This window comes from Flavobacterium sp. UW10123 (assembly GCF_040538975.1).
In the GTDB taxonomy this organism is placed as follows: domain Bacteria; phylum Bacteroidota; class Bacteroidia; order Flavobacteriales; family Flavobacteriaceae; genus Flavobacterium.
Genome location: NZ_JBEWQE010000015.1, coordinates 115,343 through 170,572 on the forward strand (window position 1 = coordinate 115,343; position 55,230 = coordinate 170,572).

The following is a 55,230-nucleotide window of genomic DNA, read 5'->3' on the forward strand; positions in this document are numbered from 1 at the left end:
GAGCAATGCAATCTAAACCAAATGGTTTTGAAGGCTATATCTTGACTTTTGGTGAGCCCTTTGTTCGTCCGACAGATAAGGTGATTCTTGAAAATGCAAAAGACAAAGAAAAAAATGGAACTTTTCAGGTTGAAAAAGTAGAACGCAGTTATGGCGAAAATGGCTATAGACAGAAAATTTATTTAGGAAGAAGAGTCGAATCTGTATAAAAATTGAAAATGGGAAATATAAAAGATTTAATAAAAAATGTTGCCAGCAGTAATCAGAACATTGAAACTTTTGCGGCTAAAGTCATTGAAATAAACAAGGAAGAAGAATCGCTCCACAATCCAGAAGATGCATATACGGTAAACATTATGCGAGCCGATGGCGCCATTATTAAAAATGTGCGCCTAAAAGCATCTATTCAGGATCTGGAACAGGGAATTATTACAATCCCTAAAAAAGACAGCTGGGTTTTGGCTTCTATTATTGATGGTGTTGAAACGAGGGCGTTTATTTCGCAATATGCGGAAGTAGATCGAATAATGGGAAGAATCCAAGCCGTAAACGATCCAAAATTGTTTTTTGATTATAGTGCTGATGGAAACAGACTTCATATTCGCTACATCAAAGCAGATGATCTGTCCGAAATTAATGAAACAAAGATTATTGACGTTGCTAAAATAGAATTTAATGAAAGTCAAAATTTAAAAATCAGCTATTTTGATGAGGATGAAAAACCTTTAGCAATTACTCATTTTACTTCTGATAGCCTAACAACGACTTTTAATTCAATAGAAAATAAAGAAACTAAAGAACGTTTAACCTTAAATGTTTCTAAAGACAACGTTTCTCTTAAATTTAAAAATGATAAAGGCATAGAATTAAATTCTATGCAAGTAGCACCAGAGAAATACAATATTTTATTAAAAAATGATGAAGATAAAAAACAAGCTTCATTAGCTATTGAAAAAAATAGAATTGCTGGATATCTATTTGAAGAAGATGAACTTAAAAAATTAGCTCTTGAATTAAACGGAGAAAGCGACAGCATTCGTCTAAAAAAAGACGATCAAAATTTACTCGAACTAAAAGGCAAAACTGCTATTAACATAAAGACTGAAGGAGATATTAATATAGAAGCAAAAAATATAAATATGAAATCTACAGAAAAGATTAATATCAGTGCTTCTGGAGATACTATCATTACAGGCAACAATGTAAAAATAAACTAACTATGGGATTAAAATATGTCTGCAATGGCGCTTCATGTATGTGCGACCAAGGTTCTGCACCTAGTACTTTAGATGTTAGCTCTCAAAATACTATTGTTATTCAAGAAAAATTAATGGCTACAGAAGATGATATCACTTTTAACAATCCTTTTGGAAATTGCAAAATAAAAAATAATTATCCATGTATTCCTGATATAAAGACTAAATGGGATGATCTTTCAAGTACTGTATTGGGGAAAAATAAAAAAGTCTTATTAGAAAACTCAGAATTAACATGTGCTGTTGGAGGTAAGATTAAAATTACAGATTCTCTTCAAACAGGATCAAAAATAGTTATATTTGACAATTATTCTCCCCCTGTAGTAACACCTTTAAAAAAAGAAATCTTAAGTGTTAATTGGAAAAATAATGATTTGGAAAATGAGATAGATTCGGCAAACATTGGCGACAAAGTAAGCCTTGTTGTAGAAACAAAAAACTACAATGAAGGTGAAACAGTAGTCATTGTAATAGATGAAGCAAACGGCAAAAATATTAAATCAAACACCAAACTAGTAAAATTTAGTGGAGAGGTAAATGCTGATGGTTTTGCGATTTTAAAAGAAGAAATCTCAATTGAAAATGAAAATTAGTTACTACAAATGGAAAGAATATTTAGAATAAAAGAAGTAAATGGAGATACTAGTTTTCAAGATAAAACGTTAGTTGTAGATAAGAAAAAAATAAACCTTTTAATTGTTTTGGATGATGACAGTATAGAACAATTTAGCGATGTAAAAAATGACATTTGGGTTGTAAAGTACATTAGAACATTTGCTGATATTCAATTTTTTAAAGAACTTAATAACAAATACGAATATAAAAACATTTGTATTGTTCATCATGGATATACTTATTCAGATCGTTCTTTCAATGATGCAAACAAAGTACACTTGGACACTGCGGTTATGAAAGAAATAAAGAAAGCGATTTTATTAGCAGGTGAAGAACCTGCAGAAATTGATGATAAATATATAACTGATGTTTTTGAGAAAAGCAAAACTATTACAGTATTTAATATTGAGTCAGCTGATAAATCTAAAAAAAAGATTATCGGTGTTCCTAAAAAATGGATTGAAGCCTTTTTTAGCTTAAAAATAATAATAAATGAATTACTTGACAATGGCTGTTTGTTCTCTGTAGCCTGCTGGGAAGGAAAAACTCCTGATTTCTTAATTGAATTAGCTAGTTTTTCAAATAAAAAAATTAAAGTTTTTGGATGCACTAATTACGTCAAGGTTAGTCAAAATAATGATTATAGACAACAGGGAAAGTTAATTTATAATGGATATGGTTCAATTTTAAACAACTTTTTAGTTGCTTCTGAAGACTGGATAAGAACAGATGGGTGGATATATTACGACTCCGAAGAAAAAAAAACAGTTACAACAAAAAAAGATTTATGGATATACAGTAAAAATCGTTCAAAAATATATGACTTAATAGATCGAAAAAAAGAATTAACAAAAAATCAAAGTGATAAATTAGAATATGCTCAGCAATATTTTTCAAATTCGTGGGAGACGTTTTATATAAAAAAATATGGGAAAAATAATTTTGACTTATGGAAAAAGGGAGTAGAAAATAAGTATCCTGATTTTAAACAATAAATTTATAAAAATGAAAAAAAATATTTTAAGTTTAATCTTCTTAGTATCGTTTATAGTGAATGCGCAAAATAAGTCGCAAAACAACAAATTATCTGAATCTAAAGTCAATCTTAAAAAAGAAAATATTACAACTTTTAATCTTTCAAAACGAATTAATTTATATCCATTTAATAAATCCTCTCAGATAAAAATTATTTCTTATAACTTAAATTTAAATAACGAAAATGTAGTCACAAGTTTAATAACTGACACAATAAACAAAAAACATGAAACCAATATAACAAATCTAGAATATAAAACTCCTTTTGAATTACCGAGAAAGAATTTAGATTCGTTATCCCTAGAAAATGTAGCTCAAATAAAAACGTTAACATTTCCTCAAATCGAAAAGCTGTCAGACATCTTATACAACACTTGTTCAAAATTGAATATAAGTTGTTCAGAAATTACCAGAGGTTGCTATCTACCTAGAAATGCTATTCTTTTCTTTGATGAGAATAACAAAGTATTTGATTATTTAGAAATTTGCTTTGAATGCAAAACAAAAGAAACTTTTGGTGAAATTGAAAATTTAGATTTGAGTGACAATATGTATAAGCACCTAGAAAAATATTTTAATGCACTTGGAGTAAAAACTAAATATAACTTAACTGTAAAATAAATTCAAAATAAAAGACTCTTTGTGAATCTTTATTTTTTTTATATTAAAAGAAAAAAAAACGTCCTTAACAATATGAACTTACAAAAGATATTTAGTAGGTTAATTTTATTCTTTGCATTTATAACTAATGCACAAGAAAAAAAGCTAAAAGAATTACGAGATAATTATTGTGATACGAATTGTGAATTTTATCATGAAAATCTAAAACTTCTCGATAGTTTATTGAATACGCCTCCGCCACCTCCAGATCCAAGCAAACCAAGCGATACTTTAGTCCCTTTTTTCAAGATACCTTTAGAAGAAAGAAAAAAATTGTTTCCTTTTTCAAAATATGATTCTGTATACGTCGTTACACCAAAATACTATGCCGATAAAGAGCCTCGAAATTATCTCAAACCAAAATTTCACGATTCAAAAAAACTGGTTATAAAAGAACAGATGAATAAAATTTCAGATATTCTTTTTAACTACTATTTAATAAAATATGACAATGTAACTATTATAAATTACAAAAAAACATTACGCGGTCGTATAGAAAATACCTATCCTAAAATTATTTTACTATTTGTAAAAAATGGAAAACCCAAAGATTACATCGCATTTCCTAGTCAAATATTTCGAAGAACAAGTTTTAGCAATAAAGAATTAGAAGGCTTGGATCTTTGTGCTGAAAAAGAAAAACTTATTATGGAAATGTTTGGAGCAAATTTAGAAGAACCTCAAGAAGAGTTAACACCAAGGGATGAAGACGGCATATTAAATGATGCCTATAAAGAAAATTAAAATCTACCATCATAAATCAGTTTTAAAAGTCACAAATGAAAAAATCACTCTCTTTGATATCTATTGTTTTAACCCTCTTATCTTGTAACAAGGATAAAAAAGATTTAAAAATAGAACTGTTAACTAATGAGATAGTTTGTGTAGATAATTTAAAAAGCTATGATTTTATAGAAACTCGTTATCAGCCAAATAAAGAGTACGATAGTTTATCAAAAAATATAATTCACTATAGCATAACTAACAATTCTGATAAAAAATATTTCATAATGTTTAATGAGAATTCTATTGGAACATTGGAGCGAGATCTTTATCGTGAAGCTGTTGGGAAAAAGGATTTTTCTCCATTAAATTCGTTAGATTTTAGTTTGTACAAAAATAATACGGTACTAGACGGACGTTCTACAAGAGCAGAAATATTTTGTGGTACTATGACAGGTTTTGAAATCCAACAAAGAGAAGCTCTTATTGATAATTTTCTTAAGAAAAACAAACTTGACAGATTTTACACTTTTAAGGAAATTGGTTTTCGAGATGGATCATTACAAGGTTTTGTTCTCTATCCTCAACAAACAAAATATTTTACTTCAATAATTAATTTACCATACAGAGATGACCAAAGATGGTTCTCTAATATAGAAAAACTGAAACCAAATCAGGGATCAATTTCTCTAAAAAATGATTCCATATTCACCAAATCTAAAATAACTGAGGATCAAAAAAGAGAAATCAAAGAAAATGGATATGTTTTATTTGATGGTAAAATATATTCAAATAGAGTTCCTGTCAAATTAGTATATTTAAAGAGTAAAACAGAATAGAGTACATCAAAACATATATCAAATAAAAAAGAGAAAGCCTTATTGTTTAAGACTTTCTCTTTTTCATTTATAAGCGTAAACTTTTACTAGTTTAATTCAACTTCTTTTTCAGAGCCTCTTCCAATTCAAAATATTTACTTTCGAGTGCATGAAGCTTTTCATAAATATTGATTGGATCGGGCATTTGTCTGGATGCATACATACTTGCGTACCAAACCTCCAGAATGTCTTCGGCATAAATAGAATACATTGGATAATTTCCGTCTCTATTATCAGATTTTAATATCAATTTTCCGCTTTCTCTAATTCTATTTAAAACCCTTTTTACCACTACTCCATCATTCTTACTGACGATAACATAAATTCTTCCGTCAAGAATATCATCAAAATTATCTACATATTTTCCAAAAAGGTAATCTCCATCATGTATTGTGGTTGACATCGAATTTCCTTTAATCTCAAAACATCTATAAGTTCCGTTTTTAAGCATCGGCATACTAAAAGAAGGAAGGCTTTCCATATATTCAGGATCAGCATATCCGTCTAGATAACCTGCTCGGGCTTTTACTCCAACAAAATTGATGTTTTCATCGCCTTCTTCATTTACTGTTATAATTTTCGGTACATGTAAACTAACCGCATTACTAGATTTATTCGCAAAAATATCTTCACTATCTCCAAAAAAATATTCTGGATTTACATGACAATGCGTAATAATACTTTGAAGAAGATCAAAACCTGGTTTGGTTCTTTTTCTTTCTCCATCGGCTTGTAGTCTTCCAATTGTGATACTGTCTATAGTTGTACTTGTAACTCCAATTAACTTCGCAAATGAGTTATTGTTCAACTTCATTTCGTCTATAATACGTTTTATTTTATCATGTATTTCCATACTGCAACTCGTTTATCGTTTTATGTAATATGTTTTACTTAAAGCAAAACTTCAAGTATATGTTGCAAAGCTACACAATATATGACTAATAATCACAATTTTAAATAAAAATTTCACAAAACACTGATTATCAATACTTAAATTTTAACAAAAACAGGAACTATCATACATATTCACAGTCAAACAGTTAAATCATATTACTGAAATTACTGCAATTTTATACGTAATATGTTTGCAAAACCAAAACATATGTTTTAAATTTGCTTAAAAATAATCCAACATATGATTTTAAAAGAATTTTATAACGAAAAGAAAAACGCCATTGAAACAGAATTTAATTCTGATGCGTTTACAGTTCATTTATATAGTGACGCTGTTTTTAAAACATCTATAGAAAAACCTGTAGTAATGTTTAAGTATGACAATATAGCTTGGGAAACCTCTTCTGAAAAAAACTACAAAGCAGATGTCTCTTTTTGTCTTTATGTTGTAATGCCAATCGGAAGTGCTCTTTCTCCAAATTATGAAGAGGTTTTTGAAATTGCGCAACGTATTGATAAATCTATATTATCAGTAAATAACAATAATACGCTTATTGATACTAATTCAACTTTTAAGGTAAAAGAAAAACAATACAGCAATGAGTATGATTACTGGAATAAAAACGATTATTTCATTTGGGAGATTGCTTATAAAACGACTTTGATCGAAAACAGTTTAAAAAAGAAATACATCCTTTTCAATAACGGATTGAGTAATGAAGAATTGGAAGAACTCGGTTACAATCTAACTTCAGATATAATCGAAATAAATCCAAATCAAGTTGAAGGAAATGTCGATTTAAGTACCAATATTTAGTCTGATAGAACTGCAGCACAACTATACAAAGCCATTTGAAACAAAAAAATAAACATACATTCTAAACCGAAAAATCATGAAAAGAAGCAGAACATTATTAGACAAAAGGAGAGATTATGTTATGAACTATATTAACACTAATCAAGCCAAACAAATGAAGGTTGTAGTTGCAGAACTTTCAGACACTTTATTCCTTACAGAACGCACTATTTATACGATCATAAACGAAGGTCTTGCTACAGAAGCAAAAGCATAAAGCACTGAAACTACTGGTATTTGCACTTCAAAAAATTGGAAAATCAGGTATTGAGACCTAAATTTGTTCTCACAAACAAAAGATAAATTTTACCGCAGGCCTAAGGTAAAATGAAATTAAAGAACCATATATTACAGAAGGTTCAAAACTTACAATCCAAAACTTTTGGATTAAGAATACAATCACATTTTCAAGTCATAAATATTCATACTAACAAATTTAACTATTTGTTACAGCCATTCTTTTGCCCTTTCTGAGCAAAACCCAAAAACACATTTTAAACATTTAAAACAATTTATATTATGAGTACATTAAACGATGTAGTAATTACCAAATTATCAGGCGGATTAGGAAGAAGAAATCCTGAGCAGGACATGGTTTCAGGATTGCTTTTTAGCGGTCTAGAAACTTCAAAATTAAAATTTGACCAAATCCAGCGCTTAGCATCGTTAGAAGATGCTGAAAATCTTGGCATCACAGAAAACTACGACATCAAGGGACAATCTGCTTATTACCAAATTCAGCAGTTTTTCAGAATGAATCCTTCTGGCGATTTATATGTTATGCTTGTAGGCACAGAAGTGTATGGTGATACTGTCAAAAAAGCAATGAGCATGCAGGAAAAAGCAAACGGAAACATTCGTCAAATGGCAATTATCTTTTCTGGCGATACCACATTTGCTCAAACAAAAGATGCATTAGCCATTGCACAAGAACAGGCAGATCTTGCCTATACCGATTATATGCCATTTGAAATCATTTTAGAAGGAAAAGGTTTTAATCCTGCTATAGAAGCAGATTCACCTTCTTTAGCTTTATTAAATTCAGAAAATGTTTCTGTCGTGATTGCTATGGATATTGAAAAAGCTTTTGAACAAAAATTAATTCAGCAAGACACCAACAAAGCTTACATTTTGAAATCAGGTGAAGAATTAGTTCCTTCTCAAAGCTCTTCAGACATTTACAATGTAAGAGATGCTGATGGCTTGAAAAAAGACGGTTCAGTTGTTCTTGAATTTGCATTCCAAGAATCATACAAAAATACTGCTGCAGTTGGATTAGCTTTAGGAGCTTTATCTAAAGCAAAAGTATCTGAAAACATCGCTTGGATCGAAAAATTCAATCTAACAGGCAACGGATTTGCAAAACCAGGTTTTGTTGGCGGAAAAGAAATTAAATCTCTTGGAGACTTAAGAACTTTAAACGAAAAAAGATACATTTTTACGCAAACTCACACAGGTTTAGCTGGAGTATATTTTAATGACAGCCACACTTGTACAACTGGAACTTCCGATTTCGCTTATATCGAAAACAACCGTACTGTAAACAAAGCAACTCGTTTATTGCGCACTGCTTTATTGCCAAAATTGGCTTCTCCGGTTTTAGTTGATATTGATGGTAAATTACCTCAATCTGTTTCTAAAAGTTTCGAAGATTTATGCAGAAATGCATTAGAAGGAATGGTGGCTAATCAGGAAGTGTCTGCTTTTGATGTTTATGTAGATCCGAAACAAAACATTTTGTCAACTTCTGAATTAAAAGTAAAAGCCGAAATCACTCCTGTTGGAACTGCGCGTAAGATTATGGTCGATTTAGGATTCAAAAATCCTTTCGGAATTGACAAAGCATAATTTTTATAAATTATAATTTCTAAAAACAATAAAGACATCTAAATGTGATAGTCACTAAACGTTGTCTCAAATATCAAAAACAAACAAAAGCTACACTATGAATAAATTGCCATTAATTAACGGACAACAACACAGCTGGTCATCAATTGAAGTAAGCATTGCAGGTAATATTGTTACTGGTATTACAGCAGTAAATTACAGCGACTCAGTTTCTAAAGAAAACCATTACGGAGCTGGTGACATGCCAGTACATAGAGGAAGAGGGAAATATGAAGCAAAAGCTTCGATCACTTTATATAATTACGAAGTAGAAGCTATTTTAGCTGCTTTGCCAAAAGGACAAAGATTACAGGATATTAACCCTTTCAGTATCATTGTAAGCTACTTAGATGATAGCAACGAAGTTATCACACATACAGTGAGAAATTGCGAGTTCAACTCAAACAGCAGAGGAATTAGCCAAGGAGACACTAAGATTGCTGTTTCTTTCGATTTGATCTGTTCTCATATTGAGTGGAACTAATCTGCTAAAAATACTTTCCTAAACCATAAAAGCTGTTTAAGAAAACCGACTCAAAGAGAAAACCAAACTCATCGCGTTACGCAAAAAAGAAGTTCTAAGCAACATGATTTTTGCAGCAAATTATTTTATCAGCTCTTTTAGCAGTCCGTTTTAAACAGTCTAATTACTTCAGAAGACTGCCTTGAGCATTTCGTCCTGAAATATAGCTCAGGCAGTCTCTTTTTTAATAAAAAAAACATTTCAGAATGGAAAAAACAGCTCCAGAAAAAACCGAAGTTCTTGACGGAAATATTACTCAGGCACAATTAAACCAATGGAAATTCAAACACAATAAAGTAGTCAAACTCACTATTAAAGATGATGACGACACTACCCTTTTTGCCTATTTCAAAAAACCAGATATCAGTATTCGTTCAGCAGTATTACAAGCTTCAAAAATGGATGAATTTAAAGCTCTGGAAGTCCTTTTTAAAAACTGTTATCTAGGCGGTGATGGTAAAATCGAACAAGAAGACGATTTACGTCTTAACATCACCACAGCATTTTCAGACCATATTCAGCCAAAACCTGTAAAAGTAGAAATTCTCTAAAAAAGCATCTTTTTATCTCTTTCTGTAAAAACCAAAATCATGATTATTAAAAACCATACGATAGAACTAAATGACACCAGCGCTTCTGAAATGGCAAGGTTTAGACAAATTATGCTCAACATTTGGAGACAGCAGATTGAGGATGATAGGAATGCTGCAGAGATGGAGAAGTTTGTTAAACAAAATGACAAGACTTATACAAAGACATTTTATGCTGACGAATCAAATAAATTTGATCAAACCACGTTAATTGATTCTAAACAATACTCGGGAAACTTCTATTCAAAAAATGGTCTATATTTAGGCAATAATGGAGAATTAAACAATATAGTTTATGTAGTTGAAAATGATGGATATAAAATTTATGACACAGGAAATAAGACTGCTGAAACTAAAATGGATATAAGCAAGCTAATTAATTTTACTGAAAAAACAGGACTCTCACATTCACAGATGCTAGATAGAGCCAATTGGATTTATGCAGAAGGCGGATATAAAATTCCTGAGTTTTATGCCTACACTATAGAAAATGCATATAATGACAAAAGTATAGGGAAGAAAAATGAAAATCGAGTTTATTTTTATTTAATGCAAGATGCAAGTGGAAGACTTGAAAAAGATAAGTATCTTTCGGGAGGTTATTCAAATCAAACGGGCAAACGTTTTTGGAACGCGAGAGGTACAACTTTAATGGATGAAGATATGAGAAACACAATAGCCGCTGTAATTAAATCAAAGTTATATCCTGAAAAAGACCCAACTGGTGGTACCAATTCTTGGTTAGGCTATAAAAATGGAGAGCATGAAGGAGAATATTATATAAAATCTCTTGATTCAAGACATTTCTTTCAAAAAAGAGAATATGGAAAATCTCTAAAAAAAACCAACACTGAAAAAAAATACAAAACGATTGAATAAAATGAAAAAATATTACGTTATCATTATTATATTACTATATACATTATCTAGTTGTATCTCTGAAAACAAACCGACAAAAAAAGAGCAGGATCTTAAAAATCTTTTAAAAGAAAATAAAATTAATATTGACAACTATAGTCTAGTCAATCAACAAGAGATAAAATATTATGTCAAAGGTTTTACAATGACTAATAGCAAAGATTCATTAAAATTACAAAAAGTAAAAATAGCTGATAACGTTTTTTTCAACACATATGAATATACCCCTTCTGATTATAAAAAATTCCATGATGATTTTTTTACTATAAAAAATAACAAAATAAGTATAGATGAAATTGTAAAAAAAAATAATGTGGATTTAAAATATTCTAATCCATATTTTTATATTTCAACAACTTACACATTTAAGAATGCTACGAGCAAGGAAAGCATTCTTATATTAGAAGCTATAAATCGAACACATTATATGAATAAAGAAGTTGTTAGTTATTTTATTATAAAGAACACCTCTAAACCAACCGTCTTATTACTCTATGATACTAATTAAAATTACAAATTTAAGATTGTTTTTTGCGATTAAAAATGGTTAGAATTATCAATATTACAATCAAAAAGCAAGAGGATGGGATTAAGAATAAATAAATTAGTTTTTTTCGAAATAGTTTTTTTTATAGTTTATGCAATTATATGCTTTATTCCTGAATATACTTTAGAAAGACAATTAAGAACTTTATTAATCTTTTCTTCATTTTCCTTAAGTCTAGTTTTTTCTGTAATTGCAATAATTTACATGCTAATGAAAAGAGAAATATTTTACCCAAAAATTATATTCGCTTGTTTTCCTATAATTTATTTGTTATCAATTTTTGTGAGGGTATATATCCTATAAGAAATGTATAAAGTAATGAAAATCCAAAAACTTCTCTTTCTTCTAATATTTGCAACAATTATAAGTTGCAATAAAATGATAAAAAAAGATGGATATATAACTTTAAACAAAAAGCCCACAATAAAACATTCTAAAATTAATCTGACTATAAACAATCAAAAGATATGTAATTATTATTTTGATGAATCTCAAAAACTAGTTAAATATCAAGATTTTAGTAGCAATGGAGAATCGTATCAGGAAACTAATCTAGAATATAAAAATGGTAAATTTGATTACGCTTTCTCCGGATCTGACAAAAATAATAAAAATGACTGGTCATCCAATTACTATTCAAATATTGAATTTTACGATGATTTTTTAATTACAAAAAACATCAAAATAGACAATCCTTTTATGCTTTCCAGCGAAGTAAAGGATATTCAAAATTTACTGGCCAATATTGAGAGTTTTCAAAAAACAAGCAGAAATAATCAAACGATTTTCAAATCTAAAAAACTAAATCTCAATATAAGATTTAGTCCATCCAAAATAACATTATTTATTCCTCTTAACTCCATTATTAACAATTTCGAATACATACTAGATAAAAATGGATATTTGATCAAAGAAACTATTGCCTTTAATGACGGTGTATTAACTATAAGTTTTTTCTACAATAACCAAAAGATTAGCAAAATCATTTATTCTTTAAGATATAATAATGGAGAAATGCTAGTATCAAATCAAAACTATAGGTACTTTATTTAAGAATTAATGACCCAGAAATTATTCCGTACAAAAACTAAATAGAATGAAAAAAATAATAATCCTTTCTTTGCTTATAAGTTTCTATTGCAATTCGCAAAACAAACAATGTATTGACAAAGACATTAGAATCGAGTATCTATCAGATATTGACAAACTCATAAAAAGTAAATACATCTGTGATAATTCTTTTGAAACATTTGGAAAAGATCGATTAGATAAATGTAAGGTTTTGTTTTGTGATAAAAATTACAAGGTCATATCTGACCAATACAAAACTCGAATTCTTATAGATAAAAAGCTAAAATTAAATTTCGCAATTGTCTGCATCTTACCTGATTTTAAAATTAGGAAAGAAACTCCCAATTCGCTTTATTTATTAGATGATAAATTAATGCCCGTATATTCAGTATCTATGTCTGGTGAAAAGAATTATCATGTATATAAATATGAATATATAAATGGAAACATAATTACAAAAAAAGCGATTGATAAAGAAAGTCACAATATTAATATTGATAAACTAACATATAAAGAAATCGTTTTATTAGTATCAAAAATTAAACAAAAATTCACCTTTAAGAAAGAGAAAGATAGTTTTGATAATTATTTTTACGATGTTCCTTTATGGACTGAAGGATACAGATAATGCATAAAAAATATTTTTTTACCTTTTAATTATGCCCCCGTTTTTCTAAGCTCGAGAAACGGGTATTTTTTTGCATTTTTCTTCAATCTAAAAATGCAAAATCCTCTAAAAAAACATTCTTTCATCTACTGAAGCTACTGTCTTACAGAGCCATAATATTTTAAAAACATTATATTTAGACGTATTTTTACAGTCTAAATAAAACAACATTTTAATCTCAAAATGAGATCGTAAATAAGAGTTTTTTTCAATTCTAAAAAACTCAAAAACACAAAAAATCTTACCGCCAATTTAATACCGTGATTGTTTTTCAGGCAATCGGGAAAGGCTTTTATTCTTAAATCATTAACAAACATAAACATGGATCAAACAACAAAAAAACACATTGATTTGCTTCATCCTTCAGTAAGAGAAGAAGTTACCAAAATTATCGAAGAATGTGATTTGGCACTTACTGGAAGAGCAAAAGTACGCATTACTCAAGGACTTAGAACTTTTCAGGAACAGGAAGATCTTTATGCTTTTGGCAGAACCAAACCAGGAAAAAAAGTAACCAATGCCAAAGGCGGACAATCGATTCACAATTACGGATTTGCAGTAGATATCTGTTTAATCATAGATGGAAAAACTGCTTCATGGGACACGGCAAAAGATTGGGATGATGACCAAGTTTCAGATTGGCAGGAATGCGTTGATATCTTCAAAAAACATGGGTGGAACTGGGGTGGAGACTGGAAAACTTTTAAAGATCTTCCGCACTTTGACAAAAAAGGATATGACGATTGGAAATTACTCAGCCGACTAAAACGTGACAGAAAAAACTATGTAATCTTATACAAATAATCATATGAAACATTTAAAATTAATTGCTTTTTTAATTGCTCTCTCTTTCATTACAACTTCTTGTGATTCAACTAGAACTGCTTTATTTGATTCCTATTCGTATCAAAAAACAACTGAAATTAAAGTGGAAGCAATTAAAATTATGGATAAAGCTGTTACGCCTTATCAAGATCACAAACAAGAGGTTGAAGCCCTTTTTCTGGAAATTGAAAAGCTGCAAGAATATGAAAAGAATAAACCTAATAACAAAATTACTTTTGCGATGTGGCAGATTCTTAGCAATAAGGAAAAAAATCTCTTAGCAGGATTCTTTAAACGCTGGGAAAGTAAAGAAGTTTTATCTCCTCTCTTTATTGATGAATCTAAAAAACAAATTTTAAGTGCTCTAGATCTGCTCATTCAGTACGAAATCAACAAAGATAAAGAATCAAAAGAACAGCTTTTAGAACTAATCAATCTTAACTCTTAGAAAATGAACACCAATAATTTAGTACAAGAAATAAAAGAAAAAGTACGGCTTCTTATAGCTGAAAGTTATAAAGATTTTAAACCTGGATTGGAAAAGGATTTGAAAACTTTTTTAGAAACATCTGCCGAAAAACTGGAACGCTGGACTGTTCTTTATGCCAATGAAGGAATTAATGAAGAAGAACTAGAATGGCTCTTAAAAAGTCAGATAGATTTAATTTCACTTCAAGCATTACAAACTGCCGGAATATCAAAAATTAAATTAAATGCTTTTAAAAACAATATCCTAAAATTGATTTTTGAATTCATTATCAGTTTAGTTGTAAAACGCTCTTAACTCACTGAAATACAACAAAAACATCTTGCTGAAACTACAGAATCTGAAGCTTAAAAATCTTGATAAAGGCAGAAGCATGATGTATTTTTACACTATCAAATCCGATGGATATGGCGCGCAGATTCAAAGGAAAATCCACACACATTTTTAACAAACAATCCCTTAAACAGTAACAAAATATGAAAGATTTTATCATAGATGAAGATCTACTAATTCAAGGCGGAGACTTCGCTATTAAAGATTCAGATCAGCAAAACATAGAACATTTACTGCTAAGCCAAAAAGGAAGTTATAAAGAATTTCCAATTCTTGGTGTAGGAATTAAAAAATACATCAACAGTCCGGATGCAACTTCCAGACTGCGATTAGAAAACGAAATAGACAAACAATTATCGTATGACAAATTTCATGTAAAAACGTTAGATGTCAACGATTTACAAAACATTAAAATCGATGGAAACTATTAAACCGCAAGAAAATCAGAACATTTTTGACATTTCTCTACAAGAATATGGAAGCATAGAGAAAGTATTTGACATTTTAGAAGACAATGACCAATTTGACCTTACAGAAGATCTTTCTGTTTACAAAGATTTAAAAACAGGAAGAGATGCTTTTAAAAAAGACATTGTTGAATATTATAATTCAAGAAACCTAAACCCTGCGACTGCTATTACAGACGAAGAACAATATCTGCTGGACAACTTCTCAGGAATTGATTACATGATTATTGAAGATGATTTTATCATTTACTAAAATCTCTCATTCCCTCTTTTTAGAAATCTCTAAAACGAAAACTACATCTCTGTAGTACTTACCAAAAATCATAAAAGCAACTATCTATAAGCATATTACACATGTCTTACAGGCTAAACTATATCTAAAAATAAAATATGGCACGTACAATTGCTGAAATTCAGAACGAAATTCTGATTGAAAAAAAGAAGCAAAGTTCTCTCAACGGCTTAAATAGCGACTCAAAAACAAGCATTTGGGGACTTTGGACAAATATCGTAGCGACGGCTATTTGGGTACATGAAAAAATAGTAGAAAAAAATGCCTTAATATCTAGACCACACACTTTAAACTGGTATCGAGAACAGGCTTTAAATTTTCATTACGGTTCTCCATTAGACCCAAACTCCACTGAAATGTCCTTGATTTGGAAAGATGGTTCATATCAATTTGATACTACAAATCTTTCTGAAGCTCAAATTGAAGAAGCTAAGATTATTAAATACTGTGCTGTAAGTGAAATTGACCTGGAAACAGTACTTAATCCTGATAAAGAAATAACAGAAATTTTTTCTGATTATTTCCATAATAAGGTTGGCGTCGTTTTTATAAAAGTAGCAACTCAAAAAGGAGATGCTATTTCTAGAATTGATGTTCCAAATGAACTCTTTGCCTTCAAAGAATATATTGCTAAAATTAAGGATGCTGGAAACCAAGTTTACATCACTTCAGACGATGGTGACATTTTAAAACTAAATCTAAATGTTTATGTAGATCCTTTGAGTATCTACATTAATCCAAAAGATGTAGAATATTACAAACTAAAAAGTTTACAAAAACCAACTAAAGAAGAGCTAGCTAAATTGGCAGAATATGAATTGGCTTTGAAAAGCATTCCATTAGATTCTGCTAACGGTTCTTTAATTTTAGACAGAAGCATATTTCCCGTCATAGATTATATAAAAGAACATTTAAGAAACATCGAATTCAACGGCGCATTTGTCAAAACGTACTTAATTGATTCTATTCAAAAGACAGAAGGCATTAAAATCCCAATCTTGAGTAAGGTTGAGACTTCTATTGCGAAAAATCCTAATGACACTGAAAATCCGGATTTAGCTGATGTTACTCCAATCGAATATTTCATTCCGAAAGCTGGATATTTTGATTTGGATGCTCTTCAGGTTGAAGTGAACTACATTCCTTATACGTTTTATAGAGATAAACAATAGTCAAATACTTTTACAATGAACAAATACACCGTTTTAAAATGGGAAAAACTTCTTTTGTGGCTGATCCCTCCTATTCTTAGAAAAAAAACACATGTTGACTGGCTTGATGTTTTGCTTACTCCGCTTCATTCCTTATATGAAGATATTCTTTATAAAATGCAGCATACTGGACAGGTTATTTATTTGGAAAAAGTACTGAATGAGACTTTCAACATTACAAAAAATTACAATCCAAATTTCAGCATCGAAGAAAAACGACAAGAAGGATTAATTTATATAGATGAATCTATCAGACCTTCCTTGCAATATCTGTACCTCCATAAGGAGTATTACAATCCAGATAAAATTTCACCAGATGGAAAGAAAGTTCAAGGAGATATAAGAATCCCATTGCTTGAAATTTTTAGAAATCACGAGTATAATAACAAAGACCACAAACCAATTTATTTAGCGCATCGGGAAGATTACACCAAAATTTCTTATGCTAATTTCAGAGTTTTTATACCAGTAGCTTTAGTCGCAAATGGAACCATAACTGCCGAAACAAACTCAGATTCTCTTACATCCCAAACAGAAGCAATCAACATTGTTTCTTCAGAATATCACAATCTTCTTAACTTCTATAAACTAGCTGGAAAAAGTTATGAAAGTTATTGTTATTCTGTAAAAAAACAACTCGAAGAATAAAAACAATACATCTACATCTTATAAATAATAAAAAATGAAACAAGTAAATTTTAGTCATCCTGGAGGTTTTCCTCTTGAGCAGGAAACTTTAGAAAGACTTCAAACAGCATATAGATCTGAATTGTATGAAGCTATAAAAAGACATTTAAGTATTTTACCAGATACAAATTATCTTATAGCACATGCTCAAAGCGGTAAACAAGGCTGGGCTGTTGTTCATCAAGATGGAGAGGGAATCTTATATCCTATTACTTTTCCTATTACTGGCGGCGTAACTAATTATTTAAAAACAATTAGAACAACCACAAATTTAATTTATGGTGACGGAAACTCGCAAAAAGCCTATACTGATTATCAAGCGGAATATGTAAGTGCTAAGGGAACTCCAACAACAAATGATAAAGAAACTGTAAATTATTATGATTTAAATACTTTTAAAACTGTAAAAAGTATTCAGGCAATTGAAGAAATAATTGCAGGAATAGATGGCAGAATTAAAACTATTGAAGCTACTATTCCGGTAATAGACAATAGAGTTAAAACTATTGAAACTGCTATTCCAGTAATAGACAATAGAGTTAAAACTATTGAAACGACTTTACCTACAATAGATACCAGAATTAATACAATTAAAAATGATCTTGAGTCCTATCTTCCTTTAGATGGTTCCAAAGCCATGAAAGGAGATTTGAATCTTGGTACGCATCAATTATATTTAAATAATACAAATGCAAGTCCTAATGGTTCATTATTAGTATTAGATAATTCAAATAAAGTTGTTAAAAGCAACACGATGATTGAAAAGTTAATTGAGCGTGTCGAAATTTTAGAACAACAAAAACCTACAGCTGTGCCAATTGGAATGATTGCGATATGGGGTAAACCAGCTCCATTTCCTGAAGGCTGGGAAGAATATGTACCTTCAAGAGGGAGAATGCCTATTGGTTTAGATACAAATGACTCTTCATTTAACTCTTTACAGAATTATGGTGGTAGTAAAACTAAAAAACTTGAGATTAGTGAAATTCCACCGCATACGCATACTTATGATAAAGCTATTGAGGGCAGAGGATATCAAACTAAAGCTGATAAATATCCTTATGGGGATAGCACTTCTGAAGTTTCTGGGTCGACTGGAGAAGGATTACCTTTTTCTATAATGAACCCATACAAAGTTGTCCACTTCATAGAATATACAGGACGTTCCCTTACTACGACCGCATTGACAACACCTCCAAATTTAATAGCCCAAAAAATAGGTGCCACATTTGTCGATTTGTCATGGATCCCCACATACACTAATGCAGGTATTACTAATTATCTCATTTACAAAGACAGTATTTTATTTGCAAGAACAAATAATGTATCTTTTTTTACTGTTAATGGGTTATCTAGAAGCTCCTCATATAATTTTTGCATAAGAGCACAAGATGCCTCAGGAGATATGTCAGGTGAAAGCAATACTTTACGAATAAAAACTAACTTACTTTAAGGCATCCAATTAATAATGATCTTTTTGGGGTTAAAAACCCCAAAAAGATCTCCTATCTAAACCCCAAATAAATTTCTAAAAACAAAATACTCATGCAAAAAATTTCAGAATATGCAGACCAACTCAAACTACTGCTTTATATAATTTTTATGTACTTAGAAATAGATACAGGAATTGTCAAAGTTTTATTCTATTTAATGATAATGGATACTTTTTTAGGTGTTACTAAAACTATTGTCCTAAATAATCATTTTACTTTTAAAAAATTAGCGGTTGGATTCGTATCTAAATTGGCGGTTTTATTAATCCCAACCGCTTTAGCGCTTATGAGCAAAGGACTTAATTATAACTTTAATTGGTTTGTTACTGTCGTAATGGATTTACTTATCGTTAGTGATGGAATCTCCATAATAAGTAATATCATTGCGATAAAGACTAAAAAAGAAGTCGAGAATTTTGATGCCATGACACTAATTCTCAAATCAATTCGCAATCGTTTAATAATGCTTTTTAAAAAACTTCTAATCACAATTGATCCAAAATTTCATGTGGAAAAATAAACCTCCAAAATCAAATTGATTTTGAAGGTTTTCTAAATATCTTTTTAAAAATATTTACTTCTTAAACTTCCCAATTCCACTCTGCAACCATCCATAATACTCCTTAATATTCGGATTATAAGCTGACGGCTCTGTCAAGTTCACACTATTATGATCCGCAATCACATAAAAAGGCTGCGCATTTGCTTTGTAGGTTTTAATCTGTAAATCGCTCCATTTGTTTCCAATTGTTTTAATCTTTTTTCCTGTGGATTCAGAAATGTATTGTTCGCTCTCTGGAAGTTCTTTTTTATCATCAACATAAAGCGAAATCAAAACCACATCATTATTTAAAACCTCTAAAACTTTCGGATCTGACCAAACCAATTCTTCCATTTTTCGGCAGTTTACGCACGCATATCCTGTGAAATCTAATAAAACTGGTTTTCCAACTTTTTTAGCATACTCCATTCCTTTATCGTAATCATGAAAAGTGATGATGTTCTGCGGTCCATGTTCTGCTCCTTCTGGCAATGAACCTGTTATTTTTAGTTCTGAATTACTAGAAACTCCTAATCCGTTTGGAGATTCGCTGTATTGCATTGGAGGAGGAAATCCGCTAATTAATCTTAATGGAGCACCCCAAAGTCCAGGAATCAGGTAAATAGTGAAACTTAAAACGATTAATCCGAAACTTAATCTTCCAACTGAAATATGATTTAATGGAGAATCATGCGGCAAAGTAATTTTTCCGAATAAATAAAAAGCCAGCATTCCGAAAACAGCAATCCAAATCGCAAGGAAAGTTTCTCTTTCTAACCAATGCAATTGCAACACTAAATCAGCATTTGATAAAAATTTGAAAGCCAAAGCCAGTTCCAAAAATCCTAAAACTACTTTTACCGTATTGAGCCATCCGCCTGATTTTGGCAGTGCGTTTAACCAGCCTGGGAAAGCAGCAAATAATGAAAATGGTAATGCAATCGCAATCGAAAAACCTAACATTCCAACAATTGGCGCGATTCCGCCTTTTGAGGCAGCTTCAACCAATAACGTTCCTACAATTGGTCCAGTACAAGAAAAAGATACGATGGCTAAAGCCAAAGCCATAAAGAAAATCCCAATCAGTCCTCCTCTATCAGCTTGCGAATCAACTTTGTTGGCCAACGAACTTGGCAACACAATCTCAAAAGCACCTAAAAATGAACAGGCAAAAACCACTAATAAAATAAAGAAAACCAAATTGAACCAAACGTTGGTCGAAAGTGCGTTTAACGAATCGGCTCCAAAAACGGCTGTTACAATCGAACCTAATAAAACGTATATGATCACAATTGAAAAACCATAAATCATAGCATTTCTAATTCCTGTGGCTTTTGTTTTACTTTGTTTGGTAAAATAACTTACCGTCATCGGAATCATTGGGAAAACGCAAGGTGTCAATAATGCCGCAAATCCAGATAAAAATGCTAAAATAAAAATAGTCAGCAATCCTCGTGATTCTGTTTTCTTTGGTGAAGCAACAATTGGTTTTATTGCCTTTTCTTCTGTCTGAACAATCGTTTTTTCTTCTGTTTTAGCTGAAGCAGAATCTTCTTTAACCGCTACAGTTTCTTCGGCAGAAGCCAATTTCTTTTCATTCGGAATTTTAAAAGACAATTCTTCTGTTGTTGGCGGTAAGCAATTGCTGTCATCGCAAACCATAAATTCAACTTCTGCATCAACACTCGAAATAATTTCTGAAGCGAGTTTTATTTTCTGAGTAAAAAGTGCTTTATCTTCAAAATATTTAATTTTCATGTCGAAAATTTTATCCACAACTTCATGACCTTTTTCTTCAGTTGTTTTTCCGATAAGTTCAAACTTTTTAGTGGTATTTTTGAAAGTAAAAGCAGTTCTTGAAGGACCGCCTTCTTCAATGTATTGTCCGTACAAATGCCAGCCTGATTGTATCACAGCTTTGGCTTTTAAAATATATTCTTTATCAGATACTTTCTCAACCGATGTTGACCACTTTACGGGATTATACATTTGTCCAAATATGCTTCCCGAAAGCAGTAAAAGGAATAATATAAAAGTGTTTTTCATTGTTTTTTGATTTGGTGTTTAAAAAAAGAGCTGTCGGCAAAAACAGCTCTTTTTGTCTTTCACAGAAAATGGCTTACTAATTCAGATTCTAAAATGAAATAATGAAAGACAACTATTAAAAATTGTTGATTTTAGATTTAGTCGCAGTCGCAGTGTATAACTTTGTCAAAGTTTAAAACTTTGACAAAGTTATACACTGCGACTGGAAACTGAGACTGAGACTAAAAACTACTCCAAAGGATTTCCTTCCTTATCCAAAGAACCCGATTTGATGATAATCATTTTATCTAGTTTGATATACTTTTTGATCGCATCGTTTACCTGCTGTAAAGTAGCTTTTTCAATATCTTTTGGATACTGGTCAATATAGCTTGGCTCTAAACCTCTTTCAATAAAACTTAAAATTGTTCTTGCCATTCCATTTGTGGTTGCCATTCCGACTTTAAAGCTTCCTATTAGATTCGTTTTCTTATTTTCCAATTCCTCTGCTGTAATACCGTCTTTCACCCATTTATCTACCTGAACCATTGTTGCGTCAAGACCTTTCTGAAATAAATTCGGGTTGAAAGAAGCGTTGACAAACCAGTAGCCTCCAGTTTCGATATTTCCGCCCAAACCAGAAGAAATGTTGTAAGTTAAACCGTCATTATCGCGAACTGTCTGCATTAAACGGCCTGCAAAACCAGCTCCTAAAGTATAGTTTCCGATAAAAAACGGAATATAATCGGCATCGGCTCTTTTTAAACCTGTAAACTGTCCGATGAATAATTCTGCACTTGGTTTTTCCAGAATCGTTACTACTTCTATTTTTGAATTTGATTTCGAAGCTTCTTCAAATTTTAGTTTTTCTGTAACTCCGCCATTCCAGTTTTTAAATGATTTTTTTAGAGAAGCATTTAAGTTCGCACCATCGGTATCACCTACAATTACCAAACGCATAGAAGCTGTTCCAAAATATTTTTTGTGGAAAGCTTTTACTTCATCCAAAGTTGCATTTTTGATATTGGCAATATTATCTTCAACACTTAAACTGTAATTAGGATTTCCTTTTGGATAAATCGCCTGAGATAAAGCAATGCTTCCTCTTTCGCCGGGATCATTTAAATCTTGCTGTGTATTTCCAATAAACTGCTGTTTTAAATTTTCGAATTCTTTTGCATCAAACAACGGATTTCTCAATTCTTCTGCCAATAGAGTAATTACTTGATCTAAATCTTTTTTCAAACATTTAAATCCAATATTAATTTTGAAAGTTGAAGCGTTTACATTTAATGAAACTCCTAGTTTCTGCAATTTTTCTGAAAATTTAAACTTGTCATTTAATGTCGTTCCTTTTGACAACATTGACGCTGTTAATGCCGGAATAATATCATTTTTAGTTTCGCTTGCATAATTTCCTAACGAAATACTTGCTGCAACGGTTACAAAATCTTTTGCTGAGGTTTTTACTGAAACAACATCAATTCCTGATACTTTTTCTCTTTTAAAAGCTGAAGCTGATTTTTCAGTTAAACTCGATTCAGAAATTAATTCTTCTGCTGTATTTTTAACTAAAGTTGGAACAGATGATTTTTCTTCATGAACATGTCCTTCATCTGAATGTCTGTAATAAAACGGTCCATTCTCATGCATATAATTATTAGCTTTTGCTGTATCTTGATTCTGATTACCAGCTTGTTTCGGAATAAAATATCCTGTTGTACTTTGATCTTCAACCAAATATTTATTTGCCACACGCATAACATCAGCTGGAGTTACTTTTTTCAACCTGTCAACTCCTGTAATGTAGTCTGTCCAGTCTCCAGAAGCAATTGCTTCGTTTAATGCCGATGCAATTACGCCAGAACCATCGCGAGCTAAAATAGTCTGTGCGCTAATTTTTGCCACCACACGATTTACCTCATCTTGAGTAACGCCTTCTTTTTGAATTTTAGCCACAACTTCACCGATTTTCGCATCGATATCTTCATGTCTTGAAGTCGTTGGAAAACCAACGCCAATTGAAAAAAGTCCAACCTCTTTAAAATTTGTAGCTTCTGCGTACGAGTAAATTCCTAAACGAGTATCTACAAAAGTTTTGTTTAAAATTGCTGTGGGGCCAACACCAATAATCTGAGCCAAAATATTCAAGGCAGGAAGATCTTCGTGCAAAGCTCCCGGAATTTTATAAGCTTTACTTACAACTCCTAATTCTCCAGGTTTTTTTACCGTTATTTTACGTGCACCATATTGTTGAGGTTCTTGCGTGTATGGTTGCGGCATTGCATTTGGCGCTTTTGTAATTTTACCAAAATACTTTTCGATTAGTTCAAAAACATTCTCTTTTTTGAAATCTCCAATAATGGTTAAAGTTGCATTATCTGGCCAATAATAAGTATTGTAGAAATTACGTAAAACTTCAATTGGCGCATTTTCAATATCCGATTTCCATCCAATTGTAGAATGATGATATGGATGTGCAATATATGCCGAAGCCCAGATTTCTTTATCCAATAAACTATTCGGATTGTTTTCGCCTCGTTCAAATTCGTTGCGAACCACAGTCATTTCTGCTTCTTTATCTTCTTTTAATAATAAAGAATTACGCATTCTGTCGGCTTCAATCTCAATAGCCAATTCGATTTTATCACTTGGCAATGTTTCAAAATAATTTGTACGATCGTACCAAGTTGTAGCATTTAACTGTGCTCCCGTATTTTGCAGAACATCCGTAATCGTGTTTCCGTTTTTCTTATTGAAAGTTGGAGTTCCTTTAAACATTAAATGTTCTAAAAGGTGTGTCGATCCTGTGTTTCCTAAAACTTCATGTTTAGAACCTACGCGATATACAATTTGTACAGTTGCAACTGGCGAAGCATTGTCTTGCAAAAGCAAAACATTCATCCCGTTTGGCTGGTATAAATATTCTTCAATTCCGCCTAATTCTTTTATTTTCTTGAAGTTAACCGATTTGCTCTGTGCTGAAATTAAGGTACAGAAAGCTAATGAGCAATAGCCCAGAAAGATGTATTTTTTCATTTTTTGTTGATTGAGATATTTAGCTTGAGGTAACTTTGTCAAAGTTTAAAACCTTGGCAAAGTTAAAGTTGCATATTTTTTAAAACTTAAGATTTACTAAAAATTTCTTTCAATTTAGATTGAAGTTCAGCTTCTCTAAGATTCTTAGCCACGATTTTTCCGTCAGGCCCAATTAAGTAATTGGTTGGAACCATTTTTACGCCATATAAAACAGCTGCTTCGTTCTGCCATCCTTTTAAATCAGAAACATGCGTCCAAGTTAAGCCGTCTTTTTCGATTGCTTTTTCCCAAAGTTTCTTTTTATCATCTAATGAAACTCCCAAAACATCAAATCCTTTGTCATGATACGTTTTGTAAGCCACTACTACGTTCGGATTTTCTTTTCGGCATGGACCGCACCAGCTAGCCCAGAAATCTACTAAAACATATTTTCCTTTATAATCTGATAATTTCACTACTTTTCCATTGATATCAGTTTGAGAAAACTCAGGTGCTACAACTCCAATTGCCGTTTTTTCGTTGAGGTCAATTGATGCCTTTAATTTTTTTCCGTAGAAAGATTTTTGAACTTCTGGAGATAAAATAGCGTAATATTCTTTTACTTTTTCAGGAGTTCCGTATGAAACAATTCTATCTTCGATTACTAATGCTCCACCTAAATTGTCTTTATTTTTTCTGATGAATTTATCAGTCAGATCATCCGCGAAAGCGCCAAGATCTTTCCATTTTTTATCCATCATAGTTTGCTGTTCTGGAGTCAATTTTACTTTTCCGCTTTGTGTAAGCGAATCAGATAGTTTGTAAATCGGACCAGCAATTGCCTGTATTTTTTTGAATTCGTTATCGTAGTACGATTTGTAGAATCCGTTTTGAGTTGCTCCTGTTACTTTCGCTTTAAAAACAGAATCTTTTTTGGCTTCGATTGTAATATCTTCATTGTCTAAAAGAAACATCGCACCGTATTCTTGCCCTTTAATTTTAAGCGTATGAAATAACGGTTCTCCTGTTTTTCCTGCAAAAGAAAATGTACCTTCTTTTACCTCAGCAGAATCAATTATTTTTTTATCTCCTTTTTCGTCTGCATATTCCAAATAAACTGTTCCTTTATCTAATCCAGCAATTTTTCCGTTGATTGTATACCCTTCTTTCTTCGCGCAAGAAGAAAATACCGTCGCTATTGCTAATGCGACTAAGCTAGATTTTAATACTGCATTTTTCATGTTATCTTTTTTGTTTGTTAGATTGCGATGTTTTTTAATTTTCAGTTTAAACTGAATACTATGATTTCATAAGTTCTTTCAGTTTTGCTTCTAATTCTGCACCTCTTAAATTATCGCCAATAATTACACCTTTACTATCTACTAAATAAGTTGCTGGAATTGCTTTTACGTTGAATGATTTGCTTACTTTATCATCGTCTAAAAGATTGTGCCACTGCATATTTTCTTGTCCCAATGCTTTTTGCCAAGCTTTTTCGTCTTTATCGATTGATATGCTTAAAATTTCAAAACCTTTAGATCCGTATTCAGCATAAGCAGTTTTAAGATTTGGAATTTCTTTACGACAAGGTCCGCACCAAGAAGCCCAGAAATCTACCAAAATATATTTTTTCCCAGCAACAATATCTTTGGCATGATATGCTTTTCCGTCCTTATCTTTCAAATTGAAATTAGCAATACTGGTTCCGATTAAAGATTTAGGATTCAAATCTTTATCTAAAATCTGTCCGTAATAACTTTTCTTTGCCACATCAGAAAACTGATCGTATAAAGGTTTTTGCTCTGGCGTGAAATAACTAAAGTTTGTCATCATAAAAAATGGTCCCCACCAAGTCGCTTTGTGTTTTGCAATAAGATCTAATGTTGTTTTTTCTACTTTGGTAAAAAAGGCTTTTTCTGCAGCTTCAAAAGTTTTCCATTGCTCAGTATTGTAAAGAGAATCAAGAACTTTTTTGTTTCCTTCTTTTCTAGCTTTTCCTACTTTATTGCTCAAATCATCTATTCCTACATGATAATCTTTATAATCTTTGTCTAGCTCATCTTTAAAAGCAGTTTCTTTCTTATAATAATCATGAGACTTAGAACCTGTAATTACTACATCTTTAAAAGTTATCCACTCTCCTTCTTTATCTGAAACTGTACCGGCAGCCGATACTCTTATTTTTGCATTTTCTGCCATTACAGAAATATTTCCTTTATTTTTTCCAAAAACAATATAGAAAAAACGAGGTTCATTTAATTTTCCTGTAAAAATAAATTTACCTTCTTTTAATGTGGTTTCAGCAACTGGCACTTCAGAAGAATGTGTTCCTCCTGGCACTAATTTTACAGTCGTTTCGTCGGCTAAACCTATTATATTTCCTTCAATAGAATAAGATGCTGCTGTTGGAGAAGCCGTTTTTTTCTTTTGCGCCTGACCATTATTTGAAATCATAAAAAAGCAGATGCACAATCCTAAAATTTTATATTTAATTGCTTTCATTTTTGATTGATATTTTTAGAAAAAGCTTCCCTTTCGGGGAAATCTAATCAGGAAGCTTTTTGTAATTATTATTTGTTTACGTTTTGTGTAATTGTTCCGTTTCCTGGATTATTTATTGCTCCTTGCGGGAAAGGAGATGTCCATAAGTGAGAATCTGAAGAAAGTGTATATGTTTTACCATCTACCACTTTTGTGAAACTAACTTTGTAAATTCCTTCAGCATTTAAACGACGGGCGTCTGCGTAGGGAATAAGCGTCATAATCAGCTCGTTGTTTTTCGTTCGGTAAATGGCATTCAAAGCTGTCGTTTTATCTGTAGTTGAAACATCTTGATAAGAAGCTGGAAGAATACGTGTTTTACGAACAGTATTTAAAACTGCCAATGCATCTGCAGTTTGTCCCGAACGTGCCAGACATTCTGCTTTTATTAAATACACTTCTACCGTTGTGATTCCTCCAAAATTGAAAGCTCCGGTCAAAGTTCTTCTATACGAAGTCTCAGCGCCTACTGTTCTAATTTTCCAGCGAGAAATAAATCTTGCATCGCCAGTTTCAAAACGTTGTGCACGAGCAACCGGAATGTCAAATTCTGCTCCTAAATTTGAAGAACTTCCGTGACGAAATGTATAATTTTCAACATAATTGAACCCCATTGGAGATGGTGTCGTTGTATATGAATTTGGTACATCGATAACAGCTTTATTGGCATTGTAGTATCCAATCCAATCATACAATTTATTATTTTCTGCTAAAGCTAAATCTGCATTTTTTAATGCTTCTGTATAATTATTCATCTGCAGATTAACTCTTGCATTGAAGGCATATCCTGCTCCTAAATTTGGATGTAGCGCCGTCTGAGAAACTTTTGGCAGATATGGCAGCGCATCTTTAATATCATTTAAAATAAAATCATACAATTCCTGAATTGTTACTTGTTTGCTTGGCGCATTAATATTAGCGCTCGTAATTAACGGAACTGATAATTTTGTCGATGCTGTTGAAGCCACATAAGTATCTGCATAAAAATTCACAAGATTGAAATAATTCATGGCACGCAGTAATTTTGCTTGAGCCCAAACTACTCTTTGTTCCTGTTCTGTTGCTTTTGTTGTTGTTAAAGCATTTTCGATTATTAAATTAAAAGTCGAAATTCCTTGGTAACCTCCATAATAAGTTCCTTCATCTGATGGTTTCAATTCGATACGATTTGCATTTTCATCCCACATATAGTTTGCATTATACAATCTATTACTGGATAAAGTTGCTGCATTTACAAACTGATCGTTTAACACGTGCAAAGCGGGCAAAACATCAACTCTCTGATTGGTGTATTCATCTCTTAAAAAAGCTTCAAAATCTGCCAATGTGGTTGGTGTTTTTGATCCTTTAGGAATATCGTCCAAATAATTTTCGCAAGATGCCAAAGTCAATCCTAAAGCTAATATGCACAGTGCCTTTTTATATATATTTTTCATCGTCTAGTCTTTAAAAATTAAAAGTTAACATTTACGCCAAAAACAAAACTCGGAGACTGGAAGCCATTTAAAAGGAATTTAGCATCTCTGCTCTTTGCGGCAGTAAACACATTTTCGGCATTTAGATTAAAACGCACTCCGTCTAAATTTACCCTCTTCATAAGTTCTTTTGGCATTTGATAAGCCAATGAAACGTTGCTTAATCTAATATTTGAAGCGTCTAAAATATTGATGTCTGCGTATGAATAAATAGTTTGTGAATCTGAACTAAAATCAGGTTCATACTCATAAACAACTCTCGGAACATTTGTAAATGCTTCGTCTCCTGGCTGTTGCCAACGATCTCTAATATGATTATTTACAACCGTAATATCTGTTACATAACCACCCATTGCACTATTGTAGTTATTATTGAGCATTGGCAAGAATGTATTTTTAATTTTATGTCCTAACTCATATACAAAAAGTGCCGAAAGCGAGAAGTTTTTATAATTGGCAGAAGTATGAAAAGAGCCGCTGTGAGTTGGCACCGTTGAGCCATAATCTTTAATAGCATCTACCTGCCCTGGATTGTATTTTACAGCAGTTCCTGAAGCATCATAAACTTGTGGCAATCCTGTGTTGCTTAGTCCTGCCCATTGGTATCCGTAAATAGAGTTAAAACTTGTTCCTACTCTTGGATAAGCCTGCGGATAATCTAACTGCAGATAATACACTGGAGCTTTAACGTTTATGTAATCTACTTTGTTTTTATTGTTTGCATACAAAACTGTTGCATCCCAAGAAAATGAAGGTGTTTTTACGATTGTTCCTCTCAAAGTTACCTCGATTCCTTTGTTGGTCATTGCTCCATTATTGATGGTATAAGTAGAATACCCCCAACCTTCTGTTGGAATTCCTTGACTGCTTGCCAATAAATCTTCTCCTTTTTTGTTGTAAAGATCTAGGCTTCCGCTTAATCTGCTTTTGAACAATGAAAAATCTAAACCAATATTGGTTGTTGTTGTTTTTTCCCAAGATAATTCTGGATTTGGTCTTGATCTTACTGTTCCCTGAGTTCCTCCAACATTTGAATTTGAGTTGTAATATGCTGTTAAATAAGGCGCTGTATCTTTAGCTACATTTCCTAAAATACCATAAGAAGCACGGACTTTAAGCGCATCTACCCATGAAACTTTAAAGAAAGATTCTTTATCAATATTCCATCCTGCTCCTGCAGACCAAGTTGGTTTATTCTGGTATTTACTGTCTGTTCCCCAAAGATTAGAACGGTCCATACGTATACTTCCAGAAACAGTGTATCTTCCATCATAAGTATATCCACCAGTTGAATAAACAGATACAAAACGGTTTAGCATCTCTTTTTCTAATGAAAAATCATCTTGAATCATGTAGCCTCCAAAAACTCCTCCGTATACTTTTAGCAAATCTGCCTGATTGATTGGTGCAAAACCTAAAGTTTGAGAGTCATAACCATAACGTGTATTATTGCTAAATTCTAATTTTGTATGGCGAATTTCCATACCTGCTATGGCAGAAAAATCATGTTTTTCATTAAAAGTCTGATTGAAATTTAACTGCTGACGGAAATTGTAAGCGTTTGTAAACTGATTGGTTTCTTTTATAATATCGCCATATGGAAGATTGTAAACCGCTTTATTGTTTACAATAGTAACCAATTCGTTTACTCTGTTTCTTACATAATAAGAATCTTTGCCAGAAAGCTGTTCTGCACGATCTGAACCATACTCGTATTGGAACATTGCATTGTATGTAAAGGCTTTGCTGAATTTAACGTTAAACTTTGCGTAAGTCCTGTTTAGGAAATTTTTGTTTTCAATAAGATTTCTTCCAAATTCATCCATTGGCGTAATATCCATATTATACAGACCGTAATTCTGCATAGACTGAAGCGTAAAATTATTGTAACGAGACGCAGCTGTAGAAACAAAATTTGTCCCATCATTATTTACCAATTGATTGTACGGCTGAAATTTAAATCCAGGAAGTGATGCAAAATAACTTTGTGTATCGCCAGTTCCGTAGTTTAAATAAGTTCCTAAATCTAACGACAGCCAGCTGTTAATTTGAGTAGAATTCTTCAGATTAATTCCCACAGACTGATTCTCAGAATACATATCCTCTAACTGATTGTCTTTGTAAGTGATCGATGCATTAAAAGTATTGTTTTCGCTTGCTTTACCTAAACTAAGATTGTGCTGCATAAAATACTGATCGCGTTTTGCATATTTCGCAATATCATCATAATATTTATACCCTTGTGAGCCAAGTGTATTCAAACGGTTATTCATTTCTGCCATCGAAATTTTGCCTGCATAACCATTTAATAAAGTATTCATTCCTAAACTTGTAAATGCAGCATTATTTAATAATGATTGCGCATAAGTACCTGCATTTGCACCTTGCAAATTCGGGTTTCCTGCCGCCCAACCCTTTTCTAAACCAATAATATCAGCAGAATCGGTAAGATTTCCGGTATAATTTCTATAAGGCGTAACGGTTAAATTGCTTGAAAATGAAATATTTGTTTTTCCAGCTTTTGCTTTTTTGGTTGTAATAACTACAACTCCGTTTGCTGCACGAGAACCATAAATAGAAGCCGCTGCCGCATCTTTTAAAACTGTAATGGTTTCAATATCTTCTAAATTCAGATTCGGCACATTTTCTTCTATAGTGGCATAAGGAGTCAATTTTGTACTCTCTACAGGAAATCCGTCAATAACGTATAGAGGATAAACCACACCTCTCATAGTTGTTGTTCCACGAATTTTACCATCCTGATATCCAACAATACGTCCTTCTAAAATTTTATCCATACTGCTTAAACGCTGTTCCTGAAACTCTTTTGCTTTCAGATTGGAGAAAGAACCTGTTATTTTCTCAGCAGAAATATTTTGGTAACCAGTTGTTAAAACCAAACCTTCTAATTGTTGCACATCTTCTTTTAAAACAACATTGATAACGCTTCTTCCTTCAACCTTTATTTCTTGTCTTACATATCCTAAATAAGAATATGCCAAAGTAGTTTCGTTGCTTACCGCAATAATTTGATATTCACCATTAAAATCGGTGTTTACACCTCTTCCTGAACCATTATCAGCAACTGCTGCTCCTACCAAAGGCATTCCTTTTTCATCAGTAACTCTACCTTTTACGATAAAATCTGCCACTTCTTTTTTTGCTCCAGCCGGCTTTTCGGCAGCCATTTTTCTAGGCGTCAGAATAATATGGTTTCCAGATACTTTAAAATCGGTACTGGTATTATTAAAAATTTTACTTAAAATAACTTCTATTGAAGCTTCGTATGCATTTACGTCGATTACTCTGTTTAAATCTACAGATCTCACATTGTAGACAAATCTGTAATCTGTAGTATATTCAAGCCTTTCAATCACTTTGGCAACAGTCATATTGCTAGCATTAAAAGAAATCTTGGATTTTTGAGAATAAGTGGTTCCGGCGTGCATTACTGTTAAGGCAGTTAGCAGAAATAATGTGGTCAATTTCATTTTCAAATCAAATTTCAAAAAAGGCTTATCAAACCTGATTCTGTTCAAGAGTTTTTTCATACTTTTAAAATGTTTTTTAATGTTGGTTGGTTAATTAACTGACCGCATATACTCTACCGGGAAATGTTGGCGCATTTTCCGGTTTTTTTATAGCGATCCTTTTTGTTTTGGATTTTTGTTACATAGGCCTCATTATTTTAGATTTCTGATTGTTGAGTTTAGATTTCTCAATCTTGTTTCTTATATTTTTTGTCTTTCTTCTTTGATCTTTGCTCTATAATCTTTCTTCTTTTTAACTCTATTTAATCGTAATTCTATCGCGGTCAATATCATAATCAATCTTATAGCTATCGCTGAAATATTTTAAAACGACCTCAATAGGTTCATTATCAAAACGGGCATTAAAAATTTCTTTTCCGAGGGTTTTATTTCTGTTAATAAACGTTACGTTGTACTGTCGCTCCAGTTTTTTGATAATATCATCAAAAGAAGCATTTTTAAAAACTAGACTTCCTTTTACCCAATCTGTGTAATAATCTGTATTAACTTGTTCTGTTGTAATTTTGGATTGTCCTCTTAGATTTGAACCCTTTTCTCCTGGTTTCAAATACACCTGATTTTTATCTGTTTTCTGATCTTTAAAAAGCGAAACTTTTCCTTCTACCAAAACAACATCGGTACTTACATTTTCGCTATACGTGTCTACATTGAATTTTGTTCCCAAAACCTCAACATTTATATTCTGCGTATTTACATTAAACGGATGTTCTTTGTCTTTCTCTACTTCAAAAAAAGCTTCTCCTAAAAGGTAAACTTGACGATTCTGATTTTTGCCAAACTGAACTGGATATCTCAATGATGTTCCCGAATTTAAATGCACGAGCGTTCCGTCTGATAATTGTACTTCAAACTTTTTTCCGTACGGAATTCTAATAGTATTGTAAACCAGAGCACCTTTAGAATATGCTTTTGTATAAACCAATTTACCTTTTTCCTGTCTTCCAATTACATTTCCGTATTTATCGGTTATGTTTCTGGCATCATTTGCGTTAAGATTTTGCGATTCGGTTCCGAGCTGCAATACAATTTCATCTTCTCTCGGAATGATAACATTTTCTTTAACTGGAACCGAAGAAGCATTTTTATAGAAATAAAATCCTCCCAAAGCCACAATTAAAATCGCAGCGTATTTATAATAAGATGAAAATCTTCTTTTATAGAAAACACTATTTTCCTTATTGATTCGTTCCGAAAGCTGTTTTCTAACTTCAGTCGAATCAAAAGTGTTCAAAGCAGCATCAATTGCATAATTGGTTTTTATAAAATCTTTAAATACAATTTGATTCTCTTCATTTTTTAACCACTCTGTCAGCTGCTCAATCTCTTCTTGAGAAGCTTGGTTTGTGATAAATTTAACAATTAGTCTCTCTGACTTTTTTACTGTCATTTTAGTCGTTTTTAATATTATTACGAAGCCAAAAAACAAAACCCTAACAATTTGATAAAGTTTTTTTCATTTTGCTGAATTTTCTATTTTTCACAAGTCTTTTCTCTCAATAAAACTCTACTAATTTGGTAGAAATTATAAATTAAAAGATTTATATTTGCATTTTTATCCTTTTTTTATTTGTAATAAATTTCGAATAGAAAAGCAAAAAAGAGATTGTTTTAGGCAAATTCAGTTCACTTTTTAACCTAAAAAACTATTAATTTATATATTTGTTTTTATGAAGATTGAGGATTACAGCGATAATACTATTTTAATTGAGTCTCTAAGAAATGGAGATGAAAGCGCTTACACCTACCTTATCGACACTTATCATCATAAACTTTGCGTATATGCTAACAGTCTGGTTAAAAATGTTTACAGCGCCGAAGATATCGTGCAAAATGTTTTTATTAAAGTCTGGGAACAGCGCACAAGATTAAAAACAGATCATTCTTTAAAAAGCTTTCTTTATAAATTGACTTACAATGAATTTATTGATTTGTACCGAAAAAATCAGTCTCTGTTTTCTCTTGAAAAGTCATATTATGATGCTTTAAATGGAATTGTTCAGGAAGAAGATTCAGAAGCTTTTCAAAGAGTTTTGAATGCTGTCAATAAAGAAATTCAGAACCTTCCACCAAAATGTAAAGAAGTTTTTATTTTGAGTAAAAAAGAAGGTTTAACGAATATCGAAATTGCAGAACACCTTGACGTTTCTATAAAAACTGTTGAAGCACAGATTACAAAAGCTTTTTCTATTTTAAGAACTTCACTTGAAGAAAAAGTGAGAAGTGTTTTGTTTCTTTTGTTTTCGGCTAAAAAAAAATTCAGGCTAAATAATTTAATCTGAATTTTCTTTTTATTGTTTTAAAACTGAAATTTATTGTAAAACTTTCATTTACGATACGTATTTCATTTCCTCTTCAAAAAACGCTACAAAAGGTGTTTTCATATCATGATAAAAAAGTACTTTCCAGTTCTCGTCTTTTGCCTGCTGTTCCCATTTTTTTCGAGATTGCATGGCGCGTTTTCCATCAAAATCAGTTTTATAAGCAACGTGCATTGACCAATATATTTTTTGAGGCAAATCATCGGCTCCATAAAAAACAATTTCATCATCGGCTTTAATCCAAAAAACTTGATGGAATTTTGTATGCCCTGCCGAAACTTCATAGAAAATTTCGTCTGTAATTTGTCCGCTATCAGAATTTAATAATTCCACATTAGGAAGTTTTTTCAGCTCATATAATATTTCAAATACATAAGAAGGATTATTAATTTGTTCCAAAGCAAAATCAATTTCTCTCTCTTGAATATAAATAGTTGCATTTGGAAAGTTTTGAACCAAATCTCCATCTTCAAAATAACCAATTCCTTCAATATGATCTTTATGCAGATGCGAAACCAAAACTTTTGTGATCTGTTGAGGTTCGATATTGTTCTTTCTTAAAATTTCATAAATAAACGGAACGCCATTATTTACAAATCCTAAACCGAAGTCTAACAGAATAACATCATTCTCTGTAATAACCACAAAGGGCTGAATTGCCATTTTTAAACCCGGAGCGGTTGATTCATCTGTCAAAAGCTGAAATTCTTTTTGAGAATTAGCAACATAATTTCCCTCTTGTAAAGCTATAATTTCCATTCTGTTTAGGCTTTAATTTTGCAACACGACAAAGTTCTTAAGAATTTATATATTTGTAAAACCTTATTTTTCGATAAAATCAATCGATAAAACCGATTTAGAAATGGAACTTCGACAGCTCAAATATTTCCTGAAAGCAAAAGAATTACTAAATTTTACCGAAGCTGCTTCGGCACTTTACATTAGTCAAAGTACATTATCGCAGCAAATAAAACAATTGGAAGATGAACTACAAGTTCCGCTTTTTAATAGAATCGGAAAAAGAATTACGCTTACTGAAGCTGGAGATTTATTTGCTGTTTATGCACAGCAATCTGTCAACAAAGCTTCTGACGGATTGGAATTATTAAAAGATCTAAATAATCTGGAAACAGGAAAAGTGGCAATTGGCGTAACGTATGCATTGCGTCATGTGGTTACAAAGGCCCTTATTTTATTTAGTTGTAAATATCCTAAAATACAATTCAAAATCGTATTCGGAACGTCTCAGGAATTAATTCAAAAACTAAATCATTTTGAACTCGACGTTATACTAACTTTTGAGGAAATTGCCTCTGAAGCCCATTTTAAATATTTGGAATTATTTACTTCTCCAATGGCTTTGGTTACGGCATCTGAAACGCCTTTGACACGAAAAAAAAGTATTTCTCTGGCGGAAGTTAGTTCTCTTCCTCTTGCACTTCCATCGAGTGGTTTTAGTACAACACAGTTTATCAATAAAGCTTTTGAAAAAGACAATCTTCACCCAGAAGTTACCATTGAAATTAATGATATTCCTACTTTACTCGAACTGATTAAAACAGGAAAATGGCATACCATCTTAACGAAAACAACAATTGAAGATGAGAAAGATTTGCATGCAATTCCGATAAGTGGTAAAAATATGACTCGAACGGCAATGCTAATTTCTTTGAAAGAAGTTTATGAAAAAAAAGCGGTTACAGTGTTTTTGAAAATGCTGATGGAAAATGTAAGTATATAGCATATAATCAATCTTATTTAAATTTTAAAAAGCTCTTTTCGTTAAAGGAAAAGAGCTTTTTATATTGTGCTTTTTAGTTTAGAGATTCATCTTTTTAGCATCTTCAACAAACTGTTTCAATCCGATATCAGTTAAGGGATGTTTCAACAATCCTTTAATTGCCGATAATGGTCCAGTCATAACATCTGATCCTATTTTAGCGCAATTGATAATATGCATCGTGTGTCTTACAGAGGCCGAAAGTATCTGGGTTTGATAATTATAATTATCGTAGATCTCTCTAATTTCAGCAATTAGGTTCATTCCGTCTGTAGAAACGTCATCTAATCTTCCTAAAAACGGAGAAACATAAGTTGCTCCTGCTTTTGCAGCCAATAATGCTTGACCAGCAGAAAAAACTAAAGTCACATTGGTGCGAATTCCTTTTGAAGAAAAATATTTGCAGGCTTTTACACCGTCTCCAATCATAGGCAATTTCACTACAATCTGCGGATGCAAAGCGGCAAGTTCTTCACCCTCTCTTACCATTCCGTCAAAATCGGTTGAGATTACTTCAGCCGAAACATCTCCATCAACAATATTGCAAATAGCCAAATAATGGTTTAAAATATTTTCTTTTCCTGTAATGCCTTCTTTTGCCATTAAAGACGGATTAGTAGTTACGCCGTCTAAAACGCCTAAAGCCTGCGCTTCTTCAATATCCTGAAGATTGGCAGTGTCAATAAAAAATTTCATAAGTTTTTTGGTTTGTGATTAATTGTAGAGACACTTAAGAGCATCTTAATTCTAGTGAGTCAAAAATGTGCATTTCGATTGATTCTATTCTTCAAAAAACCTTCAATAAAAAAACATCCTCTTATTATTTTATCAAACTGACTTTTTCTTCATTTCAATTTAAAAAAATAGTAACTAAACCTTAAATCTATTTTTCAAATCTCAAGAAAAAAGCCATAATCTTAACACACATTTTTAGAATTTTATCTAAAAGAATATCAGAAAACAGTTTTTAATCTTTTTAGATTTGCCTCACTAAATATTTTTGTAGAAGTCTAACAGGTTTTAAAAACCTGTTAGGCTTTTGTTTTATTAAATATATTGATTGATAATATTTTCAAACAATTCTTGTTTACCGCTTTGAAGCGTTAATTCTCCATTTTGGTTTGCAATATCATAAAGATCTTTAAGATTTAATTTTCCTTCAGCAAAATCTTTACCTTTTCCAGAATCGAAAGAGCTATATCTTTCTTTTCTTAGTTTCTCGTAAGGAGAAGAAGAAATGATTTTATCAGCAGTCAATAGAGCTCTAGCAAAAGTATCAGCTCCGCCAATGTGCGCTAAGAAAACATCTTCTAAGTCTGTTGAGTTTCTTCTGATTTTAGCATCAAAGTTAACTCCTCCGCCTTGTAATCCTCCGGCTTTTAAGAAAACTAACATCGCTTCAGTCGTTTCCTGAATGTTATTTGGGAACTGGTCAGTATCCCATCCGTTTTGGTAGTCCCCTCTATTTGCATCAATGCTTCCTAGCATTCCAGCTTTTGCAGCGACTTCTAATTCGTGTTGGAAAGTATGTTGTGCCAATGTAGCGTGGTTTACCTCGATATTGATTTTGAAATCTTTATCTAAACCATAATTTTTCAAGAATCCAATTGCTGTAGCTGAGTCAAAATCGTATTGGTGTTTTGATGGCTCCATTGGTTTTGGCTCGATGAAGAAAGTTCCTTTAAAACCTTGCGCTCTTGCGTAGTCTCTAGACATTGTCAAGAATTGCGCCATGTGATCTAATTCTCTTCCCATATCTGTGTTTAGTAAAGACATATAACCTTCTCTACCACCCCAGAATACATAGTTTTCTCCGCCTAAAGCGATTGTTGCATCAAGCGCTAATTTTACTTGTCCACCAGCTCTTGCCACAACATTAAAATCTGGATTTGTAGCAGCTCCGTTCATAAATCTTGGGTTTGAGAAACAGTTTGAGGTTCCCCAAAGCAATTTAATTCCAGATTCTGCTTTTTTCTGTTTTAAGTAATCAGTGATAAAAGCTAAACGTTTTTCTGATTCTGCGAAAGTTGCTCCTTCAGCAATCAAATCATAATCGTGGAAACAGAAATAATCGAATCCCATTTTGCTGATGAACTCAAAAGCTGCATCTGCTTTATCTTTAGCTGCCTGATACGGATCTGATGAAGCATCCCAAGCAAAATGCTGTGTTCCTGGACCGAATGGATCGCTACCTTGTCCGCAGAAAGTATGCCAGTAAGCTATAGCAAATTTAAAGTGCTCACGCATTGTTTTTCCAGCTACAACTTGGTCTGGATTGTAATATTTAAATGCCAACGGATTGTCAGATTCCTTTCCTTCAAACTTAATTTGGCCAATACCTTTGTAGTATTCTTTATCTCCTAAAACTATCATTTGATTTTTTTATTTAGTTGTTAATATTAATTCTAATTCTTTTTTCCATTTTTTATAAGCCTCTTCATAAGGCTCCTTATTGTGCAACGGTAAAAACGTCATTACGTGGTCGTTGTCGCTAACATTAGCACCAAATTTGCTGTAATCGCCGTCTTTTAAACCGACTGCCCTTGCCGCTCCGACAGCTCCTGTTGTATTGTAAATTTCAATTTCGTGTCCAATTAAAGTAGCCACTGTATTCGAGAAAATCTCCGAACGGAAAAGATTATCATTTCCAGCTCGAATCACATTTATCGTTGCATTATCATCTTTCAGACATTCCATTCCGTACACAAACGAAAATGCAATTCCTTCAAGAGAAGCCCTAAACAAATGCGCACTATTATGGATATTTAAATTGAGGTTTAAGAAATGAGTACCAATAGTTTTGTTATTGAACATACGTTCCGCACCATTTCCAAACGGAATCACTACAACGCCTTCTGATCCAATTTCAACGTTTGAAGCTTTTTCATTCATCACTTCATAACTCTCGTTCCCCATATTATTGCGAAGCCATCTATATTGAATTCCTGCTCCATTAATATTTAAAAGTTTACCCACTCTTGGCGTTTCCAATTCGTAGTTTACGTGAACGAAATTGTTTACTCGAGTGCTTTTTCCAGAAGACATTTCACTTACCGCATAAAACACTCCCGAAGTTCCGCCTGTAGCTGCAACTTCTCCCGGATTTAATACATTTAATGACAAAGCATTATTAGGCTGATCTCCCGCTCTATAAACAATCGGAATTCCAGCAGGAAGACCAGATTCTGCAGAAGCTTTTTCTGTAACAACTCCTTGATTCGTAAAGTTTTCTACTATTTTTGGAGTCAATGCTGTATCAATTCCGTAATATTCCAAAAGCCAATCGGCTACTTTATTTTCTTTATAATCCCAAAGCATTCCTTCAGACAAACCGTTTTTGGTAGTTGTCACTTCGCCTGTAAGTTTCAAAGCGATGTAATCTCCCGGAAGCATATATTTTGAAATTTTATTGTAAAGCTGAGGTTCATTTTCTTTAACCCATTTCAGTTTTGAAGCTGTGAAATTTCCTGGTGAATTCAATAAATGCGACATGCATTTCTCTTCTCCAATTTCGGAGAAAGCCTTGTTTCCAATTTCAACTGCACGGCTATCACACCATATAATTGAATTTCGTAATGGCGCGCCTTCTTTGTCAACAATCACCAATCCGTGCATTTGGTACGAAATACCAATTCCCTGAATTTTAGAAGCATCAATATTTGATTCTTTAATAGCTCTTTTGGTTGCTGTGCAAATGTGCTGCCACCAGATTTCAGGATCCTGCTCAGCCCAATCTGGATGAATAGACAAGATTTCCATTTCATTTTGAGGCTCATTCAGAACAATGATTTTTTTGCCTGTTTCTGCTTCCACCAAGGCTGCCTTGACAGAAGAACTTCCAATATCATAACCGATATAATACATACTATAATGATTCTCTTATTATTAATTTTGTCGGCACATAACACCTCGTTTCTTCGTCATGTGTAATAAATGCCGCTGCTTTGGTTCCTAATTCGTTAAAATCAGTCGAAACAACTGAAATTCCTTTATATATAAATTTCTTCATTGGGGTTTCGTTGTAAGATAAAAATCCAACATCTTTCCCCGGTTCAAAATCGTTCTCTTTGCACTGTTCTAAAAAGTATCCCAAAATCCTGTCGCTTACACTTATATATGCGATTCCTTTTTCAATATTGAACTTTTTCGGATCGGTTATAATACCATACTCAAACCCAAAATCGGCACAGAATTTCTTGAAATATTCTACCGTTTCCCACGGATGATTTGTAAAATCTGGATATACAAATTCTATTTTTTTATACTTTTTGAACAAATCAACCGCATCAGTCAAAGACTCATAAAACGCTTTTCCAAAATCCTGAAAAATGTAATTATTCGTTTTATCAGCCTGAATATTCCAGTCAATCAAAAGCAGTTTATCTTTTGAAATCGCCGATAATGCGGGAGCAATATCCTTGTGATCAAAATTCATTACCACATATTTGTAATACTTACCGATTCCGTTATTGATGATCGTTTTAAAAACATCAATATTATAATGGTGAAACTGCACATCTGTAATCACATTATCAGGCAGATTGTTTACAAACGAATGATACAAAACCTCTTTATAAGCCTTAAACGTATCCAAAACTAAAAGTACTTTTCTCGTTTCGCCTGCTACATAATAACCTTTATTCGGCACAGAGTCAATTACGTTCTGGTCTTTCAAAATCGAATACGCTTTAAAAACAGTGTCTCTTGAAAGCTGATATGTTTTGCAGATTACATTAACAGAAGGCAGCAAATCTCCTTTCTGCAAAATATTCTCTGCAATGGCATTTGTAATTCCATCAACCAATTGTTGATACTTCGGAATATCACTTTCATGATTAATTATAAACTCAAATTTTTCTTCTTCTTTTAGCATGCCGTTCTGTTCCGTTCTGTTATGCTAAAGTAGCTAAAAATATTTTACAAAAAATTATTTTTTAGATTAAAATTGTTATTTTTTTATGTCTTAATCTTAATATTTTGGGCGTGCCCCTCCGGGTCGGGCTATCCGTTTCAAGTCCTCGCCTGCTCGTTCCTCGCGCCTGTGGGCTTTCCACTGCTATCCCTCACGCAAAACGGTTTCATAAGACATTTATCATAAAGTTTGTCATTGCGAAGAACGAAGCAACCTCACTCTGATTTGATTCAGCAAATGTGATTGCTTCGTTCCTTGCAATGGCAAAAAAGCAAACCTAAACAACACAACCGATTGTAATTTTCGCTAAATTTTTTTACCAAAAACCTTAATCAATTAATCTTCTAATCCCATAAGGATCAATTGTAACAATAGAACCGTCTTCCAAATAATCGATCTTGGTCACTTTCATGCTCCTTAAATGCGTCACGCCTTTTGATAAACTTGAATCATGATAGAACAGATACCACTCGCCTTCAACTTCACAAATAGAATGGTGCGACGTCCACCCAACCACAGGATTCAGAATCCTTCCCTGATACGTAAATGGCCCATATGGAGTGTCTCCGATTGCATAACAGATGAAATGCGTGTCTCCCGTTGAATACGAGAAATAGTATTTTCCGTTGTATTTATGAACCCACGAAGCTTCAAAAAAGCGGCGGTCGTTATCGCCTGCCAAAATCTCATTTCCGTTTTCATCCAAAATTTTAATTTCTTTTGGCTCTTCTGCAAACTCAAGCATATCTTCTCTAAGCAGCGCTACGATTGGCCCTAACGCTTTTTCTTTCGCCAAAGGCTCTTCGTTGTTTTCATCGTATTTATTGTTGCGGTATTTCTGAAGCTGGCCGCCCCAAATGCCTCCAAAATAGATATAATGTTTGCCGTCCTCGTCTTCAAAAACAGCAGGATCGATGCTGTAACTTCCTTTAATAGCGTCCTTTTCAGGAATAAAAGGCCCCACTGGCGAATCTGAAACCGCAACGCCAATCTGGAAAATTCCGCTAGCGCGTTTGGCAGGGAAATACAGATAGTACTTTCCGTTTTTATGTGCGGCATCGGGCGCCCACATCTGCTTTTCAGCCCAGGCAACGTCATCCACATGAAGCGCAATTCCGTTGTCAACCGCTTCCGATGAGATGTCTTCCATCGAAAAAACATGGTAGTCTTCCATTCCGAAATGGTCGCCGTTGTCATTGAACGGAATCCCCGCATCGATATCATGCGACGGATAAATGTAAATTTTTCCGTTAAATACATGCGCCGAAGGATCGGCAGTGTATATATGGGATACTAAAGGCTTTGAAATTGCCAGATTATTGATTTCTTCAAAATTAATGTGGTCAATGCTGTCTTCAGGCATAGGTATATTTTTGTTTAAATAATTAACTTCTTCTTTCTTTCAGTTCGGTTTCAATCTGCACTTCCATTTCTTTGTTGATCTTATAGAAAAACAGCAATCCAGCTCCAATCAAAAAAGGAATTGCAGGGAAAATACTCACTAATAATTTGATTCCGTTTATGGCTGTTTGAGATTGCTCAGGCGCATTTGGAACGTAGTGGAAATAACCTAAAAACAAGGTTGTTAAAGCACCTCCAATACTCAAACCTGTTTTCAATCCAACCATCATGGCAGAGAAAATAATTGCAGTCGCACGGCGATTATTCAACCATTCTGAATAATCGGCAACATCAGCAATCATTGCCCATAAAATCGGAATCGTGATTCCATAGAAAAACCCATGCAAAATTTGAGAATAAAACATTAGTTTGATTGATGTTGGCGGAAAGAAATAAAAAGCTATAACAAACAAAGTCGAAATAAATAAAAACAATCTAAATACATTTCGTTTTCCGTATTTGTCTGCCAAGTTTTTAGACAAGGTAATTCCAACAATCATAAAAATAATTCCTCCTGCATTGAACAAACCAAAACCTGCAGATACTGGATCATTTCCAAAATGATTCAATCCTATAGTGGTTAAAAAATCTAAAATAGGCTGAATAAAAATGGCTAACTGGTCTTTGTTTACATAGTTTTCAAAATAGTACACATACGAACCGCCTTTCATTGCCAGAGTTACAAAAACCAAAGTGGTCAGCGAAAGCATAATAATCCAAGGCCTATTCTTGATTAAATCGCTTAAATCTTCTTTGACACTTGACTTTTGTTCTGGTTTTGGAATAATTCTTTCTTTTGTAGTCAAAAATGTGATTAAAAGCATAATAGTTCCAATAATTGCCAAAGCTGTCATTACTTTTTCGATTCCGACTGCTTTATCGCCGTTTCCAGCACTTTTGATAATGCCAAGCATAAAAACCTGAACAAAAAACTGTGCAAACATCACTGCCACAAAACGGTATGATGACATACTATTTCTTTCGCCCATATCGCCTGTAATGACACCACTTAAGGCAGAATATGGCAGATTGTTTCCTGCATAAAAAAGCAGCAATAAGGTATAGGTTACAACAGCATAAATTACTTTCCCTTTATAAGAGAAATCGGGAGTTGAAAATGCTAACAGCGCCACTACCCCAAGCGGAATCGCAGTTATTAAGATCCATGGTCTGAATTTCCCCCATTTGGTGCTTGTGCGGTCTGCCAAAACTCCAATGATTGGATTAAAAACAAAAGCCGCAATTAATCCAACAATCAGCATGATAATAGATGAATCTGTTGGCGATAATCCATAAATATCTGTGTAGAAATAAGCCAGATACGTCATCAAAGTCTGAAAAACTAAATTAGCGGCCAGATCTCCTAAGCTGTATCCAATTTTTTCTTTGATGGATAGTTTTTGTGAAATATTAGTCATTCGTGGGTTTGTGGTCATTTTGTTGATTAGTTATGTAAGCAAAAATGGTTTCTAAAAATAAAGTTAGTCAGTTTTTCTCGTGTATGGTTTTCAAAATCTTTAGATTTCAATGTTCTGTATTGTTTTTTTAACATGCCTACAAAGTTTTGGAAACCTTGTAGAAAAAGGAATTATCACCAAAACAATCGGTTGTGTAAAATTAGACAAAAAAACATATCATGCAAATTTAGTTTACTTTATTTAAGTAATTTTCTATTTCACAACCGATTGTTGTTAATTTATCAAAACTTAAGCTTTTTTAGCATCTATTTTTTAGTTTCTTTCAGCTTTAAAAGACTGTCATATGCTTTCTTATGCTGTAAATCCTTATCAAATGGCAACGGATAATTGGTTCTTTCTTTTATCGGCCAGTCATTCAACCAAGATTGACCATCATGAACACCCCAAAAAGTCACTCGGCTTATTTTATCTTTATGCTTTAAAAATAGTTTAAAAATCGATGCGTAACGTTCCGCAAGTTTATTTTGAATCGAATCTGGTAATGATTTTGGATACGGATTCATTTTTTCGCTTCCTTCAAAATTCTGATTTACATCTGCTCCTTTTAAATCCCACGGATTCGGCAAAACCGTAATATCCAATTCTGTAAAAGCCACTTTAAGTCCTAAAGCTGAATACTCTAATATGCTTTTTTCAATCTCTTCCAATGATGGACTTTCCAATCTCCAATGTCCTTGAATTCCAACTCCATCTACTTTTCCGCCTTCGGCTTTGATTTTCTTGATTAAAGCAATGGCTCCTGCTCTTTTTGCTGGTTCTTCAATATTATAATCGTTGTAATACAAATCTACTTTTGGATCTGCTTTTTCTGCAAGTTTAAAAGCATCTACCAAATACTTTTCGCCAAGCGTCTTTAAAAAGACTGATTTTCGTAAAGTTCCATCTTCGTTTAAAGCTTCGTTTACAACATCCCACGAATTGATTCTTCCTTTGTATTTAGAAACTATTGTGGTAATATGGTCTTTCATGAATGCTTTCATTTCTGTACTGTCAGCAATTTTTTCCATCCAAGGCGCTAATTGGCTGTGCCAGATCAGGGTATGGCCGTGAATGAACATTTTATTTTTCTCTCCATAAGCCACAAATTTATCTGATAAAGTAAAATCGTATTTATCTTTTTGCGGATGCGTAAACATCGATTTCATAATATTCTCCGCCGTAATCGCATTAAACTCTTTACGAATCAGAGAATCTTCTTTTTTATTCTTTTCATTAATCTGATTTAAATCTAATGCTGTTCCTATATAAAAATCATTTTTATAAACATCTTTCAAACTAGGCTTTTCTTTCTGAGATGTACAGCTCACAGAAAGCAAAACCGCAAAGGCAAATAAATAAGGTTTAATAAATTTCATATCTTTTGGTTTAAATAGTTAATAGTTTTTATTTGATTTTACAAATTCAATTTATAAGCAATTCCCATTTCCAGACCTCTTAATTCGGCCAAACCCTTTAATCTTCCTGTGAGAGAATAACCGGGGTAAGTTTCTGTTTTTTCATCAACTTTATGCAGGAAACCATGATCTGGACGCATTGGAAGACTTGTTTTTCTTTGGTTCATTAATAATAATAATTTCTCAACAATAGCTTCCATTTTGACATTTCCGTTTAAATGCTCAGATTCTCTAAAAATGGTTTCGCTTTCGCGGATGATATTTCTCAGATGTAAAAAATGAATTCGATCTCCAAAATCATCTATTATTTTTTCCAGATTATTTTTTGGATCAGCACTTAATGAACCTGTACAATAACATAATCCATTGGCATTTGAAGGAACGGCATCGAAAATAGCTTTCAAATCGGCTTCTGTTGAAACAATTCTTGGAAGACCCAAAACTGAAAATGGCGGATCGTCTGGATGAATGGCTAATTTTTGCCCATTTTTCTCTGCAATTGGACTTATTTCTGACAGAAAATAAATAAGGTTTTCTCTTAGTTTTTGATTGTCTATTTCGGCATAATTTTCTAAAAGAGACAAAATCTGTTCTGCCGTAAAATTAATTGTACTTCCTGGTAATCCCAACAAAACATTTTTAAACAACAATGCTTTTTGGTCTTCAGACAATTGATTTCCAAATTCTAATGCTTTTTCTTTTTCTGCATCTGAATAATCATTTTCTGAATTCGGCCTCTTTAAAAGAAAAACATCAAAATAAGTAAAAGCATCCTGATTATACAGTAACGCTCTGCTATCGTCCTCATTTACAAAATCATGATTCGTTCTTACCCAATCCAGAATCGGCATGAAATTGTAGGTTATGATTTTAATGCCACATCCTGCCAAATTTTGCAAACTGATTTTATAATTTTCAATGTATTGCAGATAATCTCCTGAAGCTCTTTTAATTTCTTCATGAACAGGAAGGCTTTCCACAACCGTCCATTCCAAACCTTCATTTCTAATCATCAGCTGTCTTTCCTGAATCTCCTCAACCGTCCAAACATCTCCAACAGGAATTTGGTGCAAAGCAGTTACAATTCCCGTTGCTCCAGCTTGTCTAATGTCAATTAATTTGACATTATCGTTTGGTCCGAACCATCGCATGGTTTGCTGCATTTTTATCATAATGATTTATTTTTTAATCTTGCAAAGTCGCAGAGTCGCAGAGTTTTTCTTTTTAAACTTTATTAAAATAAGCTTTGCGACTCTACGTCCTTACAAGCAATTTCACAAACCTTAAAACCCAATACTATTTCCGCCATCAACTGGCAATACTGTACCCGTAGTATATTTTGATTCGCTTAAAGCGAAATAATAAACGGCATCTGCAATATCCGATGGTTCTCCTAAATAGCCCATTGGGGTTCTTCCTAACACTTTATTTTTTCTTTCAGGATCATTATCTAGTGCTGTCGAAGACATTTTAGTTTTTATAAATCCTGGAGCAATGCAATTGGCGCGAATGCCAAACTGAGCTAATTCAACCGCCATAGCGCGGGTCATCGCTTCGATTGCGCCTTTGCTTGACGAATACGCAATTACTTTTGGAATTCCGTACTGAGATGCCATCGAACTAATATTAATAATGCTTCCACCACCATTTGCTTTCATGTTTTTTATCACTTCTCTGCTTACTGCAAAAACACTAAGCAAATTAGTATGAATTATAGAAAGAAAATCTTCATCAGTTACATCTGGAATTTCTTTTTTCATATTGATGCCAGCATTATTGACTAAAATATCTACTGGCCCATCCTTAGTTATACTTGCGATCATTTCAGGAATTCCGGCTAGATTATTCAAATCAAAGATTACTGGAATAGCATTTTCTCCAATTTCCTTACAAGCATTTTCTGTTTTTTCTTTTGATCTTCCGATTATGTAAGTTGTGATTCCGTTGTCACAAAGTTTTTTTGCGGTTGCAAAACCTAATCCCGAATTTCCTCCGGTTACAATTGCCGTTTTCTTGCTCATAATTTTTTATAAAATATATTTATCCATTCCCTGGTGCAAAAGGGAATTTTAATGATTTAAAATACTCTAAAGTTTGCGTAGGTTTTTCTACACCAACAGGAAGCTCTTTACCAGAAAACTGCTGAAAATACAACAAACAGGCATCTCGCCACCATTTTGCTTCTTTATACTGAATTTCAAGTAGCATTTTCACTTCGTTAAAACGTTCATTGTCCACATATTTTTCAGTCTGGTTCCAAATATTCTGCATTTCTCTAACCTGATTTACACCTTTCTGATATTTTAGCGCTAAACCATTCCATAGCGTTTGTCCATTTTTCAGTTTATAATCCCAAGAAAGGTGATGAAACCATAAAAGATCTTTTTCTGGGCAAGTTTCTACATTATCAAAAAGTTTGGCCACTTCTGGGGCGTATTGCGAAACGGCATTTGTACCTGATTTTGATCGGTCGAAACCAATTCCGTTTTTATCTGTTTTATGATAATAAGTGGGATTCCATTCTGGCCTTGACAAATTGGAAACCCACGGTCCTGGTCCATAATGATGTCCCGTGTCCATAATGTGATGCAAACCAAGTGGTGTCATATAATTGACAACAGCTTCACGGGAATTTATCATGATGTCTTTTACAGGTTTAATGAAATTCTCATTATTAGAAAAAGTGCTTCTCAACCATTCATCTGCAATAATTTCAGAATCTAAATACGGATTCCATGCCAGTCTTCCGAAACCATACCAATTGGCTTGCGCAAAAGGATGTCCTGCCCAGTTTAAGTCGTTCCCAATATTGGCGACGCCGGCAATTCCAGTTAATTTATTTTGATATAAAGTTCCGTCAACTACTTTGGCAACAGTTGATCCTTCTCCCTTTTGATACGTATCGGATTCCAGAACTTCCTGAAATAATTTAGGAAGGAAAACTAAATGTGTGCTAAAACCCAAATATTCCTGTGTTATTTGAAACTCCATCATTAAAGGCGTTTTTGGCATTGCTCCAAATAATGGATGAAACGGTTCTCTTGGTTGAAAATCGATTGCTCCGTTTTTGACTTGCACGATTACATTTCCTTTAAATTTTCCGTCATACGGCTGAAATTCAGCGTAAGCTTGCTTTGCACGATCGTTAGCGTCATGTTCTGAATAGACAAAAGCTCTCCACATAATAACACCTCCAAAAGGTTCAACGGCATCAGCCAACATATTGGCTCCGTCAACATGATCTCTGCCATAGTTTTGTGGACCAGGTTGACCTTCTGAATTGGCTTTTACTAAAAAACCTCCAAAATCAGGGATTCTTTTGTAGATTTCTGCCGATTTATTTTTCCACCAATTAATGACTTCAGAATCTTTTGGATCGGCAGTTTTTAGTTTTCCAATCTCAATTGGTGCCGAAAATCTTGCCGTTAAATAAACTTTTATTCCATATGGCCTGAATACATTGGCTAACGCTTCTACTTTTTCTAAATATTGTGGAGTCAGGATTAGAGCATTTGCATTTACATTGGTTAAAACTGTTCCGTTGATTCCAATTGAGGCATTTGCTCTAGCATAATCGATGTAACGCTGATCGATAAAATCAGGAAGTTTTTGCCAGTTCCAAAGTGAAAATCCCGCATAACCGCGTTCTACAGTTCTATCTAGATTATCCCAATGATTCAGGATTCTAATATTAGTTTTCGGAGAATCAATAATATTCAGATTTTTAATCGATTTATTAGTCTGTAATATTCTCAGGAAATTAAAAACTCCGTATAAAACGGCAACATCATTTTTTGCCGCAATAACAATTTGCTTTTTGTTTTTAAACGAAATAGATTTAATGATAAAACCTTCAGTATTTATTTTATCAAAATCAGACTTTAATTCATTTTTGATTTCGGCATTCAAATTCGACTGTGAACCAACAATAAGATTATTCTCGCCTTTTACATCCGATTTAATTTCAGGAATATTTCCCAACATATCCAAAAATCCCGTTTTAAGTTCTTTTTCGATAATTTTTATGGTTTCGGAATCTCCTAAAACAACGATTTCTTTAAGATTGCTTTTGTATTCTGAAACCATTGCAGAATTGGCAACTGCATTGTACTGAAGCCACAATTTATAATCCTTTTGAGCTAAAGCAGAAAAGGAAATCAAAAAAAACAGAAAAACAAATCTTAATGAAGCCATAGTTTAATTTATTCTTTACAATCTTATTTTTGAAAGAATCAATATTTTATTTCCATTTAAAAACATTTAATAAAATTTTAATTTAAAAAATACATTATTAGAAATAAAACAACAATTGCAATCGGTTGCGTAAAAATATAGGATTGTTGTTTAAGAAAAAAATTTTAACTGTCTTTTTTTTTCAAAAAAATAATTTATAACAAATAAAAGCAGGATAATTATAAAAACTATCCTGCTCTGTAGTATGTTAAAAACAATATTTTCTTAAAGGTGATTTATTTCTGAGTAGATTCTCTTGCTAGTACTTCTGTATTTAAAAAGGTTATTTCTTTTGCATCATCATTTTTAGACGATTTCAAATTTTTGATGATGATTTCGGCTGCAGCTTTTCCCATTTTTTCAGCTGGATGGGTAATAGTTGATAAATTTGGGTCTATTATCTGCGAAATTGGATCATTATTAAAACCAATTACTTTAAATTCTTCCGGTACCTTCACCCCCCGCTTCTTAGCAGTTTGTATAGCACTTACAGCCAAAATATCTCCAGGCGCAAATAATCCATCTGGAATTGGCTTTAAATCAAATAAAGCATTGCTGGCTTTTACACCGTCTTCATAAGTAACTGAATTTAAATTGATAATCAATTCTTCCTCAACTTCTATATTATGATCCTTTAAAGCCTCTATGTAACCTCTTTTTCTTTCATTATACAAATTTCCTAATTCTGAGCCAGCAGTTAAATGTGCAATACGAATACAGCCTTGTTCAATAAGATGCTTAGTTGCCTTATAACCAGCTGTATAATTATCTATTACAACTCTAAAAGTATTATATCCTTTTGGAACTCTATCGACAAAAACCAACGGAATATTATTGTTTGAAAACTGCTGAAAATGAGCGGTGTCTCTTGTTTCCATAGCCAGAGAACAAATTACGCCACTTACACGATTGCTGTATAAAGATTTAGCCATATTTACCTCTTCTTCATATGAGTCGTGCGACTGCATAATAATTACGGTATAATCAGATTTTTGAGCCGTGATTTCGATTCCACTGATTAGAGAAGATAAAAAGGGTTGTGTAACAGTAGGAATCAAAACACCAATTGTTCTGGTTTTGTTTCCACGCAAACCTGCAGCCAAAGTATTCGGAACAAATCCCATTTCTTCAGCAGTTTTTTTCACTTTTTTAATTGTCTTATCACTTATCGTGTGATGATCTTTTAAAGCTCGTGAAATAGTAGATGTTGCCAGATTAAGTCTCTCGGCAATATCGTAAATCGTTACATGTTTATTTTCTTCCATAAAACAACTAATAGAAGATGTAAATATAAACTATTTTCGCTCAAGTTTATATTTTAAAAAATTGGTTACAAATTAAAATACCCGATTTATTTTCAATTTGAAATATAAATTGGGACACTAAAAATTGATTAAATATATTACTCATTCTTTTTGTCTTTTAGAATTTTACCATCTTTAGTAAATTCCAAATCAATATTATTGGTTAAATCGACATCGAGATCTTTGTGTCCATAATCGATGTGCGTTATTTTCTCATTCGGATGATTTTTGGCTACATAAGCTTTGATATTGTCAGGAATAAAAGCAGTTGGAATTGGATTGTCGCCACCGTCAACTTCTCGGTAAGAGCCATCTTTCCAAAATTCTACCTCTGTACCATCTTTCAGCTTCACTTCATATCCTTTTTCTCCATGTTCTGCATCTTTTTTAGCAAGTTCTACTGTTGTATAACTAAAATGCTTCTTTAAAAAATCCTGTGCTGGTTTTGGCAATTCTGCCACTTCTATTCTCTTTTGTGCGCTGGCCGAGATTGTTAGTGCTAACAATGCGATGACTAAAAATATTCTCTTTTTCATGATTCCTTTATTTAAGTATAGTCTCACTAATTTACTGTAAGAAAATTTAGATTCAAATCAATTTAAGAAACATTTAATCTTTAAAAAAGACACAATTAATTGATTTTCAATATATTTAAAACATTTTAATTATAACGAATTTCACAACTTCATCTAAAAAATATATTTTTTCAGCAGATATTTTAAATTGATTTGTAGTACTTTTACTTATCAATGTAGAAACAATTCTATAAAACCCAAGTTTACAAAACTTTAAAGCTTATCCTAATTCTATTAAGCGAACAAACCAAAAAAAGTATGGCAATCTGGTCAAAAAGGTTTTATTCAATAGTATTCATCTTTTTATCGTTCAGTCTACAGGCACAGATTGAAAATAAAAGGAACTCTTTTACCTTCAAAAAATCTTCAATTAGCAAACCAGATCCTAAAATTCAAGATCTTTATAATCTATATAATAAGGGAGAAGAAAAAAAAGCGTATAAAAAAGCTCACTTACTATTAAAATCAAAAATAAACAATCGATCAACCGCAAACACCAATCTTCTTCTAGCATACTACTTCAATAAAAGAGCAGTAATAGATTCTTCTATTTATTATACAAATCAAGCTTTTAAATATAATACACCCCAAAATGACTCTTTAAAAAACCGACTTTTTTCATTAGGCTACAATCTGCTTGCGATAAATTACAATAAGCGCGGTCTGTTTAACGAAAGTAAAAAATGGCATCTTAAAGGTATTGAAACATCACAAAAATACAACGACAAAAATCTTTTTTATACGCATACACACGGTTTAGCCCAAACATATACAGAGCTAGGCGACTATCAGAGCGCATTGAAGCTGTTTAAGCAATGTTTGGAATATAAAGATGATCCAGAAATAATTCTTGGAAGTTATATCAATATTGGCGATCTCTATTCAAGACTTAAAGATTATGATAATGCAGCTGTATATTACAAAAAGGGTAAAACTCTCTGTGAAAAATCCAATAATTTTCAAGGAAAAGCTATTATTTTACTGGGGTTAGGTGAAAATTACCAATTGCAGAATAAATACCAAGAAGCATTAAAAATGTTTCAAGAAGCGCTTATTATTGCCGATGAAAATGAACTAAATCAATTGGCAATTATTTCAAGGAGCACCATTGGTGACTGCTATACTTCTCAGAAAAAATACAACGATGCAAAATTGACTTTTTCTGAAGCGCTTCAAAAATCAGCAGATTTTGGATTACTTCAAAATCAAATAGACATCTATGATAAATTACGAAAAATCGCTATCAAACAAGACGATTTTAAAAATGCCTATCTATTTTTTGAAAAATTAACTCATTTAAAAGATTCTATCTCAAAATTGGAAAGAATTAAAGAAATTAATGAACTTGAAATCAAATACAAAACAGCTCAAAAGCAAAAAGAAATTGAATCTTTAAAATTCGAAAACGAAGCTAAAAAACTAACCTTAGCCAGTCAGGAAGAAGCAATCAAAAACATGCTTCTTAAAGAAGAAATATCGAATAAAAACAATGAAAATACCATCCTCGCTTACCAAAACTCATCTAATAAAAAACGAAATGAAATATCGCTTCTGAAAAAGGATCAACAATTAAAAGCTCTAGAAATCAATCAGCAAAAAAGAATTAAACTTTTCACTATAAATGCATTTCTTATATTATTGATCCCAATAATTGCACTTCTATTTCAGTTCTACAAACGATTTAAAGTACAGCATTTACTAAATATTAAGCAAGCTGAAATTAGTTCGCAAAAAATAAATAGCATTCTAAAAGAACAGGAGTTGGAGTTAATCAAGGCTTCAATTAGCGGTCAAGACAAAGAAAGACAACGGATTTCGCAAGAACTCCATGACAGTATAGGAGGCAATTTAGCAGCTATTAAATTGCAAATAAACCATTTAAAGTCTTCAAATTTTTCCAACATTCAAAGCATTAGCGATCAACTTGATGAAACCTATCAGCAGGTACGAAATTTATCACATAATTTGCTGCCAAAAAAATTTAGCCAAAATAAATTTCTTGAAGTTTTAGAATCCTATTTGATCAATATAAGCGAGGCAAGTAAGATTAGAATCTCCTATATTCCATATCCGAAAAAAGAGATTAATGAATTACATGAAAATATTCAGATTGAAATTTTTAAAATCATACAAGAACTTTTGACCAATACAATTAAACATGCTAAAGCATCAAAAATAGAAGTTCAAATAAACTATATCGAAAACACCTTGAACCTATTGTTTGAAGATAATGGAGTTGGCTTTGAAACCGAGAACATTTCAAAAGGAATAGGTCTTATTAATATGGAAAATAGGATTAATAATTTAAATGGTTCATTTGAAGTTGATTCAAAGTTGAAACGCGGAACTATTTTTAACATTGAAATCCCAATTTTAAAACTGAAATCCAAAACAAAAATAAACGGAATAGATTTGAAAAATCAGCTTGACCAATTGAAAAGCAACTAACATTTTATTGAATGAATAAAATCAAACTACTTATCGCAGATGACCACACCATGTTTCTTCAAGGAATTATTTCACTTTTGGAACAAGAACCGAATATTGCTGTTATTGGAAAAGCTGTAAACGGACTTGAAGCATTGGAAATTGTAGAAAAAGGAATCGTTGACTTTATTATTTTGGATATCAGCATGCCAAAAATGGATGGAATAGAATTGAGCAAAATTCTTAAGAAACAATTTCCAAACATCAAGATTCTGATTGTGAGCACGCACAGCAATGTAATGATTGTATCAAGATTAATTAGAATTGGCGTAAATGGCTATTTATTAAAAAATGCCGAAAAAGAAGATCTTTTAAAGGCAATCAATACAATTGCCTTAGGAGAAAATTATTTTGCTGAAGAATTAGAAGAAAAACATTTAATCAACAGCACAAAAATTGAAAAACAGGTCTCTAATTTAACTGAACTTAGTTCAAGAGAAAAAGAAATTTTGGTTCTCATCGCCCAAGAATACAATACAGCAGAAATCGCAGAAAAAACTTTTATAAGTCTAAATACTGTAAATACCCATCGACGCAATTTATTATCAAAATTAAATGCTAAAAATACAGCAGGTTTAGTTAAGTATGCCGTAGAAAATGGATTAGTTGACTGATATATAATTATCACTAAGCTCGAATAAAATGGCAAAGCCCCCCAATGCTTTTGCTAGTTATTCGAGCAAGTAATAAGAATCTGACTTTAGTCAAATAAAAATTGTAAGATACTATCAATTTAATTCTCCAAAAATATAGTTTGCCGTACCTCGTTTACATAACAATTTACTACAAAATTACTGTTATACTTTTGCTTTTACATCACTAGAAATAGTGATTTTACATATAATTTACTCTCTTTCCAAATTTTAGAATTCCCCAAAACATATGAAAAACAAAAAATCCCCATCAGATTACTGATGAGGATTCTTAAAAGAAAGGCGACGACATACTCTCCCACAATGCTGCAGTACCATCTGCGCAGGCGGGCTTAACTTCTCTGTTCGGGATGGGAAGAGGTGAGCCCCGCCGCAATAACCACCTTAAGGCTATTCGCTGCAAGCAGCTTCTGATTATTAATTATCAATTGTAAATTATCAATTGTAAATTATCAATTGTAAATTATCAATTATTAATCAGACAATATTTTAACATACTGGGATAAAGAAACGCAATAGTCTGTTTTAGAAAGTTCCTTCCCCGCCCTTGAGCGGGGAAAAGGTTTGTGCATAAGCTTACGGATTATTAGTACTACTCGACTATGACATTACTGCCTTTACATCTGTAG

The 55,230-nt window shown here is 32.5% G+C and carries 50 protein-coding genes and 1 rRNA gene (1 of these 51 running past the window's edge); 29 read left to right on the forward strand and 22 right to left on the reverse strand.

All coding sequences use genetic code 11. From position 1 onward, the window contains the following. The 7 genes from ABXT06_RS17870 to ABXT06_RS17900 all read left to right on the forward strand — a co-directional run. On the forward strand, positions 1-209 hold the end of the coding sequence (locus ABXT06_RS17870; RefSeq protein WP_354591953.1) for a hypothetical protein. Its footprint begins 1,093 nt before the window's first position; the window shows 209 of its 1,302 coding nt (coding positions 1,094-1,302); the start codon falls outside the window, past its left edge; it ends in the stop codon at positions 207-209. A gap of 9 nt (positions 210-218) precedes the next feature. Further along, positions 219-1,217: a hypothetical protein gene (locus ABXT06_RS17875; protein ID WP_354591954.1), complete on the forward strand. Its 999-nt coding sequence runs from the start codon at positions 219-221 to the stop codon at positions 1,215-1,217. A gap of 2 nt (positions 1,218-1,219) precedes the next feature. Continuing rightward, positions 1,220-1,849, forward strand: coding sequence for a DUF4280 domain-containing protein (locus ABXT06_RS17880; protein WP_354591955.1), 630 nt, complete (start codon positions 1,220-1,222; stop codon positions 1,847-1,849). Between the two features lie 9 nt (positions 1,850-1,858). Next, positions 1,859-2,866 (forward strand): hypothetical protein, encoded by a 1,008-nt coding sequence (locus tag ABXT06_RS17885; protein ID WP_354591956.1) that lies wholly within the window; start codon positions 1,859-1,861, stop codon positions 2,864-2,866. 10 nt (positions 2,867-2,876) lie between these two features. Continuing rightward, on the forward strand, positions 2,877-3,527 hold the full coding sequence (locus ABXT06_RS17890; protein ID WP_354591957.1) for a hypothetical protein: 651 nt from the start codon (positions 2,877-2,879) through the stop codon (positions 3,525-3,527). Positions 3,528-3,599: 72 nt separating this feature from the next. Then, a complete protein-coding gene (locus ABXT06_RS17895) occupies positions 3,600-4,310 on the forward strand; it encodes a hypothetical protein (protein ID WP_354591958.1) in 711 nt (236 codons plus the stop codon). A 35-nt stretch (positions 4,311-4,345) separates the two neighbouring features. After that, positions 4,346-5,128: a hypothetical protein gene (locus ABXT06_RS17900; protein WP_354591959.1), complete on the forward strand. Its 783-nt coding sequence runs from the start codon at positions 4,346-4,348 to the stop codon at positions 5,126-5,128. A 91-nt stretch (positions 5,129-5,219) separates the two neighbouring features. Here ABXT06_RS17900 and ABXT06_RS17905 read toward each other — a convergent pair whose 3' ends face one another. Then, a complete protein-coding gene (locus ABXT06_RS17905) occupies positions 5,220-6,020 on the reverse strand; it encodes an XRE family transcriptional regulator (RefSeq protein WP_354591960.1) in 801 nt (266 codons plus the stop codon). Between the two features lie 282 nt (positions 6,021-6,302). On the opposite strand from ABXT06_RS17905, the gene ABXT06_RS17910 reads away from it, so the two are divergent. The 18 genes from ABXT06_RS17910 to ABXT06_RS17995 all read left to right on the forward strand — a co-directional run bounded on the left by ABXT06_RS17910 (position 6,303) and on the right by ABXT06_RS17995 (position 19,435). Next, the gene (locus ABXT06_RS17910) at positions 6,303-6,878 is read left to right on the forward strand and encodes a hypothetical protein (RefSeq protein ID WP_354591961.1); all 576 of its coding nucleotides are present in this window, start codon (positions 6,303-6,305) and stop codon (positions 6,876-6,878) included. A gap of 76 nt (positions 6,879-6,954) precedes the next feature. Beyond that, positions 6,955-7,134 carry a hypothetical protein gene (locus ABXT06_RS17915; protein ID WP_035690512.1) on the forward strand — a complete coding sequence of 60 codons (180 nt, stop codon included), beginning with the start codon at positions 6,955-6,957 and terminating at the stop codon, positions 7,132-7,134. Positions 7,135-7,436: 302 nt separating this feature from the next. Continuing rightward, the gene (locus ABXT06_RS17920) at positions 7,437-8,765 is read left to right on the forward strand and encodes a DUF2586 domain-containing protein (protein ID WP_354591962.1); all 1,329 of its coding nucleotides are present in this window, start codon (positions 7,437-7,439) and stop codon (positions 8,763-8,765) included. Between the two features lie 97 nt (positions 8,766-8,862). Beyond that, entirely contained in the window at positions 8,863-9,288 is a 426-nt protein-coding gene (locus tag ABXT06_RS17925) for a hypothetical protein (protein ID WP_008461938.1), read from the forward strand. Between the two features lie 245 nt (positions 9,289-9,533). After that, entirely contained in the window at positions 9,534-9,878 is a 345-nt protein-coding gene (locus ABXT06_RS17930; protein WP_354591963.1) for a hypothetical protein, read from the forward strand. A 39-nt stretch (positions 9,879-9,917) separates the two neighbouring features. After that, complete coding sequence (locus tag ABXT06_RS17935; protein WP_354591964.1) at positions 9,918-10,796, forward strand: hypothetical protein; 879 nt, start codon at positions 9,918-9,920, stop codon at positions 10,794-10,796. Between the two features lies 1 nt (position 10,797). Continuing rightward, positions 10,798-11,343, forward strand: coding sequence for a hypothetical protein (locus ABXT06_RS17940; RefSeq protein WP_354591965.1), 546 nt, complete (start codon positions 10,798-10,800; stop codon positions 11,341-11,343). A 417-nt stretch (positions 11,344-11,760) separates the two neighbouring features. Continuing rightward, the gene (locus tag ABXT06_RS17945; protein ID WP_354591966.1) at positions 11,761-12,435 is read left to right on the forward strand and encodes a hypothetical protein; all 675 of its coding nucleotides are present in this window, start codon (positions 11,761-11,763) and stop codon (positions 12,433-12,435) included. Positions 12,436-12,478: 43 nt separating this feature from the next. Next, positions 12,479-13,081 (forward strand): hypothetical protein, encoded by a 603-nt coding sequence (locus tag ABXT06_RS17950; RefSeq protein WP_354591967.1) that lies wholly within the window; start codon positions 12,479-12,481, stop codon positions 13,079-13,081. Between the two features lie 360 nt (positions 13,082-13,441). Further along, the gene (locus ABXT06_RS17955; protein ID WP_008461932.1) at positions 13,442-13,924 is read left to right on the forward strand and encodes a M15 family metallopeptidase; all 483 of its coding nucleotides are present in this window, start codon (positions 13,442-13,444) and stop codon (positions 13,922-13,924) included. 4 nt (positions 13,925-13,928) lie between these two features. Continuing rightward, a complete protein-coding gene (locus tag ABXT06_RS17960) occupies positions 13,929-14,393 on the forward strand; it encodes a hypothetical protein (protein WP_354591968.1) in 465 nt (154 codons plus the stop codon). 3 nt (positions 14,394-14,396) lie between these two features. Continuing rightward, a complete protein-coding gene (locus ABXT06_RS17965) occupies positions 14,397-14,729 on the forward strand; it encodes a hypothetical protein (protein WP_354591969.1) in 333 nt (110 codons plus the stop codon). Between the two features lie 179 nt (positions 14,730-14,908). Next, positions 14,909-15,196 (forward strand): hypothetical protein, encoded by a 288-nt coding sequence (locus tag ABXT06_RS17970; RefSeq protein WP_008461929.1) that lies wholly within the window; start codon positions 14,909-14,911, stop codon positions 15,194-15,196. Next, entirely contained in the window at positions 15,183-15,485 is a 303-nt protein-coding gene (locus ABXT06_RS17975) for a hypothetical protein (RefSeq protein WP_111376180.1), read from the forward strand. The genes ABXT06_RS17970 and ABXT06_RS17975 overlap by 14 nt, the downstream gene beginning before the upstream one ends. A 137-nt stretch (positions 15,486-15,622) precedes the next feature. Beyond that, positions 15,623-16,696 carry a hypothetical protein gene (locus ABXT06_RS17980; RefSeq protein ID WP_354591970.1) on the forward strand — a complete coding sequence of 358 codons (1,074 nt, stop codon included), beginning with the start codon at positions 15,623-15,625 and terminating at the stop codon, positions 16,694-16,696. Positions 16,697-16,711: 15 nt separating this feature from the next. After that, a complete protein-coding gene (locus tag ABXT06_RS17985) occupies positions 16,712-17,383 on the forward strand; it encodes a hypothetical protein (RefSeq protein WP_354591971.1) in 672 nt (223 codons plus the stop codon). A 34-nt stretch (positions 17,384-17,417) separates the two neighbouring features. After that, a complete protein-coding gene (locus tag ABXT06_RS17990; RefSeq protein WP_354591972.1) occupies positions 17,418-18,875 on the forward strand; it encodes a fibronectin type III domain-containing protein in 1,458 nt (485 codons plus the stop codon). Between the two features lie 92 nt (positions 18,876-18,967). Beyond that, the gene (locus ABXT06_RS17995) at positions 18,968-19,435 is read left to right on the forward strand and encodes a phage holin family protein (protein WP_343586104.1); all 468 of its coding nucleotides are present in this window, start codon (positions 18,968-18,970) and stop codon (positions 19,433-19,435) included. A 54-nt stretch (positions 19,436-19,489) separates the two neighbouring features. Here ABXT06_RS17995 and ABXT06_RS18000 read toward each other — a convergent pair whose 3' ends face one another. The 7 genes from ABXT06_RS18000 to ABXT06_RS18030 all read right to left on the reverse strand — a co-directional run bounded on the left by ABXT06_RS18000 (position 19,490) and on the right by ABXT06_RS18030 (position 33,453). Further along, on the reverse strand, positions 19,490-21,502 hold the full coding sequence (locus tag ABXT06_RS18000; RefSeq protein WP_354591973.1) for a protein-disulfide reductase DsbD family protein: 2,013 nt from the start codon (positions 21,500-21,502) through the stop codon (positions 19,490-19,492). 228 nt (positions 21,503-21,730) lie between these two features. Continuing rightward, entirely contained in the window at positions 21,731-24,520 is a 2,790-nt protein-coding gene (locus tag ABXT06_RS18005; RefSeq protein WP_354591974.1) for a M16 family metallopeptidase, read from the reverse strand. Between the two features lie 86 nt (positions 24,521-24,606). Continuing rightward, positions 24,607-25,740, reverse strand: a complete 1,134-nt coding sequence (locus ABXT06_RS18010) for a redoxin domain-containing protein (RefSeq protein ID WP_354591975.1) — start codon at positions 25,738-25,740, stop codon at positions 24,607-24,609. 58 nt (positions 25,741-25,798) lie between these two features. Beyond that, on the reverse strand, positions 25,799-27,001 hold the full coding sequence (locus ABXT06_RS18015) for a redoxin family protein (protein ID WP_354591976.1): 1,203 nt from the start codon (positions 26,999-27,001) through the stop codon (positions 25,799-25,801). A 68-nt stretch (positions 27,002-27,069) separates the two neighbouring features. Next, positions 27,070-28,476, reverse strand: coding sequence for a RagB/SusD family nutrient uptake outer membrane protein (locus ABXT06_RS18020; RefSeq protein ID WP_354591977.1), 1,407 nt, complete (start codon positions 28,474-28,476; stop codon positions 27,070-27,072). A 17-nt stretch (positions 28,477-28,493) separates the two neighbouring features. Continuing rightward, the gene (locus ABXT06_RS18025; RefSeq protein ID WP_354591978.1) at positions 28,494-32,066 is read right to left on the reverse strand and encodes a SusC/RagA family TonB-linked outer membrane protein; all 3,573 of its coding nucleotides are present in this window, start codon (positions 32,064-32,066) and stop codon (positions 28,494-28,496) included. Between the two features lie 238 nt (positions 32,067-32,304). Further along, on the reverse strand, positions 32,305-33,453 hold the full coding sequence (locus ABXT06_RS18030; protein WP_354591979.1) for a FecR family protein: 1,149 nt from the start codon (positions 33,451-33,453) through the stop codon (positions 32,305-32,307). 280 nt (positions 33,454-33,733) lie between these two features. On the opposite strand from ABXT06_RS18030, the gene ABXT06_RS18035 reads away from it, so the two are divergent. Then, entirely contained in the window at positions 33,734-34,345 is a 612-nt protein-coding gene (locus tag ABXT06_RS18035; RefSeq protein ID WP_354591980.1) for an RNA polymerase sigma factor, read from the forward strand. 48 nt (positions 34,346-34,393) lie between these two features. On the opposite strand, the gene ABXT06_RS18040 is transcribed toward ABXT06_RS18035, so the two are convergent. Further along, the gene (locus tag ABXT06_RS18040; protein WP_354591981.1) at positions 34,394-35,143 is read right to left on the reverse strand and encodes an MBL fold metallo-hydrolase; all 750 of its coding nucleotides are present in this window, start codon (positions 35,141-35,143) and stop codon (positions 34,394-34,396) included. A 103-nt stretch (positions 35,144-35,246) separates the two neighbouring features. Between ABXT06_RS18040 and ABXT06_RS18045 the strand changes: the two genes are divergently transcribed. Then, complete coding sequence (locus ABXT06_RS18045; protein ID WP_354591982.1) at positions 35,247-36,125, forward strand: LysR substrate-binding domain-containing protein; 879 nt, start codon at positions 35,247-35,249, stop codon at positions 36,123-36,125. A 78-nt stretch (positions 36,126-36,203) separates the two neighbouring features. Here ABXT06_RS18045 and fsa read toward each other — a convergent pair whose 3' ends face one another. From fsa to ABXT06_RS18105, 12 genes are all read right to left on the reverse strand, one after another. After that, complete coding sequence (gene fsa, locus ABXT06_RS18050) at positions 36,204-36,860, reverse strand: fructose-6-phosphate aldolase (RefSeq protein ID WP_091498100.1); 657 nt, start codon at positions 36,858-36,860, stop codon at positions 36,204-36,206. 351 nt (positions 36,861-37,211) lie between these two features. Continuing rightward, the gene (xylA, locus tag ABXT06_RS18055; protein WP_354591983.1) at positions 37,212-38,537 is read right to left on the reverse strand and encodes a xylose isomerase; all 1,326 of its coding nucleotides are present in this window, start codon (positions 38,535-38,537) and stop codon (positions 37,212-37,214) included. A 9-nt stretch (positions 38,538-38,546) separates the two neighbouring features. Further along, the gene (locus tag ABXT06_RS18060) at positions 38,547-40,028 is read right to left on the reverse strand and encodes a xylulokinase (RefSeq protein ID WP_354591984.1); all 1,482 of its coding nucleotides are present in this window, start codon (positions 40,026-40,028) and stop codon (positions 38,547-38,549) included. A gap of 1 nt (position 40,029) precedes the next feature. Continuing rightward, the gene (locus ABXT06_RS18065; RefSeq protein ID WP_354591985.1) at positions 40,030-41,037 is read right to left on the reverse strand and encodes a GntR family transcriptional regulator; all 1,008 of its coding nucleotides are present in this window, start codon (positions 41,035-41,037) and stop codon (positions 40,030-40,032) included. Between the two features lie 367 nt (positions 41,038-41,404). Continuing rightward, entirely contained in the window at positions 41,405-42,439 is a 1,035-nt protein-coding gene (locus ABXT06_RS18070; RefSeq protein ID WP_354591986.1) for a glycoside hydrolase family 43 protein, read from the reverse strand. Positions 42,440-42,461: 22 nt separating this feature from the next. Beyond that, positions 42,462-43,895 carry an MFS transporter gene (locus ABXT06_RS18075; RefSeq protein ID WP_354591995.1) on the reverse strand — a complete coding sequence of 478 codons (1,434 nt, stop codon included), beginning with the start codon at positions 43,893-43,895 and terminating at the stop codon, positions 42,462-42,464. Between the two features lie 305 nt (positions 43,896-44,200). Next, positions 44,201-45,310, reverse strand: a complete 1,110-nt coding sequence (locus ABXT06_RS18080) for an endo-1,4-beta-xylanase (protein WP_354591987.1) — start codon at positions 45,308-45,310, stop codon at positions 44,201-44,203. Between the two features lie 38 nt (positions 45,311-45,348). Further along, the gene (uxuA, locus tag ABXT06_RS18085) at positions 45,349-46,512 is read right to left on the reverse strand and encodes a mannonate dehydratase (protein ID WP_354591996.1); all 1,164 of its coding nucleotides are present in this window, start codon (positions 46,510-46,512) and stop codon (positions 45,349-45,351) included. 120 nt (positions 46,513-46,632) lie between these two features. After that, a complete protein-coding gene (locus ABXT06_RS18090; protein ID WP_354591988.1) occupies positions 46,633-47,370 on the reverse strand; it encodes an SDR family NAD(P)-dependent oxidoreductase in 738 nt (245 codons plus the stop codon). Between the two features lie 19 nt (positions 47,371-47,389). Beyond that, a complete protein-coding gene (locus ABXT06_RS18095) occupies positions 47,390-49,543 on the reverse strand; it encodes an alpha-glucuronidase family glycosyl hydrolase (RefSeq protein ID WP_354591989.1) in 2,154 nt (717 codons plus the stop codon). Positions 49,544-49,818: 275 nt separating this feature from the next. Continuing rightward, complete coding sequence (locus ABXT06_RS18100; RefSeq protein ID WP_354591990.1) at positions 49,819-50,847, reverse strand: LacI family DNA-binding transcriptional regulator; 1,029 nt, start codon at positions 50,845-50,847, stop codon at positions 49,819-49,821. Positions 50,848-50,984: 137 nt separating this feature from the next. Continuing rightward, positions 50,985-51,422 (reverse strand): PepSY-like domain-containing protein, encoded by a 438-nt coding sequence (locus ABXT06_RS18105; protein WP_354591991.1) that lies wholly within the window; start codon positions 51,420-51,422, stop codon positions 50,985-50,987. Between the two features lie 297 nt (positions 51,423-51,719). On the opposite strand from ABXT06_RS18105, the gene ABXT06_RS18110 reads away from it, so the two are divergent. Beyond that, a complete protein-coding gene (locus ABXT06_RS18110; protein WP_354591992.1) occupies positions 51,720-53,909 on the forward strand; it encodes a tetratricopeptide repeat-containing sensor histidine kinase in 2,190 nt (729 codons plus the stop codon). 11 nt (positions 53,910-53,920) lie between these two features. Beyond that, complete coding sequence (locus ABXT06_RS18115) at positions 53,921-54,562, forward strand: response regulator (protein WP_354591993.1); 642 nt, start codon at positions 53,921-53,923, stop codon at positions 54,560-54,562. Between the two features lie 316 nt (positions 54,563-54,878). On the opposite strand, the gene rrf is transcribed toward ABXT06_RS18115, so the two are convergent. Then, a 5S ribosomal RNA gene (gene rrf, locus ABXT06_RS18120) occupies positions 54,879-54,988 on the reverse strand. Positions 54,989-55,230 lie beyond the last annotated feature (242 nt).

Coding starts and splice junctions, on each gene's coding strand:
- ABXT06_RS17950 (WP_354591967.1), top strand. CDS start 12,479: ATGAAAAAAATAATAATCCTTTCTTTGCTTATAAGTTTCTATTGCAAT.
- ABXT06_RS18005 (WP_354591974.1), bottom strand. CDS start 24,520: ATGAAAAAATACATCTTTCTGGGCTATTGCTCATTAGCTTTCTGTACC.
- ABXT06_RS17930 (WP_354591963.1), top strand. CDS start 9,534: ATGGAAAAAACAGCTCCAGAAAAAACCGAAGTTCTTGACGGAAATATT.
- ABXT06_RS17975 (WP_111376180.1), top strand. CDS start 15,183: ATGGAAACTATTAAACCGCAAGAAAATCAGAACATTTTTGACATTTCT.
- ABXT06_RS18095 (WP_354591989.1), bottom strand. CDS start 49,543: ATGGCTTCATTAAGATTTGTTTTTCTGTTTTTTTTGATTTCCTTTTCT.
- ABXT06_RS17965 (WP_354591969.1), top strand. CDS start 14,397: ATGAACACCAATAATTTAGTACAAGAAATAAAAGAAAAAGTACGGCTT.
- ABXT06_RS17895 (WP_354591958.1), top strand. CDS start 3,600: ATGAACTTACAAAAGATATTTAGTAGGTTAATTTTATTCTTTGCATTT.
- ABXT06_RS17985 (WP_354591971.1), top strand. CDS start 16,712: ATGAACAAATACACCGTTTTAAAATGGGAAAAACTTCTTTTGTGGCTG.
- ABXT06_RS17920 (WP_354591962.1), top strand. CDS start 7,437: ATGAGTACATTAAACGATGTAGTAATTACCAAATTATCAGGCGGATTA.
- ABXT06_RS18065 (WP_354591985.1), bottom strand. CDS start 41,037: ATGCTAAAAGAAGAAGAAAAATTTGAGTTTATAATTAATCATGAAAGT.
- ABXT06_RS18015 (WP_354591976.1), bottom strand. CDS start 27,001: ATGAAAGCAATTAAATATAAAATTTTAGGATTGTGCATCTGCTTTTTT.
- ABXT06_RS18100 (WP_354591990.1), bottom strand. CDS start 50,847: ATGGAAGAAAATAAACATGTAACGATTTACGATATTGCCGAGAGACTT.
- ABXT06_RS18080 (WP_354591987.1), bottom strand. CDS start 45,310: ATGAAATTTATTAAACCTTATTTATTTGCCTTTGCGGTTTTGCTTTCT.
- ABXT06_RS18115 (WP_354591993.1), top strand. CDS start 53,921: ATGAATAAAATCAAACTACTTATCGCAGATGACCACACCATGTTTCTT.
- ABXT06_RS18075 (WP_354591995.1), bottom strand. CDS start 43,895: ATGACTAATATTTCACAAAAACTATCCATCAAAGAAAAAATTGGATAC.
- ABXT06_RS18060 (WP_354591984.1), bottom strand. CDS start 40,028: ATGTATTATATCGGTTATGATATTGGAAGTTCTTCTGTCAAGGCAGCC.
- ABXT06_RS17925 (WP_008461938.1), top strand. CDS start 8,863: ATGAATAAATTGCCATTAATTAACGGACAACAACACAGCTGGTCATCA.
- ABXT06_RS17910 (WP_354591961.1), top strand. CDS start 6,303: ATGATTTTAAAAGAATTTTATAACGAAAAGAAAAACGCCATTGAAACA.
- ABXT06_RS18105 (WP_354591991.1), bottom strand. CDS start 51,422: ATGAAAAAGAGAATATTTTTAGTCATCGCATTGTTAGCACTAACAATC.
- ABXT06_RS17970 (WP_008461929.1), top strand. CDS start 14,909: ATGAAAGATTTTATCATAGATGAAGATCTACTAATTCAAGGCGGAGAC.
- ABXT06_RS17980 (WP_354591970.1), top strand. CDS start 15,623: ATGGCACGTACAATTGCTGAAATTCAGAACGAAATTCTGATTGAAAAA.
- ABXT06_RS18040 (WP_354591981.1), bottom strand. CDS start 35,143: ATGGAAATTATAGCTTTACAAGAGGGAAATTATGTTGCTAATTCTCAA.
- ABXT06_RS18025 (WP_354591978.1), bottom strand. CDS start 32,066: ATGAAAAAACTCTTGAACAGAATCAGGTTTGATAAGCCTTTTTTGAAA.
- ABXT06_RS17955 (WP_008461932.1), top strand. CDS start 13,442: ATGGATCAAACAACAAAAAAACACATTGATTTGCTTCATCCTTCAGTA.
- ABXT06_RS17940 (WP_354591965.1), top strand. CDS start 10,798: ATGAAAAAATATTACGTTATCATTATTATATTACTATATACATTATCT.
- ABXT06_RS18110 (WP_354591992.1), top strand. CDS start 51,720: ATGGCAATCTGGTCAAAAAGGTTTTATTCAATAGTATTCATCTTTTTA.
- ABXT06_RS18070 (WP_354591986.1), bottom strand. CDS start 42,439: ATGCCTGAAGACAGCATTGACCACATTAATTTTGAAGAAATCAATAAT.
- ABXT06_RS18020 (WP_354591977.1), bottom strand. CDS start 28,476: ATGAAAAATATATATAAAAAGGCACTGTGCATATTAGCTTTAGGATTG.
- ABXT06_RS17875 (WP_354591954.1), top strand. CDS start 219: ATGGGAAATATAAAAGATTTAATAAAAAATGTTGCCAGCAGTAATCAG.
- ABXT06_RS17960 (WP_354591968.1), top strand. CDS start 13,929: ATGAAACATTTAAAATTAATTGCTTTTTTAATTGCTCTCTCTTTCATT.
- fsa (WP_091498100.1), bottom strand. CDS start 36,860: ATGAAATTTTTTATTGACACTGCCAATCTTCAGGATATTGAAGAAGCG.
- ABXT06_RS17900 (WP_354591959.1), top strand. CDS start 4,346: ATGAAAAAATCACTCTCTTTGATATCTATTGTTTTAACCCTCTTATCT.
- ABXT06_RS17905 (WP_354591960.1), bottom strand. CDS start 6,020: ATGGAAATACATGATAAAATAAAACGTATTATAGACGAAATGAAGTTG.
- ABXT06_RS18035 (WP_354591980.1), top strand. CDS start 33,734: ATGAAGATTGAGGATTACAGCGATAATACTATTTTAATTGAGTCTCTA.
- xylA (WP_354591983.1), bottom strand. CDS start 38,537: ATGATAGTTTTAGGAGATAAAGAATACTACAAAGGTATTGGCCAAATT.
- ABXT06_RS17995 (WP_343586104.1), top strand. CDS start 18,968: ATGCAAAAAATTTCAGAATATGCAGACCAACTCAAACTACTGCTTTAT.
- ABXT06_RS18045 (WP_354591982.1), top strand. CDS start 35,247: ATGGAACTTCGACAGCTCAAATATTTCCTGAAAGCAAAAGAATTACTA.
- ABXT06_RS17880 (WP_354591955.1), top strand. CDS start 1,220: ATGGGATTAAAATATGTCTGCAATGGCGCTTCATGTATGTGCGACCAA.
- ABXT06_RS18090 (WP_354591988.1), bottom strand. CDS start 47,370: ATGAGCAAGAAAACGGCAATTGTAACCGGAGGAAATTCGGGATTAGGT.
- ABXT06_RS18000 (WP_354591973.1), bottom strand. CDS start 21,502: ATGAAAAACACTTTTATATTATTCCTTTTACTGCTTTCGGGAAGCATA.
- ABXT06_RS17990 (WP_354591972.1), top strand. CDS start 17,418: ATGAAACAAGTAAATTTTAGTCATCCTGGAGGTTTTCCTCTTGAGCAG.
- ABXT06_RS17915 (WP_035690512.1), top strand. CDS start 6,955: ATGAAAAGAAGCAGAACATTATTAGACAAAAGGAGAGATTATGTTATG.
- uxuA (WP_354591996.1), bottom strand. CDS start 46,512: ATGCAGCAAACCATGCGATGGTTCGGACCAAACGATAATGTCAAATTA.
- ABXT06_RS17885 (WP_354591956.1), top strand. CDS start 1,859: ATGGAAAGAATATTTAGAATAAAAGAAGTAAATGGAGATACTAGTTTT.
- ABXT06_RS17890 (WP_354591957.1), top strand. CDS start 2,877: ATGAAAAAAAATATTTTAAGTTTAATCTTCTTAGTATCGTTTATAGTG.
- ABXT06_RS17945 (WP_354591966.1), top strand. CDS start 11,761: ATGATAAAAAAAGATGGATATATAACTTTAAACAAAAAGCCCACAATA.
- ABXT06_RS18030 (WP_354591979.1), bottom strand. CDS start 33,453: ATGACAGTAAAAAAGTCAGAGAGACTAATTGTTAAATTTATCACAAAC.
- ABXT06_RS17935 (WP_354591964.1), top strand. CDS start 9,918: ATGATTATTAAAAACCATACGATAGAACTAAATGACACCAGCGCTTCT.
- ABXT06_RS18010 (WP_354591975.1), bottom strand. CDS start 25,740: ATGAAAAATGCAGTATTAAAATCTAGCTTAGTCGCATTAGCAATAGCG.